The following is a 46,281-nucleotide window of genomic DNA, read 5'->3' on the forward strand; positions in this document are numbered from 1 at the left end:
GGAACCACGGCACGGTCTTGCGCACTACACCTTCGGCGAGCACGGTGTCGCCATCGATCACCGCCACCACGGCGCGGTCATCCGGCAGGTGGCGCGAGATAGCGCGGAAACCGAAGGCCAGGCCGTCGCGTTTGCCGGTGCCGGCGATGCGCACGAAGTCGAGCTTTACGCGCTCCGGCGGGTTCATGCGTTCCCACAGGCTTTTCACCAGCAGCTCATCGGACATCTCCACCAGCGAGCACACCACGGTGGTTGGGAAGCCGCACTCGATGGCTTCGCGAATCACCGAGCTGTAGACCTGCGCGGTGGTCAGCGCGTCGATACGGAAACTGGTGACCATCAGGAATACGTGGGACGGGTCGGCCGCCTTGCCCAGCTTGCGCACCTTGCGGCGCAAGTGCGGGTAGACCACGTACAGGAACAGCATGCCGCGAAAGAAATGCGTAGCACCCATCGAGTAGCGCCAGATACCGACGGCGCCAATCAGGAAAATAAAATTCTTCGACTGCGAGTCGAACGTACTCGCCGGCAACAGCAGGGCGAGACCCATCAGCAGGCTGAGGAAGAACAACCAGCCGGCCGATTGCAGTAATACATGTTTTAACTTGGACATAAGCGTCATCCGGAAGGGAAGGAGGCTTCAGGCTGCACGCGCTGGGGATAAAGACACGTGCAACCCGAAACTTGCCGTCGCTGTTACCAGCAAATGCCTTCGGTACGGCTGCTGACACTGGTGGCCTGGGACATGAAGCCCACCAAGTCGATCACCTGTTTGCCGTGAGGTGCGTTGTGCGCCAGGGCACGGAATTTCTCGTCACGGTTGCCGAGGATGATCACGTCGGAGTTGTTGATCACGTCGTCGAAGTCGGAATTGAGCAGGGACGACACATGCGGGATCTTGCCTTCGATGTAGTCCTTGTTCGCGCCGTGGACACGGGCGTATTCGACGTTGCTGTCGTAGATGCTCAGGTCAAAACCCTTGCCGATCAGCATTTCCGCCAGTTCCACCAGCGGGCTTTCGCGCAGGTCGTCGGTGCCGGCCTTGAAGCTCAGGCCCAGCAGGGCGACTTTGCGTTTGTCATGGCCGGCGACGATGTCGAAGGCGTTCTGCACCTGGGATTCGTTGCTGCGCATCAGCGAGTTGAGCAACGGCGCTTCCACGTCCAGCGAGCTGGCGCGGTAGGTGAGGGCGCGCACGTCTTTGGGCAGGCACGAGCCGCCGAACGCGAAGCCTGGGCGCATGTAGTACTGGGACAGGTTGAGGGTCTTGTCCTGGCACACCACTTCCATCACTTCACGGCCATCGACGCCGACGGCCTTGGCGATGTTGCCGATCTCGTTGGCGAAGGTGACCTTGGTGGCGTGCCACACGTTGCAGGTGTACTTGATCATCTCGGCGACGGCGATGTCCTTGCGGATGATCGGTGCATCGAGTTCTTCGTACAGCGACTGCAGGACATCGCCGGAGGCTTTGTCGAATTCGCCGATGACGGTCATCGGCGGCAAGTCGTAGTCGGCGATGGCAGTGGATTCACGCAGGAACTCAGGGTTCACCGCCACGCCGAAGTCGACACCGGCTTTTTTGCCGGAGCAGTCTTCCAGAATCGGGATCACCACATTGGCTACGGTGCCTGGCAATACGGTGCTGCGCACCACGATGGTGTGACGGGTGGTTTTGTCACGCAGGACAAAGCCGATCTCGCGGCATACCGCTTCGATGTAGTTGAGTTCCAGGTCGCCGTTTTTCTTGCTCGGCGTGCCCACGCAAATCATCGACAGGTCGGTATCGCGGATGGCGTCGGCGAAGTTGGTAGTGCCGCGCAGTCGACCGTTTGCGATGCCTTGGCTCAACAGTTCGCCCAGACCCGGTTCAACGATCGGCGATTTACCCGCATTGATCAGGTCGATCTTATCCTTGGAGATGTCTACGCCGACCACTTCATGGCCACGGGCAGACAGGCAACCGGCACAGACTGCGCCAACGTAACCCAAACCAAATATGCTGATGCGCATCGCAATTACCTCTTTGTTTAATACAGGCCATTAGATGGCTGGAGTTCATGTTTGCAAGCGTCACTGATGCCGCGAAAGTTGGGCGAATAGACGCCGACTTACCGCGTGCAGGCATGTTTAATGACGAGTGACTAATAAGTGCACCCAAGGTGTGCGCAACGTGGCCTTGTTATTGGAGCTTGCCCTGAAATGCAGCCGGCCTTCCTGGGAGAAGGGCGTGGCGTCAGTGCCGCAGAGCCTTGATAGAGGCTGATAGCCTTTAAATATCAATGCCTTGGGTTGTATCACTGACCCATTAGGGGAAGCTTGGCCTTGGTCTTATAGTGCGTGGCAATTCATCCTTGTCGCCGCTATCAACTAATCAATTGGCAATATGACTCCTGAGTCAAAGTTGAAATATGACAACTTTGCTACTTCCGTGGGTTGGTCATGTAAGTCATCTCTTACAGCAACAGAGAATTTCGTTACCGGTGGTATGAGCGGTGCTTTAGGGTGAAGTTCCTGGCCGCTCATCCTGTTTCCGGAAATTTCTTGAAATATTAGAAAAGATGGCACTGGTACTATATTGATAGCACTTGCTATTTGGGCGAGTGGATATGGGGAGTTGAAGAGAGGGGATAGTTTTGTGCCACTAGTGTTTGAAAAAAGTGGTGCCACTACGAAAAAAAATGACGAATGTCGAGTGAAAGATTCGTTAGGAATCTGTCTGCGGATTTTTTGACGTCAAATAAATGACTTTTCCGGCGTGGAATGCAGACTGTGGGAGCTGGCTTGTCGGGTCGCCGCATCGCTGCGATAGCGGTGGATCAGTCAGTATTTCTTTACCTGACACTCCGCCATCGCAGGCGAGCCAGCTCCCACAGTTCGAGTGCGGGGTGAGAGCGGGCGCTATTCCGGTGCGTGATCGCGCAGGAACACCAAATTATCCGGCTTGGACTGCTCCGCATTGAAGCGATAACCCTGCACATCAAACTGCTTCAGTTTGGCAGGATCATTGATGCGTTCTTCAATCACAAAACGGCTCATCATGCCCCGCGCCTTTTTGGCGTAGAAGCTGATGATCTTGTACTGGCCGTTCTTCAGGTCCTTGAACTCGGTGTTGATGATCCGTGCGTTCAGAGCCGTGCGCTTGACCGCCGAGAAGTACTCGTTGGAGGCCAGGTTGAGCAGCACGTCGTCGCCTTGATCGGCCAGCGCTTCATTGAGCCATTCGCTGATGCGCGTGCCCCAGAATGCGTAGAGGTCTTTGCCGCGGGCGTTGGGCAGTTTGGTGCCCATCTCCAGGCGGTACGGCATCATCAGGTCCAGCGGGCGCAGCAGGCCGTAGAGGCCCGAGAGCATGCGCAGGTGGTCCTGGGCGTAGCTGAAGTCGGCATCGCTGAAGGTTTCGGCATTCAGGCCGGTGTAGACGTCGCCCTTGAACGCCAGCAGCGCCTGCTTGGCATTGGCCGGTGTGAAGGCCGGGGTCCAACTGCCGAAACGCGCGGCATTGAGGCCGCCGATTTTGTCGGAGACGTGCATCAACTCGCTGATTTGCGCCGGGCTCAGTTCGCGCAATTGTTCGATCAGCTCCTGAGAGTGGTCGAGGTATTGCGGTTGAGTGAAGCGTGGGGTTGCCGGCTTTGACTCGAAGTCGAGGGTTTTGGCGGGGGAAATCACCATCAGCATGAAGTTGGCTCCTGTAATCGTGGCAGGGATTCTAGGGGGTTGAGTGGTTTGACTCCACCTATGATGGCGATAGGCACGATCCGCTATGATGGGCGGTAACTCTGGAGAGGGAGACCCTGCGTGCGCCTAGCACTATTATTGTCAGCCTGCTTACTGTGCCTGAACGCCAGCGCCGCGCCTGTGGATGTCGCCAGCCTGGACCGTGGCATCTGGCCCGAAAAGCTCAGCAGCCCGGCGCTGTTCGATGTCGCTTCGCGCGCTGAAATCCTGATGTTCGCCCATAGCCTGCTGGCCAGCGAAAACCAGGATGAGGCCGCCCTCAAGCAGCGTCTTGGTCTGAAAAATATCAACCTCGCCGCCATCGACGACCTGCGTCGCCAGCTCTGGCAGCGCCTGCTGGAAAACTACACGGCGGCCCAGCAGAGCTGCGAAGAGGATGCCTCGTTCTGCTACCTGGTGGAAAACATGGACGATCTGCGCGAGCAGGCGGGCAAGTTCCAGGTCAGCGATAACTCCTTCTATATAGGCTGGGCCGGGCCTAGCCATAACTTCCATGAACGCTACCTGGAGGAGCTGTTGCGCAAAGCCGCGCTGTTCCCGCAGATCAGCAGCGAAGTGCTGCGTTTTGGTGACCACGAACGCAATGGCGACGAGTTCAACGACCGTCTGTTCCTGCTGACCTTCGATGGCGGCCCGGCGCCGGTCAGCGGCAATACCGACTGGCTCACCGACTACCTGCGCAAGCAGAAGATGAACGCCATGTTCTTTGCCCTTGGCAGCAGTTTGCAAACCCGTGTGGAGCGCAGTTCCGCCAGTGACGTGCAGGCGTTGTACCAGGGCCAGTGCGTAGGCACCCAGGGTTGGCAATACCGCTCCCACAGCCATTGGGTCGAGTGGCAAAGCTCGATTACGCGCAGCGCTGCGCTGGTGCAGAACCTGATGCCGGAAAACTACGTGCCGCTGTTTCGCCCGCCCTATGGCCAGCGCCGTGCCGACAGCCAGGGTTTCTTCCAATCCCAGGGTTTGCAGGTGGCGTTGTGGGACATCGATTCCCAGGACGAGCCGGGCAAGCTCAAGGCTGATGAGTCGGCGCAACGGGTGCTGACGTTGATGTTGCTGTGGCGCAAAGGCGTGATTGTGTTTCACGACACCCAGGACAAGGCGCGGGTGGCTTTGCCGATGTTATTGCAGGCAACGGCGCAAAGTGGCTTGGGTTGGCAGGACTGCCGGGAGGCATTTCGCTGAAGTGCCCGGCTCTGTTAGGGATGGGGGAATTCAGGGGTGATTTTGTGCGACATTTCGATGCAGGCGGACTTCCGACTTTAACGGGGTCACTGGCACTCGGCTAGTGCTATTCGTCATCCTGAAAAATAAACTTCAAAAAAGCGTCAAAGTGCTTTTTCCTGTCATGGGTTTTGCGGTATTACGAAGTCAGATCGCCGAACCCTGCAACACAGGTGGCGTCTTCCAAGACTCCTCATGTGGGCACTGCACTTGACGTCACTCAGGTGCAGTCGGTGGTCGAATCGAGGCGCAGCACCGCCCAGGTATTGCGTCGAATGGCTCCCACAAAGGTGACCGAGTATGGATGATCATGGACGTAACCCTTCTTCCGACCAGCCAATCCTTTATGTGCTTGATACCAACGTATTGATCCACGATCCAAACGCACTGCTTAACTTCGAAGAACACCACGTCGCCATCCCGATGATCGTGCTTGAGGAGCTCGACAAACTCAAAAGCGGGCACCACAGCGTGGCTGCCGAATGCCGCCAGGCGATCCGCCTGATCGACAAGACCTTGGGCGAAGCCTCACCCGAGGACGTTGAAGTCGGCGTGCCGATCCAGCGCGGCAAAAGCGGGCCTAAGGGCTTGCTGTCGATTCTGATGAGCAAGCGCAGCGAGCCCAACAGCCTGCTGCCGGAAAACCTCAACGACAACAAAATCATCAACCAATTGATCGACCTGCACGCGCGCGACAAGGACCTGCGCCTGGTGCTGGTGACCAAAGACATCAATATGCGCCTCAAGGCACGAGCGTGTGGGATCGCTGCCGAGGACTACAGTACCGACCAACTCGTCGACGACGTGTCGATGCTGTCGCGGGGTTATCACACCGTGACCGGCTCTTTCTGGGATCTTGTCAGCAAGGTCGAAACCCGTCAGGACCATGGCCGTACCTGGCACCAGGTGCAGTTGATCGACAACCTGCCGGCCGTGCACATCAATGAATTCATCATCGACGAACAGGGTTTTGTGGGCTGGATCAAAGAGATCCAGGTCGACAAACTGCTGATCCTCGACCTGCATCAGGAACCCCTGTTGCATCAGGAAGCCTGGGGCCTGAAACCGCGTGACATCTACCAGAGCCTGGCGCTCTATGCGCTGCTCGACCCGGACATTCACCTGGTCAACCTGACCGGCGCTGCAGGCTCGGGGAAAACCATCCTCGCCCTGGCGGCCGCCATTGAGCAAACCATGGTGACAAAGCGTTATCGCCGCATCATCGCCACCCGCAGCGTGCAGGGCCTGGACCAGGAGATCGGCTTTCTGCCCGGCACCGAAGCGGAAAAAATGGAGCCGTGGCTGGGGGCGATCACCGACAACCTCGAAGCCTTGCACATGGATGACGAAAACACCCATGGCAGCGTCGACTACATCCTCAGCAAAGTGCCGTTGCAGTTCAAATCCCTCAATTACATCCGAGGTCGCAGCTTCCAGCAGAGCCTGATTTTGATCGATGAATGCCAGAACCTCACGCCGCACCAGATGAAAACCATCATCACCCGTGCCGGCGCCGGTTCCAAAGTGGTGTGCCTGGGCAACCTGGCACAGATCGACACCCCTTACCTGTCCGCGACCAGCTCCGGGCTGACCTACCTGACGGAACGCTTTAAAGACTTCCCGAACGGCGTGCATATCGCGCTGCAAGGGGTACCTCGTTCGATCCTGGCCGAGTACGCCGAATCCCATCTGTAATCGCCCATGCTGTAGTTAGTGGCTAAATGCCACAAAACACCCCGAATTTCTCGCGAAGTTCGGGGTTTTTGTTATGGGCGACATTTGTCTTCGTTAATGCGTCCTGGGTGCTTGTAGGCTTTGTAATTATTTTGTTACATTTTTTATCGCCGAAAACTATAAGAAAACAGCGTAACCCCGTCGAAACGCGATCGCTTTGATTCGACGATTTATTCAAGACCCGGCGTTGGTCTTGCGCGTGATCCTGCCTATTACAAAAAGCCCGATACATCGCTCATTGACGAAGCACATATCCAAAGGGAAAGGAAAATGGACGCAGCAGGTAATGGCTTCACTTTGTCGCAAAAACGCAAGCGCGCTACAGGCTCCAAATCGATACCCCTTACACCCATCGCACTCGGCTTGGCCTTATGGCTGGGACAAGGCTCTATAGCCTGGGCCGATGACGCCAACCCCTACACGTCGCCAGTGCTGGAGTCGGCCTTCAGGAAAGCCGTTGCTTCATTTGGGCCTAACACCGACGTGTATAAAAACCTGCGGTTCGCCTACGCCGATATCGTCGACCTGGCCGCCAAGGACTTTGCCGCACAGTCCGGCAAGTTCGATTCGGCCCTCAAGCAAAACTACGAACTGCAACCGGAAAACCTCACCATCGGCGCCATGCTCGGCGATACCAAGCGGCCGCTGGACTACGCCTCGCGCCTGGATTACTACCGCAGCCGGCTGTTCAGCAACAGCGGGCGCTATACCACCAATATTCTCGACTTCTCCAAGGCCATTATCGCCAACCTGCCGGCGGCCAAGCCCTACACCTACGTAGAGCCTGGCGTGAGCAGCAACCTCAACGCGCAACTGAATGCCGGCCAATCCTGGGCGGGCGCCACCCGTGACTGGAGCGCCAACGCGCAAACCTGGAAAACCCCCGAAGCCCAGGTCAACTCCGGCCTGGACCGCACCAACGCGTATTACGCCTATGCTTTGGGCATGACCGGCAAGGGTGTGAACGTCGGTGTGCTCGACTCGGGCATCCTCACTGAACACTTCGAGTTCCAGGGCAAGAATGCCCAGGGCCAGGACCGTGTGCAGGCCGTAACCTCCACCGGCGAGTACTACGCCACCCACCCGCGTTACATTCATGACACGCCGGACGGCCAGTTCCAAAAAGGCGAGCACTTCAGTATTTCCGGCGAGTACGACCCGAAGATCAATGACGGTCACGGCACGGAGATGTCCGGCGTACTGGGCGCCAGCCGCAACGGCACCGGCATGCATGGCATTGCGTTTGATGCGAATATTTTTGTCGCCAATACCGGCGGCACCGATGACAACCGTTTCCAGGGCTCCAATGACCTGGACTACAACGCGTTCATGGCCAGCTACAACGCGCTGGCGGCGAAGAACGTCTCGATCGTCAACCAGAGCTGGGGTCAGAATTCGCGCAATGATGTGGAAAACCACTTCGGCAACGTAGGCGACAGCGCGGCCGATAATTTGCGCGACATGACCGCTGCCTATCGCCCGTTCTGGGACAAGGCCCATGCCGGGCAAAAAACCTGGATGGACGCGATGGCCGACGCCGCGCGGCAAAACACCTTCATCCAGATTATCTCGGCGGGCAACGACAGCCACGGTGCCAACCCGGACACCAACGCCAACCTGCCGTTTTTCAAGCCCGATATCGAGAGCAAATTCCTCTCGATCACCGGCTACGACGAGACCAGCGCCCAGGTCTACAACCGCTGTGGCACGTCGAAGTGGTGGTGCGTGATGGGCGTTTCAGGCATCCCGTCCACCGGACCCGAAGGGGAAATTATCCCCAACGCCAACGGCACCTCTGCGGCTGCGCCGAGCGTCTCCGGGGCGCTTGCGCTGGTGATTCAACGCTTCCCTTACATGACCGCCAGCCAGGCGCGGGATGTGTTGCTGACCACCTCCAGCCTGCAAGCGCCGGACGGTCCCGATACGCCGGTGGGCGACCTGACCGGTGGCCGCACCTACGACAACCTGCAACCGGTACACGACGCCGCGCCAGGCACGCCGCAAGTGCCGGGCGTGGTCAGCGGTTGGGGCTTGCCCAACCTGCAAAAAGCCATGCAAGGGCCGGGGCAGTTCCTCGGCTCGGTGGCGGTGGCCTTGCCGGGTGGTACGCGCGATATATGGGCCAACCCGATTTCCGATGAGGCCATCCGCGCCCGCCGTGTAGAAGACACCGCCGAACAAGCCACCTGGGCCGCCACCAAGCAACAGAAGGGCTGGGTCAACGGCTTGCCCGCCAATGCCTCTGACGATGACCAGTTTGAATATGAAATCGGCCACGCCAGGGAACAGGCGACGCTGGCACGCGGCAAGGATTTGCTCACCGGCACGACCTACGTCGGCAGCCTGGCCAAGTCCGGCGACGGCGAACTGGTGCTCGAGGGCCAGAACACCTATTCGGGCAGCACCTGGGTACGCGGCGGCAAGCTGTCGGTAGACGGCTCGTTGACCTCCGCGGTGACCGTGGATGGCAGCGCGGTAGGCACCCGCAATGCGGATAACGGCGTGATGACCACGTTGGGCGGCACACTGGCCGGTAACGGCACGGTGGGTGCCTTGACCGTGAACACAGGCGGGCGCGTGGCGCCGGGCCATTCGATCGGCACGCTGCACACCGGCGACGTGACCTTCAACCCTGGTTCGGTATATGCCGTGGAGGTCGGCCAGAACGGGCAAAGTGATCAAATCCAAAGCAGCGGCGTCGCCACCCTTAACGGTGGTGTGGTGACCGTATCCCTGGAAAACAGCCCGAACCTGCTGTCTGCCACTGAGGCCCGTAGCCTGGTGGGCCAGCAGTTCAACATCCTGACGGCCAGCCAGGGCATCAACGGCCAGTTTGCAGCGATCACGCCCAACTACCTGTTTATCGGCACTCAGTTGAGCTATCAGCCGAACCAACTGAGCCTGGCGGTGGCGCGTAACCAGACGACGTTTGCCAGCATCGCGCAAACCCGCAATGAACGCGCCGTGGCGACGGCGGCCGAAGCCTTGGGCGCGGGCAGCCCGGTGTATGAAAGCCTGCTGGCCTCAGACTCGGCGGCGCAGGCGCAGGCTGCATTCAAGCAACTCTCGGGGCAACTGCACTCGGACGTGGCCGCAGCGCAAATGGCGGACAGCCGTTACATTCGTGAAGCGGTCAACGGCCGTCTGCAACAGGCTCAGGCGCTGGACTCCAGCGCGCAGATCGACACTCACGACAACGGCGGCTGGGTTCAGCTGCTGGGCGGGCGCAATAACGTCAGCGGTGACAACAACGCCAGCGGTTACTCCTCGTCTACCAGTGGCGTGCTGCTGGGCCTCGACACCGAGGTCGGCGACGGCTGGCGTGTGGGCGCCGCCACCGGCTACACCCAAAGCCATCTCAATGGCGAGTCGGCATCGGCGGACAGTGACAACTATCACCTGTCGGTCTACGGCGGTAAACGCTTCGACGCCATTGCCCTGCGCATGGGCGGTGCCACCACTTGGCACCGTATCGACAGCTCGCGCCGTGTGGCGTACGCCAACCAGTCGGACTACGACAAAGCTGACTACAACGCGCGCACCGACCAAGTGTTTGCCGAGATCGGTTACACCCAATGGAACCAGTTCGAACCCTTCGCCAACCTGACCTACCTGAACTACCAGAGCGATTCGTTCAAGGAAAAAGGCGGCGCCGCAGCCTTGCATGCCAGCAAGCAAAGCCAGGACGCCACGCTTTCCACCTTGGGCCTGCGCGCGCATACCCAACTGCCAGTCAGCTCGACTTCGGCGGTGACGTTGCGCGGTGAGTTGGGCTGGGAGCATCAGTTTGGCGATACCGATCGCGACGCCTCGCTGAAGTTTGCCGGCAGCGACAACGCCTTTGCGGTCAATAGTGTGCCGGTGGCCCGCGATGGCGCGGTGATCAAGGCCAGTGCGGAAATGGCCCTGACCAAGGACACGCTGGTGTCGTTGAACTACAGCGGTTTGCTGTCCAATCGGGGTAACAACAACGGAATCAATGCCGGGTTTACTTTCCGGTTCTAACGCAAGTGTTGGTATTTGAAGGGGCGCTTTGCGCCCCTTTTTTCATGGGATAAACAGCCCTGCGCAAAATTGACTCACAGGTTTACAATTGCCGCTCCTGATCAGGAGTATCCCTGTGCTGACTCATCTCGATTCCCAAGGTCGCGCCCACATGGTCGACGTCACTGACAAAGCCGTGACGTTCCGTGAAGCCGTGGCCGAAGCGCGGGTGCGCATGCTGCCCGAAACCCTGAAAATGATTGTCGACGGCGCCCACCCCAAGGGCGACGTGTTTGCCGTAGCCCGCATCGCTGGGATCCAGGCGGCGAAAAAAACCAGCGACCTGATCCCGTTGTGCCATCCGCTGATGCTGACCGGCGTCAAGGTCGAACTGCGCGCCGACGGTGTGGACGCCGTGCATATCCTCGCGCGCTGCAAACTCAGCGGCCAGACTGGCGTGGAGATGGAAGCGCTCACCGCCGCCAGTGTCGCCGCGCTGACGATCTACGACATGTGCAAGGCCGTGGACCGTGGCATGACCATCGAAAGTATTCGCCTGCTGGAAAAGCTTGGCGGCAAAAGCGGGCATTTCAAGGCGGACCAGGCATGAGCATCAACGTATTGTTTTTTGCGCGTTACGCCGAAGCGACAGGCTTCGATTCGCTGGAGATGGAAGGCGAGTTCGCTACCGTCGATGCGGTGCGACTGGCGTTGGCGGCAGACCCTGAGTTTGCGGTGCTCAACGAGAGCAGCCTGATGTGTGCGCGCAACGAGGAGCTGTGCAGCCTCGACGAACCGGTGCAGGCCGGTGATGAAGTGGCGTTTTTCCCGCCCGTAACTGGAGGCTGAGCATGGCTATTCGCGTACAGGCCGAGGCATTTGACCCCGGCGCAGAGGTCAACGCCATGCACGCCGCCAATGTTGGCGTGGGCGCGGTGGTGAGTTTTGTCGGCTATGTGCGCGACTTTAATGAGGGGCGCGACGTGTCGGGGATGTTCCTTGAACATTACCCCGGCATGACCGAAAAAGCCCTGGCCAAGATCACCGTGGAAGCCGGGCAGCGCTGGCCGTTGCTCAAGTTGGAAGTGCTGCACCGGATCGGCGCGTTGGAGCCGGGCGAGCCGATTGTGTTTGTTGCGGCAGCCAGCGCGCATCGCCAGGCGGCGTTTGATGCCTGTGCGTTTGTGATGGATTACTTGAAGACGCGGGCGCCGTTCTGGAAGAAGGAAAACACGCCTGAAGGCCCGCGCTGGGTGGAAGGGCGGGGCAGTGATCACGCGGCGGCGGAGCGTTGGAAGTGAGCATCTGCTGAAGATCGATGGAGATCCAAATGTGGGAGCAGGGCTTGTGTGGGAGCTGGCTCCCACACAAGCCAGCCCCCACATCTCCTACTGCATTTCAGCTATTAAGGGCGTTTGCGCTCTACAGCCCGCAACAGGTGCGTCGGCGGCGTTTCGCAGCTGATCTTGCGACCCAGCAGCGTCTCAATCGACGGCAGCTGGTACGAGTCATCTTCCCCTGCAAAGCTGATCGAAACACCCGCCGCCCCGGCACGGCCAGTACGGCCAATGCGGTGCACGTAGTCGTCCGGCACTTCCGGCAGGGTGAAGTTGATCACGTGGCTGATGCCGTCGATGTGAATACCGCGCCCGGCCACGTCGGTAGCCACCAGCACGCGGATCTTGCCTTCGCGGAAACCTTCCAGGGTCTTGATACGCTTGTGCTGCGGCACATCGCCGGACAGTTGCGCGGCATTGACGCCATCACGCACCAGGCGTTCTTCGATGCGGCGTACTTCGTCCTTGCGGTTGGCGAACACCATCACGCGCTCCCAACCGTTGTCGTTGACCAGGTTGTAGAGCAGCTTGTACTTGTCGGCCCCGGCCACGGCATAGATGTGTTGCTCAACGTTTTCGCTGGCAACGTTCAGCGCTTCGATCTCGACGATGGACGGGTCGGTGGTCCACTGCTTGGCGAGGTTCATCACGTCTTCGGTGAAGGTCGCAGAGAACAGCAGGGTCTGGCGCTCGTTTTTCGGCGGAGTCTGGCGAATGATCTGGCGCACTTGCGGGATAAAGCCCATGTCGAGCATGCGGTCGGCTTCGTCCAGCACCATCACTTCAACCATGTCCAAATGCACGTCGCCGCGCTGGTTGAAGTCGAGCAGGCGGCCTGGCGTGGCCACCAGGATGTCGCAGTGACGGGCCTCGAGGTGCTTGAGCTGCTTGTCGAAGTCCATGCCGCCCACGAACGTCATGACGTTGAGGCCGGTGTACTTGGTCAGGTCGGCGGCGTCCTTGGCGATCTGTACCACCAGCTCGCGGGTCGGGGCGATGATCAGTGCACGCGGCTCACCCATGTAGCGTTCTTTGGGCGGTGGCGTTTGCAGCAGCTGGGTGATGATCGAGATCAGGAACGCGGCGGTCTTGCCGGTGCCGGTCTGCGCGCGGCCGATGGCGTCTTTGCCGGCGAGGGTGAAGCCCAACACCTGCGCCTGGATCGGCGTGCAGTACGGGAAGCCCAGGTCCTGGATGGCATGCATCAGTTCCGGGGCCAGTTTGAAGTCATGGAAGCGGGTCTTGCCTTCCTGGGGTTCAACCACGAAGTCTTCGAGTTTCCACGGGGTCACGGGCGGCTTCGGTGCACGTTCACGACGGGGCGCTTTCGGCGCCGGCGCGGGGGCTGCCTCGACAGGTTGGGCCTGTTCGGGCGCGGTCACCTTTGGCTTCTGCGGCTGTGCGGCAGGTGCGGTCCGGCCGGGCTGTTGGCCGTCATTGCGGCTGCCGGAGGAGGGCACAGGAGCACTGGGAACTGGCGCGAGCGGCTCAGCCTCGCTTTTGCCGAACATCTTCTTAAGTGCTTTGAGCACGGTGATCTCATTAATTGGTTAAGGAATGTACGCCGGCCAGTGTAATGCAAGAAACGGGCGCGGCGTAGTGCGTCTGTCATACGGCTACATAAACTGTGGTTTTCAGCCCAGCCGGGCGGTCAACCAGGCACCGATATCGGCGATCTCTTGAGGTAACACTTCGTGACCCATTGGGTATTCCTGCCATGTCACGGTGACACCACGGCTGTTTAAATGCTCGTAGGCGCTGCGGCCCATGGCGTTCTGCACCACGTCGTCGTATTGGCCGTGCAGGCACAGCGTTGGAATGCGCTGCTGGCTGGCGGACAACTCCAGCTCATCCCCGAAGGTCGGTGCATAAGTCGAGAGGGCGATTACGCCACCCAACGGTCCCTGCCATTTAAGGAAGGCGGTGTGGAAAACCACGGCGCCGCCCTGGGAAAAACCGGCGAGGAAAATTCGCGAAGCGTCTATTCCGGTTCTCTTCTGTTCTTCGATCAAATCCGTGACCATTTTGGCCGAGGCTTCCAGCTCTTCCAGGCTGATCGAGCGAGCCGGGCTCATGGCCTTGATGTCGTACCAACTCGGCATCTCGTAACCGCCATTTATGGTTACCGGACGTGTCGGTGCCTGGGGCAAAACGAAGCGGGTGCTCAACAGGCTTTCCTGCAACGCTTCGGCCACCGGCAAAAAATCGTAGCGATCGGCACCCAGGCCATGCAACCAGATAACGCAGGCGTCTGCGGGCTTGGCGGGCTGAAGAATCAAGGGTTCGGTCATATCTGCTCCATATATGTGCGTGCGCTCCGATTGGGTGCGTCGGAACGGTGCGCGACGGGTTGATCTGTTAAGAGAATGTCGCAACGTTGAATGTTTTTCTATTGACCAAGGGCTGAAACGACTCAGCCACCACTCTGGTACGCGCCTTGCTATGTGTAGGTCGATGTCAGAACTATCTTGGGACGGTAACACTATCAGTGACTGCCGCTTGTGGGATAGCAACTGGAATTACCGCGAAAACCTCATGCCGCTTGACCCCAAAAAAAGCCAACACGGGTCGATATCGCCTCATAAGGGTGCGCTGGGGTTTTAGCTCCGACACAACAAGAGCAACTGGAGGTTTGAATGAAGGTATTGAAATCCACCCTGGCCATCGTTTCCGCGGCTGCTGTACTGGGTGTCAGTGGTTTTGCCCAAGCTGGCGCCACCCTGGACGCCGTGCAGAAGAAAGGCTTTGTGCAATGTGGCGTGAGTGATGGCTTGCCGGGTTTCTCGGTGCCGGATGCCAGCGGCAAGATCCTCGGGATCGACGCTGACGTTTGCCGCGCTGTGGCCGCTGCCGTGTTCGGTGACGCAACCAAGGTCAAATTCAGCCAGTTGAACGCCAAGGAGCGTTTCACCGCGCTGCAGTCCGGCGAAGTCGACGTACTGTCGCGCAACACCACCATGACCAGTTCGCGCGATGCGGGTATGGGCCTGAAATTCCCAGGCTTCATCACCTACTACGACGGTGTTGGCTTCCTGGTGAACAACAAGCTGGGTGTTAAAAGCGCCAAGGAACTGGACGGTGCAACCATCTGCATCCAGGCCGGTACCACCACTGAGCTGAACGTTTCCGACTACTTCCGCGCCAACAACCTCAAATACACGCCGATCACCTTCGACACCTCCGATGAAAGCGCCAAGTCGCTGGAATCCGGTCGTTGCGACGTGCTGACCTCGGACAAATCCCAGCTCTACGCACAGCGCAGCAAGCTGGCTTCGCCGAAGGACTACGTGGTTCTGCCGGAAACCATCTCCAAAGAACCACTGGGCCCGGTCGTGCGTAACGGCGACGACGAGTGGCTGGCCATTGTGCGCTGGGTTGGCTACGCCATGCTCAACGCTGAAGAAGCTGGCATCACTTCGAAAAACGTTGAAGCTGAAGCCAAGTCCACCAAGAACCCGGACGTTGCGCGTCTGCTCGGTGCTGATGGCGAATACGGCAAAGACCTGAAAGTGAAAAAAGATTGGGTTGTACAGATCGTCAAGCAAGTCGGTAACTACGGTGAAGTGTTCGAGCGCAACCTGGGCAAGAGCACCCCACTGGAAATCGACCGTGGCCTGAACGCACTGTGGACCAACGGTGGCATTCAATACGCACCCCCTGTGCGCTGATCGCTGATGGTTCTATCACCCGGTGGGCCAACCACCGGGTGATGTTCTGTTCCATTCTTTGCGGGGCACTTCATGCAAAATCAAATCGGCGCACCCAAGCAGAAGCTCAGCTTCAGCGACCCTAAAGTGCGTGCGTGGCTCTTCCAGATCATCACGATTGTGGCGGTGGTCGCGCTGGGCTGGTACCTCTTCAACAATACGCAGACCAACCTTCAACACCGGGGTATCACCTCGGGTTTCGACTTTCTTGAGCGCAGTGCCGGCTTCGGCATCGCTCAGCATCTGATCGACTACACCGAATCGGACAGCTATGCCCGCGTCTTCGTGATCGGGCTGCTTAATACCTTGCTGGTGACTGTGATCGGTGTGGTCCTGGCGACTATCCTTGGCTTCATCATTGGCGTGGCGCGCTTGTCGCCCAACTGGATGATCAACAAGCTGGCGACGGTGTATGTGGAAGTGTTCCGCAACATTCCGCCGCTGCTGCAAATCCTGTTCTGGTACTTCGCGGTATTCCTGACCATGCCGGGGCCGCGCAACAGCCATAATTTCGGTGACACTTTCTTCGTCAGCAGCCGTGGCTTGAACATGCCGGCGGCGATTGCTGCCGATGGGTTCTGGCCGTTTGTGGCCAGTGTGGTGGTTGCCATTGTGGCAATCGTGCTGATGGCGCGCTGGGCCAACAAACGCTTTGAGGCCACCGGCGTACCGTTCCATAAGTTCTGGGCGGGCCTGGCGTTGTTTATTGTGATCCCGACATTGTGTGCCTTGGTCTTCGGCGCGCCGCTGCACTGGGAAATGCCCAAGCTTTCAGGTTTCAACTTCGTCGGCGGCTGGGTATTGATCCCTGAACTGCTGGCGTTGACCCTGGCGCTGACCGTGTACACGGCGGCGTTTATTGCCGAGATCGTGCGTTCGGGCATCAAGTCCGTCAGCCACGGCCAGACCGAAGCCGCGCGCTCCCTGGGCCTGCGCCCTGGGCCGACGTTGCGCAAGGTCATCATCCCGCAAGCCTTGCGGGTGATCATTCCGCCGCTGACCAGCCAATACCTGAACCTGGCGAAAAACTCCTCGCTGGCCGCCGGTATCGGTTACCCGGAAATGGTTTCGCTGTTTGCCGGCACGGTGCTCAACCAGACCGGCCAGGCCATCGAAGTCATTGCCATCACCATGAGCGTGTACCTGGCGATCAGCATCAGCATTTCCCTGCTGATGAACTGGTACAACAAGCGCATTGCGCTGATCGAGCGGTGAGGAAACGCACATGAGTTCGCATACTTTCAAACCCGATATGCCGCCGCCGAACAAAGTCTTCGGACCGATGGCCTGGATGCGCGCCAACCTGTTTTCCAGCTGGCTCAACACCTTGCTGACGCTGTTGGCGTTCTACCTGATTTACCTGATCGTGCCGCCCATCCTGCACTGGGCCATCCTGGATGCCAACTGGGTCGGGACCACGCGCGCCGATTGCACCAAAGAGGGCGCCTGCTGGGTGTTTATCCAACAGCGCTTCGGGCAGTTCATGTATGGCTACTACCCCGGCGACCTGCGCTGGCGCGTGGACCTGACCGTGTGGCTGGCTATCGTGGGCGTGGCGCCGTTGTTCATCTCGCGGTTTCAACGCAAGGCTGTGTATGGCCTGGGTTTCCTGGTGCTGTACCCGATCATCGCCTACTGCCTGCTGCACGGTGGGGTTCTGGGCCTGACCAACGTGGCCACCAGCCAATGGGGCGGCTTGATGCTGACCCTGGTGATTGCCACTGTCGGTATCGCTGGCGCCTTGCCGTTGGGCATTGTGCTGGCGCTGGGGCGACGCTCGAACATGCCGGCGATTCGGGTGGTCTGCGTGACCTTCATCGAGTTCTGGCGCGGCGTGCCGTTGATCACCGTGCTGTTCATGTCCTCGGTGATGCTGCCGCTGTTCCTGCCTGAAGGCATGGGCATCGACAAGCTGTTGCGCGCATTGATCGGCGTGATCCTGTTCCAGTCGGCCTACGTGGCTGAAGTAGTGCGCGGTGGCTTGCAGGCGATTCCCAAGGGTCAGTACGAAGCGGCTGCGGCGATGGGCCTGGGTTACTGGCGCAGCATGGGCCTGGTGATTCTGCCGCAAGCCCTGAAGCTGGTGATCCCTGGCATCGTCAACACGTTTATCGCGCTGTTCAAGGACACCAGCCTTGTGATCATCATCGGCCTGTTCGACCTGCTCAACAGCGTCAAGCAAGCCGCTGCCGACCCTAAATGGTTGGGCATGGCAACTGAAGGCTACGTGTTCGCCGCCCTGGTGTTCTGGATTTTCTGTTTTGGTATGTCGCGCTATTCCATTCATTTGGAACACAAGCTCGACACTGGCCACAAGCGTTAGGAGTTGTTGTTATGAGCGAAGCGATCAAACAGCCTGTGAGCCCTGAAGGCATTATCCAGATGCAGGGCGTCAACAAGTGGTACGGCCAGTTCCACGTGTTGAAAGACATCAACCTCAACGTCAAGCAGGGCGAGCGTATCGTGCTGTGCGGCCCGTCGGGTTCGGGCAAGTCCACCACCATCCGCTGCCTCAACCGCCTGGAAGAGCACCAGCAGGGCCGCATCGTGGTCGATGGTGTGGAACTGACCAACGACCTCAAGCAGATCGAAGCGATCCGCCGTGAAGTCGGCATGGTGTTCCAGCACTTCAACCTGTTCCCACACCTGACCATCTTGCAGAACTGCACGCTGGCGCCGATGTGGGTGCGCAAGATGCCCAAGCGCAAGGCCGAAGAAATTGCCATGCATTACCTTGAGCGCGTGCGCATTCCGGAGCAGGCGCACAAGTTTCCGGGGCAACTGTCCGGCGGCCAGCAACAGCGTGTGGCCATCGCCCGTGCCCTGTGCATGAAACCGAAAATCATGCTGTTCGACGAGCCGACTTCGGCACTCGACCCGGAAATGGTCAAGGAGGTGCTCGACACCATGATCGGCCTGGCCGAAGACGGCATGACCATGTTATGCGTCACCCACGAAATGGGCTTTGCGCGCACCGTGGCCAACCGCGTGATCTTCATGGACAAGGGCGAGATCGTGGAACAGGCGGCGCCCAATGACTTCTTCGACAACCCGCAGAATGACCGGACCAAGTTGTTCTTGAGCCAGATTCTGCATTGATCGAAGCTTGAACCCATAAACCCAGCCTGCAGGCTGCATAACCTTTGGCGAACACAAACCAATGTGGGAGCTGGCTTGCCTGCGACAGCGGTACAGCAGTGCGTACATCTGCTGCTGACCCACCGCCATCGCGGGCAAGCCCGGCTCCCACATTTGATCGCCATTGCTCTGCAGAACACCCATAAAAAGCCTGCTGGTGCCGGGTTTATTTTTGCCTGTTCAAGACGCTTTGAGGGCTTCTTGTGTTTGGTTATGGGTCGTGCAAGTAAAGGCGTTGCGCAGGTCTGCGCCTTCGGCCAGCTCTTTGGCGTCGGCGAGCAAATGCGGGTAACGGTCCAGCAGGCGCATCAACACCATCAACGGTTTGGGCGGCGTTATTTCTCCGCGTTCGTAACGTGAGAATGCGTTGTGCCCGCCACCGGACAACAACTGCACGGTTTCTTTTTGCGTGAGGTGCAGCTTGCGGCGGATACGCTTGAGTTCGGCGCCCATCATCCGTCGCGCGGCGTGCAGCAGGTCATCACTTGCCTTGGCATGGCGTTCGCTGCTGTCGGGGTCATACATGCCGTCCTCGCACAGTTGGCACTCCCAGCCGGACAGATCCTCAATGTGCTGTTCCATGCCTTTGATGCGCAGGGTTTCACTGCGGCCCTCAAAACGCACCATGGCGTCGGGGGCGCCGCATATGAAGCAATGTTGGGTGTTCATAGGTTCATCCCTTTGAAGGAGATCACCGGTGGGTTACCGCCGGAGCAGTAAGTGACCTTGATGTAAATCTCCAGACCGTGTGAATGGATGTGGTAGACGTCCTGCCAGACGCGGTGATCGGCATAGGTGGTCATCGACTTGTACAGCATCCTGTTCTGTAGTTTGAAAACGACTGCCTGCATCTCGCTGATGTCGAGGTCGAGTTGCTTTCCCGCCTCCTTGGCTGCACGGGTGAATGCCCTGGCACCCAGTCGCCTGACATCCGCCTTGATCACCGCCAGATCGTAGTGAGGTGTGTACTTTTCCATAAGACACCTGAGTCCAATAATTACCCTTAAAGGGTAATTTTACCAATCGAAAATACTGCTCCTTTTGCTGCCTATGAACCCTAGTGCGTTGCCTTTGTGGGCAAGTCTGAATAGGCTGTAGGAAAATTCATCCTATGATTGGACGAAAGTGCAAAACTCATGACAGACATCGCCCCCCTGATCAAACGCTCCCTGGTCGATCAAGCGTTGGAGCAACTGCGCTGGCGTATAACCGAAGGCAAATGGGCCATCGGTGAGCGCCTGCCCACCGAGCCGGAGTTGTCCGCCGAGCTGGGCATCAGCCGCAATACCGTGCGTGAGGCCATGCGTGTGTTGGCGTTCTCGGGTCTGATCGAAATCCGCCAGGGCGACGGCAGTTACTTGCGCTCGATGACCGACCCGTTGGGGACGATGCGCGCACTGTCCCACTGCACGTTGGCGCAGGCGCAGGAGACGCGGCAGATTCTCGAAGTGGAGGCTATCGGCCTGGCGGCGTTGCGTCGTACCGAGGACGATCTCGAAGGGTTGCGTGAAGCCCTTGAGCGCAGCGGCGAGTTGTACCACGGTGACCTGGAGGCCTATATCAGCGCCGACCTGGTGTTCCACAAGCGCCTGGTGGATGCAGCGCACAACCCGGCGCTGAGCGAGCTGTACCAGTATTTCTCCAGCATCGTCGGCGCCCAGTTGCGTCAGACCCTGAACATCTCACCACGTCGCCAGGCGGTATTCGACCTGCATATCGCCTTGCTCGACGCGGTGGAAAACCAAGACCCCGAACGTGCCAAATCCCTCTGCCGGCAGTTGATCAATGAACCTTGAAGCCAAACGTACGACTGAACTCGAAGAACTGTTGATTGACGCCGAAGCCGATGACGAAGCCGTCCAGCAGGCCCCTCCGTTGGTGGCTCGCCCGTGGCTCTTGCTGCTGGGCCTGGTGCTGGTGGCATTGAACCTGCGCCCGGCGCTGTCGAGCATGGCGCCATTGCTGGCAGAAGTGTCCAGCAGCCTGGGGTTGTCCGCTGCCAAGGCGGGCTTGCTGACTACCTTGCCGGTGTTGTGCCTGGGCCTGTTCGCGCCCACTGCGCCGATCCTGGCCAGGCGTTTTGGCGCTGAGCGCGTGGTGCTGGGGATTCTGCTCACCCTGGCTGGCGGCATCATCCTGCGCAGTTCGTTCGGTGAAGTGGGGTTGTTCGCGGGCAGCCTGATCGCTGGCGCGAGCATCGGCATCATCGGTGTATTGCTACCGGGTATCGTCAAGCGTGATTTTGCCAGGCAGGCGGGCGCCATGACTGGCGTCTACACCATGGCATTGTGTCTGGGCGCCGCGTTGGCAGCCGGGGCCACGGTGCCCCTGAGTCAGTACTTCGCAGACAGCTGGGCCGTCGGACTGGGGTTCTGGGTTATCCCGGCGTTGCTGGCGGCGTTGTTCTGGTTGCCGCAAGTCGGACCAAAGCACGGCGCCCATCAGGTGGCTTACCGGGTCAAGGGCTTGCTGCGTGACCCACTGGCTTGGCAGGTGACTTTGTACATGGGCCTGCAATCGTCCCTGGCTTACATTGTGTTTGGCTGGTTGCCGTCAATCCTCATTGGCCGGGGGCTCAGCGCCACCGAGGCAGGGTTGGCGTTGTCCGGTTCCATCATCGTGCAACTGCTCAGTTCCCTGGCCGCACCGTGGCTGGCCACCCGCGGCAAGGACCAGCGCCTGGCGATTGTGGTGGTGATGCTGCTGACCCTTGGCGGCCTGTTCGGTTGCCTGTATGCGCCGCTGGACGGCTTGTGGGGTTGGGCGATTCTGCTCGGCCTGGGGCAGGGCGGCACCTTCAGCCTGGCGCTGACCCTGATCGTGCTGCGCTCGCGTGATTCCCATGTCGCCGCCAACCTGTCGAGCATGGCCCAGGGTATTGGCTACACCCTGGCGTCGATGGGGCCGTTTGCGGTCGGCCTGGTGCATGACTGGACCGGCGGCTGGACGGCCATCGGCTGGATCTTCGCCGTGATCGGCCTCGGTGCGATTGTCGCGGGTCTCGGCGCCGGGCGGGCGCGTTATGTACAAGTGACCAGCGAGAAACTCTAGAGATACACCACCTCAAGCGTTGCCCAGCCATCCAGTGGAGTTTCCACGCTCAAGTCCAGGTTCTGCCGGGCATTGATCACGGTCTGCACTGTGACTGTACCCGTCAGCGTGCCGATGGCCGTAGGCCCGCTGACGCTGCCCTCCACCTCGGTAAAACCCAGGTAGCTCCTGGAGCCGATGTCGATGGGGTTGAGGTTGGACGTGCGCCACGCCACGCCGCCGGTGGTGGACTCGGTGCCGTAGATCTGCGCGGTGGTGTTGGCCTGGGTCTGGCGCGGGTCGAAGGTCATGGAGTAAACCCCCAGGCGATTACCGCTGATATCGAACCCCAACCCATAGTAAATCTCGCTGTTGACCATGGCCGAGCCCTCGCGGTTATCGCGCATGCGCAGGGCATAGCGGGTGGGACCGCTGCAGGCGATGGCGAAAAGCAGGGGCTTGGCCGGCAGGCGTGTCGCAGTGCCCAGGTTCAAGTCCTGTTGGGCGATTTTGCCGTAGTCGATCAGTGCCCCGCCGGGGAACTGCGGCAAGCAAGCGGCGGGAACGATCAGGCCTTTGACGGTCAGGTCCACCGCCGATGCGGCCAGCACCGAGGGCGCGCAGGCCAGTAACAGCAGGCTGGAAAAAATGCGGGTTTTCATAGGGCGTTTCATGGGACGGACTCCTTGCAGTGACGGTTACGGGTACACGATCTCGAGGGTGCCGGAACCATTGATCAGCACCACCTCACGCAGGTCCAGGCTTTGCATGGGTGCCAGGTAAGTCTTTATACGTACCGTGCCGGTCAGGGCCTGGATGGCGACAGGGCCTGTGGTGACGCCGGTTTTGTCGGTAAAGCCCAGCAGGCTGTTGGCGGCCATGGGGATTTGCCGGGCTGTGGAACTGCTCCACGCCACGCCGTTGCTGGTGGAGTCGGTGCGGTACAACGTGGGCCAGGTATCGGCGCTGAATTCCGCCGGGTCGACAGTCAGGTAAAAACGCCCGATTTTGTTGCGGCTGGCATCCAGGTCCAGGCCATAGGCGGTTTCATCGGTGCCACCGGTGGCCGACCCGTCGCGGTTATCAAACATGCGCAGGGCAAAGCGTGCCGGCGCGTCGCAGGTCACGCTCAGGCGCAGGGAGCGGGTCGGCAACGGTGTCTCGTTGGTGGCGCTCAAGTCCTTGGCGTACAAGGTGCCGTAGTCCACCACGCCGTGGTCGGACAGCGTCGGCAGGCAGGCGATGGGCGCAAAGTGCGCGCGCAGTGTCAGTTCCCGGTAACGCCCGTGCTTTGCGCCGTACAACGTCCCGGTGGTTTCCCAGGTGGTGGCATCGCGCACCTGCGTGGCGGCGAGGTCGGCCCAGGCGCGCAGGGTCAGTTGCAGCGACAGGGTTTTACCCGTGAGCACTGCACCCTGTTCGACCGGTGCTATGCCGTGGCCGGGGCGCCACTCCAGCACGTTGCCATTGGTAACGGGCGCCAGGCCGGCGGCGGGCAGCAAACCCAGTTCTACGCTGCGGCCGTCGAGCACGGCGTTGCCGACTTCGATGGCATAGCTGCCGTGCTCGGTAAATTGCAGGCGTTGCGGGTTGGCGGCCAGGGCGCGGTAGAACAGGCTGAGGTCTTCAGCCTGCGGGCAATTGACTGTCACGCTCAGGCGCCGTTCGCCGAGCAGGCGTTGCGCCGCGCTGTCGGCTTGCGCCAGGCGACTCATCAGGCCGAAATCCACCAGCGGTTCGCTCACATTGAGTTGGCATTCTTCCAAGGCCTGGGCAGTGCCGGCTACGCCGACCAGCAGCCACAGGCACAGTTGACGCATATAAGGTGTGATGGGCATGGCGGTCATCCTCAAGGCAGGTTGCAACGTGCGGGAGCGGTTTCGAAGTACACCGCCGGGTCGGCTTTTTCCGGCAGTTCGTAGCGCAACTCGCAACGCCCGCTTTGCGGCGTGGTGATCCACAACGTCGGCTGTTCCAGCACATTGGGCAGAAACACCTGGCTGCCGTCCTGCACCAAGGTGACGAATTCGCCACTGGCAGTGCTGACGGAGGCGCCCGCAGGCAGCGGCGCGCCCTGGTCGTTGCTGACGGTAAGCAGCACGCGACGGGTCAGGCCGACGCCAAATTCGACGCGGTCCACCGCGCCACGCCCGGCCGAGATCATCGCCAGGCCGTTATTGATATCGGCATTGCGCGGCAGTGAGCGTGTCTGCACTTCAACCGGGCTGCGCCCGTATGCGGCCACTTGCGGCACTACGGCCTGGCCCTGCCAGTCGGTCCACACCGGGCCGCTGGGGGTGCTGAGCTTAATGCCGCTCATGTCGCCGACCGACACCACGGCAAAGGTGTCGCGCACCGGGTAGGGCGAAAAGGTCACGCCGTCGCCGTGCAGCACCACACCGCCACGAGCGCCGCCCTGGTAGCTCGAACGCTCGGCGTCGGAGCGGCTGTAGCTGAAATCGAGCTGGCTGTAGCGCGGCAGTGCCGAGACGCCTACGGAGGTTTCCACCTGATGGTCACTGCTGTCGTGTTCGGCGCTGACGCGGTAGCTGAGTTGGTCGTCGATCTGTTCGGTCAGGCCCAGGCCGGTACGGTTTTCACCGCCGGAATTGCGCACCCAGCTGCGTAGCCTGCGGCTCTCGCCCAGCGGTACGCTGATGTTGAGATAGACGGCGTTGTCTCGCTGCTCGCGGCCGCCCATTTGCCACTCGGCACTGGCCGACAACGACACGGCGCCGATACTGGTACCCCAGGACGCCAGCGCGCGGCTGCTGCTGTCACCGGCAAAGTTGGATGAGCGCGAAACCCCGGCACTGAAGGCGCCCAGCAGCGGATGCGACCAACCCAGGTTGAGGCTTTGCTGGTCGCGATAGCGGGAGTTGCGACGGCTGTCATTACTCTCATGGCTGTGGTCGCGCTCATAGGTGCTTTCTTCGAGTTCGCGGTAGCCGATGCTGCGCCAGGAGTTGGCGGCGCTGACCGACCACTGTTCGCTCAAGCGCTGGGACCATGACAGGTCGGTCTGTACACCCGAGACTTTTTCCCAGCCCTGGGTGTTGGACAGTTGGGTTGACAGCTGGATCTGGCTATCAAGCCACGGCAACCAGCCCAGGCTGGCGCCTACCGAACGGTATTCGCTGGCGGCCAGCACGCCACTCCCCAGTGTCAGTTGCGGGTGCAAGGCGCCGGTCCAGCCGGCACTCACCACCCAAGGATCATCACCCCTGGCGTCACCCACATTGCGCACTCGGCCTGCGGCCACGGAGTAGCCCGGTGCCGGCAACCCGAGGCCAAGCATGGCGGCGGGCACGGTGAAACGTCGCTCACCGCCAACACTTTCCTTGACCGTGACTTCGACATCCGAGCGCGTGTTCAACCGACGTACATCGTTCAAGGTGAAAGGCCCGGCAGGCACCACGGTGGAGTGAATCAGTGCTCCGTTCTGACGTACTTCCACTTGCGCCGGGCTGTTGGCGATACCTTGGATCTGCGCGCCCTGACCCTGTTCTTGAAGTGCATGTTCGGTCAGCACCTGCACGCCGCTGATCTGCGCACCGGAGAGCACCGGGTTGTAGAGGTTGATCTGCCCGGCCTGCAGCACCGCCTGGTGGCTGGCGAAGGTGCGTTGCGCGTAGGCCTCCAGATGCGTACTGCGCGACAGGCCATCCTGCCAGGTCTGCACCTGGCGGCTGCGCACGATCCAGTCGCCGGCGTTGAACCCGACTTCGGTATTGGCCGAGCCAAAGCGGCTGGCGTCATCGCCGAAGCGGTTGTAAAAACCGCTGAGGTCATAGTTGAGCAGCCCGGCAAAACCGCCGGTTTCGTACCCCGAGATATCCTGCTGCACAGGGCGCAGGGCTTCGGTGGGCACCACCAGTGACACCGTCAGTGTCGCCGGGTCCGGCTCCACCAGGGTTTGTGGATACTGCGCGAGAAAATCCCGGCAGCCTGGCGTCTCGCTGGGCGTCACCAGGTCAGCGGCGTCCAGCAAGGCGCGGTCCAGGCACAGGTTGCCCTGTTGATCGAAGGTCAGATCCTGTCGGCCACGGCGTTGGCCGTTGACCCGCAGGTTAACGGTGTGCCGCCCGGCAGCGAAGCGCGGTGCTGCCAGCAACAGGCTGGCCAGCTGTGGGTCAATGCCACGCTGATGCAAGGTCTGGGCGTCGAAGCCAACCGGGCTGGAATCGTCGGCCCAAGCCTTGTCGGGCACGAGGGCACACAGTAACAACACCAGCGGCAAGGTCTGGCAGACGGGGGTATCGGACACGGCTTCGCCGTCACGGTAACTCAATACTGTTTTCACGCAAGGTACTCGAGTAGTGAGTGCACTGGCCCCCGTTGTGTCGGGGATTCCAGGCGCTCTGGTGACGGTCAATAAGCCGTCACTTCGTTATCCAGGTGCCGGTCTGTCACGACACCTGTGGTTGTCAGTCAGAGGGTGATAGGGGCGTCGTAGGCCTTGACCGCAAACCCATACACCGTGGCCGGCTGCAGACGCACCGTTCTGGCCTGGCCACCGCTGGCCGGTACGCTCAAAGCTTCGCCCGGCAGCACATAGGTACGCGGCAGCATTGCCCTGCCGTCACCGGGCAACAGCAACAGCTCCTGTGCAAGGCGCACCACATAAGGCGTGTCGTTGCGCACCTGTAATTGGCCGTCGCGCAGCGTCCAGGTCAGGTCGGTCCAAGGGGTGCGGTTCGGCGCAAGGCCCTTGGGGTGCACGATCACGGGCAGGTTCTGGCGCACGGTCACGCCCACACGGGCGTGACCGGCGGCGGTGGCGGCGCGACCTTGGGGCATACCTTCGAACACTGCCCGTTTAAGCCGCTGGGTCAGCAACGGCTTCTGGTTTTGCAGAATGAAGCGCACCAGCTGGGTTTTGGACGCTTCTACCCGTGACAGCGGCGGTGTCACCACCAACAGCGGCTCGGTGTCTTCAGGAATGTCCTGCAAGGTCACATGCAGCAGCGCGAGCTGGCTGTCGGTATTGGTCACCGACACCGCCGCTTCGCCTTCGGCTTCATGCACGATCACCACGGAGGTGTCCGGGACCATGCCGTCGGCTTTGACTTGATTGCCAAGGATCAGCAGCAGGGCGACAAGGCCCACCACGGTGTTTGAGAATGACGTCGTCATGATGGGGTTTCCATTAGGCCAAAAGGGGGGCGGTCAGAGGTAGCGCAGGTCCAGGACAATGGCGCCGTCGAGCGGGACTTCCTGGTCCAGGGTCAGGTACTGCGAAAAATTGATGGCGGTGCTCACCTGAACCTGGACGGTCAACTGGCCGATGAAATCCGGTTGGCGGTCCCCGACTGGCGCAAAGGCCATATGCGCGCGCGGGTAAGCGTTGGGCTCCTGTGACCAGGTTTCGCCGTTGTCGTTGGACGCCAATACCTGCATGGGCTGCGCATCGCCCACTGCGTTGCGATAGGACAATGCCACGGATCCCAGGCGCTCCTCTGGGACGTGGATGTTCCTGCCCAGCCCGTAGAAATAATCGGGTGCCGACGAGGAGTCGGCGCGATTATCAATACCTACCAGCGCAAACAACATGGGCCTGGCGCACTGCACGCGCAGATCGAGCATCTGGATAGGCAGCACGGTGAATTCGTCGGCGTTGAGGCTATGGGAAGGAATCTTGCCGTGATCGACGGTGCCTTCATTAGTCAGCTCGACATGGCAGGCGTCCGGCGTTATCCGGCCGGTTACCGTGAGGTCGACGGTCGACGCCGCGTGGGCGTTGACTAAGGTGGCCAGGCAGAGGAGCAGCGCAGCCACGCAACGGCCAACGGTGTTCAGTACCGGCACAGGTAGGCGCAGCCCATGCCCGGCGGTAGTCAAGGGATGGGCGGCCATGGGTTACAGGTACTTCACTTCAACGGTGGCCGAGCCATCGATGGTTACCTCATTGCTGAGGTCCAGGCTGGCGGCGGCATTGATGATAGTGAGCACTTCCAGATCGACGCTCAGGTTTTGGATCGGCAGCGGCTGGGTGTCGTCGCTCATCGACGCTGCCGCCATGTACATGCTCGGCTCCCAGAATTTTTCGGAGTACCAGGTTTTGCCCTGGTCCATCGATGCGATGGGTTGAACGGTCACGCCGTCGGCAACCATGCCGCGCCAAGTGAGGGAGAAGTGGCCCAGCTTCTGGGTTTCGTTGATAAGGCCCAGGCCGAAGTCCGTGGTTAGACCTGAGGCTGCGCGGTTATCGATGGGGTGCAGAGCAAACTGGATCGGCGCGTCACAGTCGACGGTCATCGACAGGGTATGCACGCCAATCGCGGTGCCCCGGTCCGGGTTCAAGTCCTTGGCAGACACTTTGCCGTGGTCGATCATGCCACCGCCGGACAGGCTGGGCGTACAGGCGCTGGGCACAATCAGGCCTTTGACGGTCAGGTCGACGCTGCTGGCGGCAAAGGCATTGGCCGAACTGAGCAGCAGTGCGCTGACGGCCAGGGTGGTCAATCGAGTGTTCATCGGGAGGTTCCTTAGAGGTAATTGACTTGCACGGTGGCGTGACCGTCGATAGGCACATCGTCGGTCAGCGTCAGGCTGCTGGCGGGCGCAATGTGGGTGATCAGGCGTATCTCGGCGTCCAGTTCCTGGATCGCAATCGGCACCACGCCGTCGTTGTCGGCGACCGCCGTCAACACGGTATGGCTGAGCATCACTGAAGGCATCCAGGTGACGCCGCCATCCCGTGAGGTGATGGTGCGCACCGGTACGCCGTCGGCCACCGGCTGGTAGAGACCAAGCCCGGCATCGCCGAGTTTTTCATCGCTGGGGGTCAGGCCCAGGCCGTGCCAACTGAAGTGGCTGGCGGTGGTGCCGGCGCGGTTGTCGATGGTGTTCAAGGTAAAAAACGTCGGCCCTTCGCAGCGCACGCTCAAGAGCATGGTTTCTCTGGGCAGGTCGGTGTAGGTATCAGCGTTGAGGTCCTTGACCGACACCTTGCCGAAGTCGACATTGCCGCCGCCGGAAACCACTGGCGCGCAGGCGCTGGGCGTGATGATGCCCTTGACGGTAAGGTCCAGGCTGCTGGCGGCCAGCGTGAGAGACGAGGTGCCCAACAACAGGGCGGCCAGGGGCGCCGCTCTTAAGTAAGTCATCGTTTAAACCTTCCTTAGTAAGAGGATGAGGGGTTACAGGTACATCACTTCCAACGTGGCGGAGCCATCGACAGGTTGTTCCTGGGTCAATGTCAGGCCACTGGAAGGGGCGATAGTGGGGTGAACCACCAGGTTGCTGGTCAGTGCCTTGATCGCGATGGGCGCCCAGGTGCCACTTGCGTTGTTGCCGAAGGCGGCGAGCCTGCCGCGCATCCAGATGGCGTCCTCACTGTTTTCGCTCCAGGTGGCGCCGTTGTCACGGGAGGCCAGCTTGCTGACCGGCAGGTTGTCGGCGAGGTAGTTGGTGATAATGATCACGTAGTCGCCGACCCGCTCTGTTTCGTTGATGAACCCCAGGCCATACGAGTAATCGTTGGGGCTACTGGCTGAGCCGGCGCGGTTATCCACACCATTGAGTGCAAACAGCGTGGCGGCCTCGCAGCTGAGGTTGAATGGCAAGGTAGTGGGCGGCAACGGAGTAGCCTGGTTTTCTTGCAGGTCCTTGGCGGCGATCTTTCCGTAGTCGGCAACACCGCCTTGGGCCAGTGCCGGGGTGCAGGCGCTGGGGGTAATCAGCCCCTTGACGGTCAGATCGATGCTGCTGGCGGCGAATGCTGGGCCGGCGCAGATCAGCAACAATGTCGCGGCGATGGGAGTGAGGAGGCTAGCCATGGGTCACATCCTGTGATGTTAGAGGGGGGTTACAGGTATTTCACTTCAATTGTGGCGGAGCCGTAGATGGGGACCTCAGTGGTCAGGTCCATCCCGGCAGTTGGAGCGATAAGGGTTTGCACCTTGAGATCGGCCGTCACCAGCCGGACTGGGGTGGGCGCCCAACTGCCGGTCGAACGATCGCCAAACGAAGCGAGGTAGGCGGCTGGCCAAGTGTCACCTGGGATATTTTCCTGCCAGGTGAGGCCGTTATCGGAGGACTCAATCACGGAGATCGCTGCGTTGTCGGCTATAGGATTGCCGAAGGTCAGGGAGTACCCGCCCAATTTTTGGCCGCTGACCAGGCCCAGGCCATACCTGTTCATCGGGTCATGGGAGTCGCCTACATTATCGATGCCCTTGAGGGCCACCAGAGTTGGCGCCTCGCAGGTTATCGCCAGTTGCAGCGTGTGATTGCCGATGACCGTCCAATTGTCCGGCTTTAAATCCTTGGACGCGATTTTGCCGTGGTCGATGACCCCGCCGCTTGAAAGGCTGGGGGCACAAGCGCTGGGTGTGATCAGCCCCTTGACGGTCAGATCGATGCTGCTGGCGGCGAATGCTGGGCCGGCGCAGATCAGCAACAATGTCGCGGCGATGGGAGTGAGGAGGCTAGCCATGGGTCACATCCTGTGATGTTAGAGGGGGGTTACAGGTATTTCACTTCAATTGTGGCGGAGCCGTAGATGGGGACCTCAGTGGTCAGGTCCATCCCGGCAGTTGGAGCGATAATGGTTTGCACCCAAAGCCCCGCAGTCACTTGCTGGACCGGTGCCGGCGCCCAACTGCCGGTCGAGCGATCGCCAAACGAAGCGAGGTCGGCGGCTGGCCAGACGTCTCCTGGGTAAATTTCGCGCCAACTGAGGCCGTTATCCCGGGACCCAATCACGGAAATCACCGCGCCATCCGCCATTGGGTTATCTAGTGCCAGGGTGTACCCGCCGAGTTTTTTGCCGCTGACCAAGCCCAGGCCGTAGGCGTTGCTCGAGTCGTAGGCGCTACCTTGATTGTCGATGCCCTTAAGGGCCAGCAGGGTGGGTGCATCGCAGGTGATCGCCAGTTGCAGCGTGTGATTGCCAAGCAACGTGTAGCCGTCCAGCTTCAAGTCTTTGGCGGCTACTTTGCCGTGGTCGATGACCCCGCCGCTTGAAAGGCTGGGGGCACAAGCGCTGGGTGTGATCAGCCCCTTGACGGTCAGGTCCACACTGCTGGCGGCGAACACTGACGAGGCGCTTGTGAGCAACAGCGCAGCGCTGAGCAGGGACAGCGAGGTCTTCATTTCAAAGGTCTCCATTTACAGGTACATGACTTCAAACGTTGTGGAGCCGTCCAGCGCCACTTCGTTGGCCAGGCTCAAGCCGTTGGCAGGCGCAACGGCGGTGTGCACGGTGATGTCCATGAGCGCGTCCTGCACGGGGTGCGGGGCCCAGCCGGAATCGCCACGGCTGCCCAGGGCCACCAACATATCGTCTTCTACGGGGTCCTCTGGATAGAGCGGCGCCCAGTCGCGCTGTTCGTACTGGTAGAGCAAGGTCGAAGGCGTTTCGGCGACGGGGTTGCTGAACATCAGTTGATACCCGCCGAGCTTTTCTGTGCCGTTGGCCAGGCCCAGGCCGTAGGAGCCTCGGCCAATGGTTGAGGAATCGGCTCGATTGTCGACGGGGTTGATGGCAAACAGCGTCGCCGCCTCGCAGTTCACGCTCAACTGCAATGTCTGGTCCTCAAGCCAGGTGTGGCTGTCGGGGTTCAGGTCTTTTGCTGCGATTTTTCCGTAGTCCACGGCGCCCGGCAGGTTGGGAGTGCAGGCGCTGGGGGTGATCAAACCCTTGACGGTCAGGTCCACGGAACTGGCGGCGAAGGCGGATGAGGTAATGGCGAGCAACAGCGCGCTGCTCAACAGGGGCAGGCAGGTCTTCATTTGGGAAATATCCATTTACAGGTACTTCATTTCAAAGGTCGCAGAGCCGTCGATTACCACTTCGCTGGTCAAGGTCAGGTTTCTTGCCGGTGCAATTGAGGTGTACAGCGTCATGTCCATGATCGCGTCTTTTATCGGGTGGGGTGCCCAACCGCTGTCGCCCCGGCTGCCCAGCGCCACCAGATCGTTGGGGGCGATGGCGTCATCTGTAAGGATCTCCGTCCATCGGCCCTCGGAGTTGAGCATCGCAATCAGAGTGGAGGGCGTTTCGGCGGTGGGGTTGGTGAACGTCAGCTGATATACGCCGAGCTTCTGGTTTCCGTTGATCAAACCCAGGCCAAAGGCGGCGCCGTGAGCGGCTGAACCGGCTCGATTGTCGAGGGGGTGGATTGCAAACAGTGTCGCCGCGTCGCAATTGACGCTCAGTTGCAGGGTCTTTCTCTCAAGCGGCGTATAGCTGTCTAGATTCAGGTCTTTTGCCGCGATTTTTCCAAAATCGACGTCACCTGGCAGGTTGGGTGTACAGGCGCTGGGCGTGATGATGCCCTTGACGCTGAGGTCGACGCTGCTGGCGGCGAACACCGATGAGTTCATGGCGAGCAGCAGGGCACTGCTCAGCAGGGATACAGAGATCTTCATTTCATTTGTTCCATTACAGGCTGGCAGATTGAGGCGCGTGCGGGGCCACGCCCGACCCGGTATGAACGGGTGGTTGGCCAAGCGGCGGTCTCGGTGTTTATTGGCTGTTGCCTGGGAGTGGCAAGCCGACCCTCTTTGGGGTGGGCACAATTTAGCGAGGGGGGCGAGCAGGGGAAATACAACTAATACGACATTGGCAGGGCGGTGTGAAGGCGATGATTCAGGGGGGATTTTCGTAGTTGTTGTATGGGCTTTGGTTAACTCGAAAGGTTATTTGTTTTTGGCCGATAGCATTCAGAAGAATGCGTCGACCATTGCTGCATGATAGGCCTCAAGAGCTATTGCATCAGTGCTGCGGATTGCTGCTGGATCAATAGTTGCGATAGAGGTACTGATGGGTTCGCTGGTAGGTTCAACAGCAGGAGCGAGCCACAACCTGAAGCCGCCAACCCTTCCCCCGTTTCATTGGCGGCAGTTGAGTGTGCTGGTTGTGGATGATCATTCTGCCTACCGCCTGTTGTTGGGTGGTTTGTTGCAGAAACTGGGGCTGGGGCACGAGACGGCCGCCGACGGCTACCTCGGGCTGGTGGCCTTTACCACCCGACCCTTCGACCTGGTAATCAGCGATTGCCAGATGCCCTTCATGGACGGTTACAGCATGGCCCGCGCCATTCGCCAGCATGAGTGCGATACCGGGATGAGGCGAGTGCCGATCATTGCCTTGACCGCTAACCTGCAAAATGACAGTCCCAAGCGTTGCCGCGATGCCGGCATGGATGCCTGGTTGCTCAAACCCTTGACCCTTGAACAATTGCATGCGGTGTTGGTGCGCTGGTTGCCTGGCGTGGATGATCGGTATGTCGAACAGGCGGCCATTGTACCGCTCGCCGGCTGGCCAACGCGTGCCACGCTGGTCGCGACGTTTGGCAGCGAGCCTGTCGTCGATCAATTGTTGGAAACCCTGCTGTTCGAGGCGTGGGAGGACCATCGTTTGTTACGCCATGCCTGTGCGACGTTGAACGCATCATTGACAGCTGAACGCCTCCATCGCTTGGTGGGCAGCCTGGTGTTTTTGGGCGGCACCGGACTTGAACCCATGGCGGTGAGGCTGATTGAGCAGGTCCGGTCCCAGGGCGTTGCTGCGCACAAGGTGCAATTGGAGTTGTTCCTGGCTCGGTTGTACGTCTATCTCGAGTACCTGTCCGATGTCTGAGGAGTGGTGTTTTCACTGAGCGTTTGCAATCCGACGATCTAGTTTTGGCTGTAGGTTTTTTCCTGTTGTTATGTAGGCAAAAAAATGTGAACGAGTGAACATTGGGGTTGGCTGTAAGCGGCTGTTTGTTAGCGGTTGTTGATGAGCGCCGGCGGGGGTATTTTGCGCGGATTCAAGTTGCCATCATTCGTGGGAATTTATGCTTCGAGTAATTATTGCTGACGATCACCCCATTGTTCGTATCGGGCAGAAAGTCGTGATTGAGGCGCATGGCCGCTGCAAAGTGGTCGCGGAGGCCGATGGACCCGATCAATTGCTCGACGTGTTAAGTACGACGCCGTGCGACTTGCTCATCACCGACTTCGCCATGCCCGGCGGTCAGCAGGCCGATGGCTACGGGCTGTTGAGCCTGCTGCACCGCCAGTATCCGAAGTTGCCGGTGATTCTGGTGACCATGTTCGCCAGCGTCGCCACCCTGCGCGCTTCCTTCGCCCATGGTGCCAAGGCAGTGGTGGCTAAAAGTGCTTCGGCCAAGGAGCTGCCCCTGGCGATCAAGGCCGTGTGTGCCGGCCAGACGTTCGCCAGTGAATCCCTGCGGGTGCAAATGGTCGAGGCGGGCACGGGCGATCAGTCCCAGGAGCCGCAATTATCCGGCAAGGAGCGCGAGGTGGTGCGCATGCTGGCCAGCGGCATGACCGTCAGCGAGATCGCGGCACAGGTCAATCGCAGTATTTCCACGATCAGCAAGCAGAAAAGCACGGCCATGCAACGGCTGAGTATTTCCACCGATGTTGACCTGTTCGCCTATGCTCGCAGTGTTGGGATGGTGCCGTAGGCTCATCATTTGCGTGGCGAATGTCAGTAGCCAGCGCAGCGTGGGCAGCTTATCGTGCGGCTATTCTTTCGACGCCTGCGGAGCCTGCCCATGAGTGATGCCCATAACGCCCTGATCACCGAGTTCTACAGTGCTTTCCAGCGCCTGGACGCCGAAGCCATGGCCGCCTGCTACACCGACGACGTGGTGTTCAGCGACCCGGCCTTTGGTGAGTTGCGCGGGCGCGACGCCGGGGACATGTGGCGCATGCTCACCACGCGGGCCAAGGACTTCTCCCTGACCTTCGACCATGTGCGCAGTGATGACAGCACGGGCAGTGCGCATTGGGTGGCGACCTACCTGTTCAGCGCCACGGGCAATACGGTGGTCAACGATATCGGTGCGCGGTTTGTGTTTCGCGATGGCAAAATCTGCGAGCACCACGACCACTTCGACCTGTGGCGTTGGTCGCGCCAGGCGCTGGGCTTGAAGGGCTTGTTGCTGGGCTGGTCGCCGGCATTGAAGAACGCCGTGCGTGCCCAGGCGCTTAAAGGCTTGAAGGCATTTCAGGCCGGTCGTTGATAAGATTGGCGTTCTTTTGGTTTGCAGCAATCGTCCCGTGACTGAACTTCCTGAACCCAAACCCTGGTTCGTCTACCTGGTGCGTGCCGCCAATGGTTCGCTGTATTGCGGCATCAGCAATGACCCGGTGCGCCGCTTTGCCTCCCACCAGAGCGGCAAGGGCGCACGGTTTTTTCTGTCCAGCCCGGCCGTGGCGCTGGTGTACACCGAGCAGTGTGCTTCCAAGGGCGAGGCGCTGCGTCAGGAGCGGCTGATCAAGAAGTTGAAGAAGAGCGCCAAGGAATGCCTGGCGGCGAGTGGCTCATTGATTTGATTGATAGGTTCTCATCGTCCCCACGCAGGGCTTTGCAGGCTAAGCTAGCCGTTCATCTATCGAGCGGAGACCTGCATGCCTGAGTTGATCCTGCACCATTACCCGCAATCGCCCTTTGCTGAAAAAGCCCGCCTGTTGCTGGGCTTCAAGGGCTTGTCCTGGCGCTCGGTGCGTATCGCGCCGGTGATGCCCAAACCTGACCTGATGCCGCTGACCGGTGGCTATCGCAAGACCCCGGTGCTGCAGGTCGGCGCCGATATCTACTGCGACACGGCTTTGATCGCCCGCCGTTTGGAGCAGGAAAAGTCCGCGCCGGCACTGTTTCCCCAAGGCTTGGAACTGGTGACCCAAGGCTTCGCCGCCTGGGCGGATTCGGTGGTGTTCTCCCATGCCGTGGCGCTGGTGTTCCAGCCGGAATCCCTGGCGGTGAAATTTGCCAAGGTGCCACCGGAAATGATCCAGGTGCTGGTCGCGGACCGCGCCAAACTGTTCAGCGGTGGCACGGCAACCCGCGTGCAGCTGGAGCAGGCCAAGCATCAATGGCCGGCAATTGTCAGCCGTATCGAGCACCAATTGCAGCACCAGGCCGGCGACTTCCTGTTCGGTGAACCCTCGATCGCCGACTTTGCCCTGGCCCACCCGTTGTGGTTCCTCAAAGGTTCGTCGGTGACGGCGCCGTTGGTCGATGCCTACCCGGCAGTGGCTGCCTGGCTGGACCGCGTATTAGGCTTTGGGCATGGCACTTTCAGCGAGATGAGTGCCGAGCAAGCCCTGGAAGTGTCGCGCAATGCCGCGCCGGCGGCCTTGCCGGAAGCACTGTTCGAGGACCTGAACGGCTTCAAGCCCGGCCAGCAGGTGACCATTGCGGCAACCGACTACGGCACTGACCCGGTGGCGGGTGAACTGCTGTTTGCCGGGCGTGAAGAGCTGATCCTGCGCCGTACCGACGAGCGTGCTGGCACTGTTCACGTGCACTTCCCACGCATGGGCTTTCGCATTCAGGCGCAATAAATAAAAATATTTGCAAACAAAAGTGAGGTAAATCGCCCGCCCATCCGTGTAGTGTTTGAAACTGCGAGCTATTCGCATTAACAGCGTTTTCTACACGGGTTATCACAGCATGAAGTCGACGGCGGGCGGTTGGGTAAAACAGTGGCTGGGAGCCTCGGTATTGGCGGCATCAGGCCTGGCGTTGCTGCCTCTGGCGATTGCGCAGGCGCAGGAGCAACAAAGCGCCCAGTTCACTTTTGCCCTGGCAGCCAAGCCGCTGCCCCAGGCGCTGAGCGATTTCAGCCGGGTCACCGGCATCAGCGTGATCTACACCGACGAAGCGCCCTATGGCCTTAGCGCCCCGGCTGTCAGCGGGCAGATGAGCGCCACCCAGGCCCTGCAACGGCTGCTCGGCAACTCAGGCTTTACCTTCCGCCAGATCGACGCCCGCACTCTGGCGCTTGAGCCTGTGCCCACCGACGGCGCAGTCAACCTGGGCGCCACCACCATCAGCGGCGCGAGCCAAGCCCAGGACACCACCAGCTATCAGCCACCGCCCACCAGCTCGGTGATGCGCTCCCACGGCCTGCTGCTGGAAACCCCGCAAACCGTCAACGTCGTGCCGGCCCAAGTGCTGCGTGACCAACAGCCGCGCAACCTGGATGACGCCCTGGGCAATATCAGCGGCATCACCCAGGCCAACACCCTCGGCAGCACCCAGGACGCGGTGATGCTGCGCGGTTTTGGTGACAACCGTAACGGCTCGATCATGAAGGACGGCATGCCCGTGGTGCAGGGCCGCGCGCTGAACGCCACCGCCGAGCGCGTCGAAGTGCTCAAAGGCCCGTCGTCTTTGCTGTATGGCATCCAGGACCCGGGCGGCGTGGTCAATATCGTCAGCAAGAAGCCCGAGCTGGTGCAGTCCACCTCGTTGACCGCGCGCGGCTCGACCTTCGGTGACGGCAAGAACGGCAGCGGCGGCAACCTCGACACCACCGGCCCGATTGGTGACAGCGGCCTGGCCTATCGCCTGATCGTCGACCACGAAGACGAAGATTACTGGCGCAACTTCGGCACCCACCGCGAAACGTTGGTGGCGCCGTCGCTGGCCTGGTACGGCGACACCACCAAAGTGGTGTTCGCCTATGAGCACCGCGAATTCCTCTCGCCGTTCGACCGTGGCACCGCCATCGACCCCAAGACCAACCACCCGTTGAACATCCCTGCGACCCGTCGGCTGGATGAGCCGTTCAACAATATGCAAGGCCGCTCCGACCTGTATCGCCTGGAAGTCGACCACGACTTGAACGACGACTGGAAAGCGCACTTCGGCTACAGCTGGAACCGCGAGACCTACGACGCCAGCCAGGTGCGCGTAGTCAAGGTCAACACCAACGGCACCCTGACCCGCAGCATGGACGGCACCCAGGGTGCGCTGACCACCGACCGCTTCGCCACCACCAGCCTGGAAGGCAAGGTCAATGTCGGCGGCATGCAGCACGACCTGGTGTTCGGGCTCGACGACGAGTACCGCAAGATCTACCGCGCCGACCTGATTCGCCAGGCGCCGCGTGGTGTCTTCAACTATAACGATCCGGTGTACGGCAACGAAGTCGCGGGCACCAAAGTCAGCGCGCCGGACAGCAACCAGACCGACCTGCTGCGCAGCGACTCGCTGTTCTTCCAGGACGCCATCCACCTCAATGACCAGTGGATTCTGGTCGGCGGTGCGCGCTACCAGATGTACGACCAATACGCCGGCAAAGGCGTGCCGTTCACCGCCAACACCGATGGCAACGGCCAGAAGTGGGTGCCGCGTGCCGGCCTGGTGTATCGCTACACCGATCAATTGTCGTTCTATGGCAGCTACACCGAGTCGTTCAAACCCAACTCCACCATCGCGCCGTTGGCGAACAAAAGCGTATTGGATGGCAGCCTGGAACCGGAGCAGTCCAAAGCCTGGGAGCTGGGCACCAAACTCGACATACCGGGGCGTATAACCGCCAGTGCGGCGCTGTTCAATATCGAAAAACGCAACGTGCTGGTGCAGGTCGGCGACGGTTTGGCAGCGGTCTACAGCGTGGCGGGCAAAGTGCGTTCCCGTGGCCTTGAGCTGGATGCCAGCGGCCAGTTGACCGACAACTGGAGCCTGATCGGCAGCTATGCCTACACCGATGCCGAGGTGACTGAAGACCCGACGCTTAAGGGCAATCGCTTGCAAAACGTTGCGAAAAACACCGCTTCGTTGTCGGCCGTGTATGACTTCGGCAGCCTCTTGGGGGGTGACCAACTGCGTGTGGGTGCCGGTGCGCGTTACGTAGGCGAGCGGGCCGGGGACGCGGCCAACAGCTTCGAACTGCCGAGCTACACCGTGGCCGATGCGTTTGCCAGCTACGACATCAAAATCGATGGGCAGAAAGTCAAGTTCCAGCTCAACGTGAAGAACCTGTTTGATCGCACCTACTACACCTCGTCGGTGAACACGCAGTTCGTGTCCATCGGCGATGCGCGGCAGGTGTCGGTTTCCAGCACGCTGCAGTTCTAAGACCTGCGACTTCCTGTGGCGAGGGAGCTTGTTGTGGCGAGCGGGCTTGCCCCGCGTTGGGCTGCGTAGCGGCCCCAAAACCTGGCACAGCGTGAAGCCTGAAAAAATGCGGTGGGCTTACTAGGGGCCGCTACGCAGCCCAACGCGGGGCAAGCCCGCTCGCCACAACAGCCCAGCTCCCACAACAGCCCCGATCCCACAACAGCCACGCTCGCCACAACGGCAATGAGCTGGTAGCGTTGCCGCCACTGAAGGCTTTGCGGGAAAACGGTACTGATGCAGTTGGGTCGATGGATACACACCAGCGCGATGCTGGTGGGCTTGAGTTTGTTACTGGGCGGTTGCGCCACGCCTTCGAAGACGGCCACCGGGCACAGCCTCGACCAGTTGCTGGCCGACCCGGCGCTGCACGGCGCCTCGGTCTCGCTGATGGTGCGGGACGCCAACAGTGGCGCCACGCTGTATCAGCACAACCCGCGCACGCGGCTGGTGCCGGCTTCCAACCTCAAACTGCTGACCACGGCCGCGGCCATGGATGTGCTTGGGCCGCAGTACCGTTTCGCCACGCAACTGCTGAGCAACGGCATTCGCCAGGGCGACCGCTTGACCGGCAACCTGTACCTGCGCGGCCTGGGTGACCCGACCATTCAGTTCGCCGATTACCAGGCGTTGGCGGCGCAGTTGGCCAGCCAGGGCGTGCGTCAGGTGCAGGGCGACCTGGTGTTTGACGACACCTGGTTTGACGCCGAGCGGCTGGGCGTCGACTGGTCCCATGACGATGAAACCACCTACTACGGCGCACAGATTTCGGCGCTGACCGTGTCGCCCAATACCGATTTCGATGCTGGCAGCGTGCTGGTCACCGCCAAGGCGCCAGCGCGGGCCGGGCAGCCTGTGAGTGTCGACATCTTCCCGCCAACCAACTACCTGCAACTGAGCAACCGCGCGGTCAGCGGGCCGGGCAACACCTACGGGATCAACCGTCGCCATGGCACCAACCTGCTGCAGCTCAGTGGGGCCGTGGCGCCGGGGCGACAGAGCGAGCAGTTGGTGAGTGTCTGGGAGCCAACGCAACTGGTGGCCAACCTGTTCGAGCAAGCGCTGGCGCAGCAAGGCATCACGGTGCTTGGTCGTCGAGTGATGGGCGGTGCCAGCCCGGTTGCGGTGACGGTACTGGCCGAGCACAAGTCGGCGCCGTTGCAGGAATTGATTACGCCGCTGCTCAAACTTTCGAACAACAACATGTCCGAAGCCTTGCTCAAGGCCATGGGCCGCCAGACGGCCAACAGCGGCACGGCGGCGGCGGGTGCGGTGGCGGTGGCCGGGTTTCTCAAGCGCCAAGGGCTGGATACGGCGACATTGAGCCAGGTCGATGGTTCGGGGCTGTCGCGGCGTAACCTGGTGTCGTCGCAAAACCTCACCGACCTGCTGCTGGCCGCGAGTAAACAGCCGTGGTTCAACGCCTGGTACAACGCGTTGCCGATTGCCGGCAACACCGACCGCATGACCGGCGGCAGCCTGCGGTATCGCCTGCGCGGCACACCGGCCGAGAACAACCTGCATGCCAAGACCGGCTCCATGGGCGGCGTGTCGTCCTTGAGCGGTTACATCACCGATAGCAAGGGGCGCAAGCTGGTGTTCTCGATGCTGAGCAACAACTACGTGGTGGGTGGCGCTCAGGTCAAAGCCGTGGAAAACCGCGTGGCGCTGGCTTTGTCAGGCTGGGACGAGTGATTCAGGGCTGATAGCCCATGCGCCAACTTACGGCCCGAGTCGCCGCCAGCAAGTGCTGCGCTGCCGGGCCGTCTTCATCGGCATGGAACAGTGAGGTGGGGCCGACCACGGTCATCACCGCCGCGACGTGCCCGACCGCATTGAACACCGGCGCCGACAACGCATCCACGCCGGGCATCAGCAAACCATGCACAAAGTGCAGGCCACGGCTGCGGATCTGTTCGCAGGCGCTGGCGTAAGCCTCGTCGTCCGCCAGGGCATGGGCAGTCCCGGCCTGAATCTCGCGTTCGCGCAATTCCACGGTTTCCCGCGACGGTAAATAGGCGCTGAACACCAGCCCGGTGGACGAGCTGAGCAGCGGCAGCACCGAACCCAGCTGCGTCACCACGGTGACGGCGCGCACCGCCGGCTCGATCTGCACCACGGTCGCACCCTGGTTGCCCCACACCGCCAAAAAGCAGGTTTCATTCAATTCGTCACGCAGTTCTGCCAGCGGCATTGCGCCGACTTTCAACACATCCATGCTGCCCAGCGCTGCCAAGCCCACGCGCAAGGCCTCGCGACCCAAGCCGTAATGGTTGGTGGCGGCGTTCTGCTCGGCGAAGCCCGAGGCGATCAATGCCTGCAAATAGCGGTGGACCTTGCTCGCCGGCATCTGCACATGGTCGGCCAGGCGCGACAGCGAAGTGGCCGGGGACAGCTCGGCCAGCGCCTTGAGGATATCGGTGCCCACTTCGGCCGAGCGGACTTTCTGTTTACCGGTGTCGCGGGGCTTTTCCATGGAAGGGCGAGAATCCGAGAGATGAATGGGCGTCTTTATAGCTTGACGGTCGATAGTGATCAAATTACGTTATGCGTAACTGGATTACGATAAAAACAACTTCCGCACAGAGGATGATCCATGAACCTCGAATACCTGTCGGGCTTCGGCAATGAATTCGCCAGCGAAGCCCTGCCCGGCGCGCTGCCCGTCGGCCAGAACTCCCCGCAAAAAGCCCCCTACGGCCTGTACACCGAACTGTTCTCCGGCACCGCCTTTACCATGGCGCGCAGCGAAGCCCGCCGCACCTGGCTGTACCGCATTCAGCCATCAGCCAACCACCCGGCGTTTATCAAGCTGGAACGGCAATTGGCCGGTGGGCCGTTGGGCGCGGTGACGCCGAATCGCTTGCGCTGGAACCCGCTGGATAGTCCAAGTGAGCCGACCGACTTTGTCGACGGCCTTGTAGGCATGGTCGCTAACTCCGGGTCGGAAAAACCCTCAGGCATCAGCATCTACAACTACCGCGCCAACCGTTCCATGGAGCGGGTGTTCTTCAACGCCGATGGCGAACTGTTGATCGTCCCCGAGCAGGGCCGTCTGCGTATCGCCACCGAATTGGGGGTGCTGAACGTCGAGCCACTGGAAATCGTGGTGCTGCCCCGTGGTTTGAAATTTCGCATCGAACTGTTGGATGCGCAGGCTCGCGGCTATGTCGCGGAAAACCATGGTGCGCCACTGCGCCTGCCAGACCTTGGGCCGATCGGCAGTAACGGCCTGGCTAACCCGCGTGACTTCCTCACGCCGGTTGCGCACTACGAAGACAGCAAAAAGCCGACCACGCTGGTGCAGAAATTCCTCGGCGAACTCTGGGCCTGCGAACTGGACCATTCGCCGTTGAACGTAGTCGCCTGGCACGGCAATAACGTGCCGTACAAGTACGACCTGCGCCGCTTCAACACCCTCGGCACGGTGAGTTTCGATCACCCGGACCCGTCGATTTTTACCGTATTAACCTCGCCCACCAGTGTGCACGGCTTGGCCAACCTCGACTTCGTGATCTTCCCGCCGCGCTGGATGGTGGCCGAGAACACCTTCCGTCCGCCGTGGTTCCATCGCAACCTGATGAACGAATACATGGGCCTGATCCAGGGCGCCTACGACGCCAAGGCCGAGGGTTTCCTGCCGGGTGGCGCGTCGCTGCACAGCTGCATGAGCGCCCATGGCCCGGACGGCGAGACCTGCACCAAAGCCATCAACGTGGACCTGGCGCCGCACAAGATCGATAACACCATGGCCTTCATGTTTGAGACCAGCCAGGTGCTGCGCCCGACACAGTTCGCCCTTGAGTGCCCACAACTGCAACCTTCCTACGACGCGTGCTGGGCCTCGCTGCCCGCCACCTTCAACCCGAACCGGAGATAACCGATGACTCAGCCAACCTTTACCCGCAGCTGGGTAGCCTCCGCCAACGGCCACCGCGATTTCCCCTTGCAGAACCTGCCGCTGGGCGTGTTCAGCATCAATGGCTCGGCGCCGCGCAGTGGCGTGGCGATTGGCGATTCGATTCTCGACCTGCACGCCGCGCTGGATGAGTTCGAAGGTGAAGCACGGCGTGCCGTTGAAGCCACTGCCGGTGGTCAACTGAACGCGTTTTTTGAACTCGGCCGTGGCCCGCGCGTAGCCTTGCGCGAGCGCCTGCTGGAGCTACTCGCCGAAGGCAGCAAGCTGCACACCCGTGAGGCGCAGGTGCTGCACCGCGCGGCTGATTGCCAGATGCATCTGCCGGCAAAAATCAGTGATTACACCGACTTTTATGTGGGCATCGAACACGCGCAAAACGTCGGCAAACTGTTCCGTCCCGACAACCCTTTGCTGCCCAACTACAAGTACGTGCCGATTGGCTATCACGGCCGCGCCTCGACCATTCGCCCCTCGGGCACGGACGTACGTCGGCCTAAAGGCCAGACGCTTCCGGCCGGCCACACCGAGCCCACCTTCGGCCCGTGCGCGCGCCTGGATTATGAGTTGGAACTGGGCATCTGGATCGGCCAGGGCAATGCCATGGGCGACTCGATTGCCATTGGCGACGCCGCCGAGCATATCGCCGGTTTCTGCCTGCTCAACGACTGGTCGGCGCGGGATATCCAGGCCTGGGAATACCAGCCGCTCGGCCCGTTCCTGTCGAAAAGCTTCATCACCAGCATCTCGCCGTGGGTGGTCACCGCCGAAGCGCTGGAGCCGTTCCGCAAGGCCCAACCGGCACGCCCCGAAGGTGACCCGCAGCCGCTGCCTTACCTGCTGGACACGCGTGACCAGGCCGCTGGCGGTTTCGACATCGAACTGGAAGTGCTGCTGACCACCGCCGCGATGCGCGAGCAAAACTTGCCGGAACACCGCCTGACCCTGAGCAACACCCAGCACATGTACTGGACCGTAGCGCAAATGGTTGCTCACCACAGCGTCAATGGCTGCCAGTTGCAGGCCGGTGACCTGTTTGGTTCGGGCACTTTGTCCGGGCCGCAGCCGGGGCAGTTCGGCAGCCTGCTGGAAATTACCGAAGGCGGCAAAAAGCCGATTGAACTGGCCTCCGGCGAGGTGCGCAAGTTCCTTGAAGATGGTGACGAAATCATCCTGCGCGCCCGTTGCAGCCGTGAGGGGTTTGCCTCCATCGGTTTCGGCGAATGCCGTGGCACTGTGATCGCAGCACGCTAAGAGGGCAGGGCGATGGAACTCTATACCTACTACCGTTCTACGGCGTCGTACCGGGTGCGTATCGCCCTGGCACTCAAGGGGCTGGACTTTACCGCCGTGCCGGTGAACCTGCTGGTCCCGCCGGGCGGTGCGAATCGCCAGCCGGCGTACCTGGCGATCAACCCGCAGGGCCGCGTGCCGGCGCTGCGTACCGATGAGGGTGAACTGTTGATTCAATCACCGGCAATCATTGAGTACCTGGAAGAGTGTTATCCACAGGCGCCGCTGCTTTCCAAGGACTTGGCGACCCGCGCCCATGAGCGCGCGGTGGCGTCGATCATTGGCTGCGATATACATCCGCTGCACAACTCCAGCACGCAAAACCTGCTGCGCAAATGGGGGCATGACGAGGCGCAAGTGCTCGAGTGGATCGGGCATTGGATCAGCCAGGGCCTGGGCGCGGTGGAGCAGTTGATTGGGGATGAAGGCTTTTGTTTTGGTGACCAGCCGGGGATGGCGGATGCGTTTCTGATCCCGCAGTTGTACGCGGCTGAGCGTTTCAAGGTGCCGTTGGGCGCGTACCCACGCATTGGACGCGTGGCGGCGCTGGCGGCGCAGCATCCGGCATTTGTGCAAGCGCATCCGGCCAACCAACCCGACACCCCCTAAATCAATGTGGGAGCTGGCTTGCCTGCGATAGCGGTCTATCAGTTGATCATTCGCTGGCTGACACACCGTCATCGCAGGCAAGCCAGCTCCCACAGTTTGATCCGCGTCATCCTTATAAAAATAACAGGTACCTTGCGATGCACAATCAGATTGCCAGCTTTCGCGCGGCACTCGACGCCCGTCCGGTGTCGCGCTACCAGTGGTTGATTCTCCTGTTGCTGGCGCTGCTGCTGGTAACCGACGGCTATGACGCCCAGGTGCTGGGTTACGTAGTGCCGGCATTGGCCAAGGATTGGGGGCTGGAAAAAGCCGCGTTCGGCCCGGTATTCAGCGCCAACCTGTTGGGCCTGACCCTGGGTTCGTTATTGGTAACGCCGCTGGCCGACCGCTTTGGTGTGCGCCGTATCCTGCTCGCCTGCGTGCTGATCTACGCGAGCCTCACCGTGCTGATGGTGTTCGCCAACTCCCTGACCACACTGATGGCCGCGCGGTTTATCTGCGGCATTGGCATGGGCGGCGCGATGCCCAGCGCCATGGCGTTGATGTCGGAATATTCCCCGCCGCGCATGCGCACCTTGATGGTGACCCTGGCCGCCTGCGGCTTCTCGTTCGGCGGCGCGGCGGGTGGGTTTGTAGCCGCAGGTTTTATCGAAGGCTACGGCTGGCAGGCGGTGTTTCTGGCAGGCGGGGTGACGCCGTTGCTGCTGTTCCCCTTCCTGGTGTGGTTGCTGCCTGAATCCTTGCCGCGTTTGCTGCGGGATGCGCCGCCGTATGCGCGACTGCATAAGGTTACGGCGCGCATGCTGCCCGACTGGCAGCCGCCGCTGGCGAGCGAGGCAGAGAATCTTCAGGAGCAGGGCAGCAAACTCACGGTGGTGGAGCTGTTTCGCAACGGCTACGCGCGTCCGACCATACTGATTTGGGCCACTTTTTTTGTCAGCCTGATCCTGCTGTATTTCATGATCAGCTGGCTGCCGACGCTGTTGCTGGAAAGCGGCCTGACGTTGAAGCAAGCAAACCTTGTGACCTCGATGTTCCTGTTTGCCGGCACTTTGGGCGCCATCGGCATGGCCTGGTTTGCCGACCGCCTGAAAAGCAAAGTGCGGCTGCTATCCGGCGTGCTGGCGGCGGCTGCGGTGTGCACGATTTTGCTCGGGCTGAACCACGACAACCCGCGTTATCTGGTGGCCTGTGTGTTCGCGGCCGGCTTCTGCATTATTGGTGGGCAACTGACCCTCAACGCCTTCGCCAGCAACTTCTATCCGGCGCATGTGCGTGCTACCGGCACCGGCTGGGCGTTGGGCGTGGGGCGCTTTGGTTCAATCCTGGGGCCGTTGTTTGGCAGCATGTTGCTGGCGATGCATATTCCGGTGGAGCAGATTTTCTTCTTCTGCGCGATTCCGGCGGTGATTGCGGCGCTGCTGATCATTCAAGTGCGCTCGCCTGGCTCCAACGCGCCGCAGGGTCCATTGCACAGCGATATTCTCAAGGCGCCGGCCAATCATTGATTCAACGCAGATCAAATGTGGGAGCTGGCTTGTTGTGGCGAGCGGGCTTGCCCCGCGTTGGGCTGCGAAGCGGCCCCAAAACCTGCCACTGCGGTGTGTCTGGAGAAATGCGGTGACTGTCTTGGGGCTGCGCAGCAGCCCCAAGACAGTCACCGCATTTCTCCAGACACACCGCAGTGGCAGGTTT

43 protein-coding genes (1 of these 43 running past the window's edge) are annotated in these 46,281 nt (G+C 60.7%); 23 read left to right on the forward strand and 20 right to left on the reverse strand.

Annotated elements, in window-relative coordinates; genetic code table 11:
• The 3 genes from alg8 to yaaA all read right to left on the reverse strand — a co-directional run.
• Nucleotides 1-613: the 5' end (the start) of a mannuronan synthase gene (gene alg8 / locus GIW48_RS01620; protein WP_032865428.1), read on the reverse strand. 869 nt of this gene lie to the left of the window's left edge; 613 of the gene's 1,482 nt are visible here — the first part of the coding sequence; it begins with the start codon at nt 611-613; its stop codon lies beyond the left edge, outside the window.
• 83 nt (nt 614-696) lie between these two features.
• Nucleotides 697-2,013, reverse strand: coding sequence for a nucleotide sugar dehydrogenase (locus GIW48_RS01625; RefSeq protein WP_017135212.1), 1,317 nt, complete (start codon nt 2,011-2,013; stop codon nt 697-699).
• A gap of 888 nt (nt 2,014-2,901) precedes the next feature.
• Nucleotides 2,902-3,681, reverse strand: coding sequence for a peroxide stress protein YaaA (gene yaaA, locus GIW48_RS01630; protein WP_017135211.1), 780 nt, complete (start codon nt 3,679-3,681; stop codon nt 2,902-2,904).
• Between the two features lie 120 nt (nt 3,682-3,801).
• Between yaaA and GIW48_RS01635 the strand changes: the two genes are divergently transcribed.
• From GIW48_RS01635 to moaE, 6 genes are all read left to right on the forward strand, one after another.
• Nucleotides 3,802-4,926: a polysaccharide deacetylase family protein gene (locus GIW48_RS01635; RefSeq protein WP_017135210.1), complete on the forward strand. Its 1,125-nt coding sequence runs from the start codon at nt 3,802-3,804 to the stop codon at nt 4,924-4,926.
• A gap of 339 nt (nt 4,927-5,265) precedes the next feature.
• The gene (locus GIW48_RS01640) at nt 5,266-6,660 is read left to right on the forward strand and encodes a PhoH family protein (RefSeq protein WP_012722339.1); all 1,395 of its coding nucleotides are present in this window, start codon (nt 5,266-5,268) and stop codon (nt 6,658-6,660) included.
• Nucleotides 6,661-6,969: 309 nt separating this feature from the next.
• A complete protein-coding gene (locus GIW48_RS01645) occupies nt 6,970-10,704 on the forward strand; it encodes an autotransporter domain-containing protein (RefSeq protein WP_236460838.1) in 3,735 nt (1,244 codons plus the stop codon).
• 115 nt (nt 10,705-10,819) lie between these two features.
• Entirely contained in the window at nt 10,820-11,293 is a 474-nt protein-coding gene (moaC, locus tag GIW48_RS01650; protein ID WP_017135207.1) for a cyclic pyranopterin monophosphate synthase MoaC, read from the forward strand.
• The gene (gene moaD / locus GIW48_RS01655) at nt 11,290-11,532 is read left to right on the forward strand and encodes a molybdopterin converting factor subunit 1 (RefSeq protein WP_017135206.1); all 243 of its coding nucleotides are present in this window, start codon (nt 11,290-11,292) and stop codon (nt 11,530-11,532) included. The genes moaC and moaD overlap by 4 nt, the downstream gene beginning before the upstream one ends.
• A gap of 2 nt (nt 11,533-11,534) precedes the next feature.
• Nucleotides 11,535-11,984 (forward strand): molybdopterin synthase catalytic subunit MoaE, encoded by a 450-nt coding sequence (gene moaE / locus GIW48_RS01660; RefSeq protein ID WP_236460840.1) that lies wholly within the window; start codon nt 11,535-11,537, stop codon nt 11,982-11,984.
• 104 nt (nt 11,985-12,088) lie between these two features.
• Here moaE and rhlB read toward each other — a convergent pair whose 3' ends face one another.
• Together rhlB and GIW48_RS01670 are read right to left on the reverse strand one after the other, a co-directional pair.
• Nucleotides 12,089-13,558 carry an ATP-dependent RNA helicase RhlB gene (gene rhlB, locus GIW48_RS01665; RefSeq protein ID WP_026013543.1) on the reverse strand — a complete coding sequence of 490 codons (1,470 nt, stop codon included), beginning with the start codon at nt 13,556-13,558 and terminating at the stop codon, nt 12,089-12,091.
• A gap of 96 nt (nt 13,559-13,654) precedes the next feature.
• The gene (locus tag GIW48_RS01670; protein ID WP_017135203.1) at nt 13,655-14,311 is read right to left on the reverse strand and encodes an alpha/beta hydrolase; all 657 of its coding nucleotides are present in this window, start codon (nt 14,309-14,311) and stop codon (nt 13,655-13,657) included.
• A gap of 345 nt (nt 14,312-14,656) precedes the next feature.
• On the opposite strand from GIW48_RS01670, the gene GIW48_RS01675 reads away from it, so the two are divergent.
• From GIW48_RS01675 to GIW48_RS01690, 4 genes are all read left to right on the forward strand, one after another.
• The gene (locus tag GIW48_RS01675; protein WP_056858938.1) at nt 14,657-15,688 is read left to right on the forward strand and encodes an amino acid ABC transporter substrate-binding protein; all 1,032 of its coding nucleotides are present in this window, start codon (nt 14,657-14,659) and stop codon (nt 15,686-15,688) included.
• Between the two features lie 72 nt (nt 15,689-15,760).
• Entirely contained in the window at nt 15,761-16,942 is a 1,182-nt protein-coding gene (locus tag GIW48_RS01680; protein WP_017135201.1) for an amino acid ABC transporter permease, read from the forward strand.
• 10 nt (nt 16,943-16,952) lie between these two features.
• Nucleotides 16,953-18,050 (forward strand): amino acid ABC transporter permease, encoded by a 1,098-nt coding sequence (locus GIW48_RS01685; RefSeq protein WP_017135200.1) that lies wholly within the window; start codon nt 16,953-16,955, stop codon nt 18,048-18,050.
• An 11-nt stretch (nt 18,051-18,061) separates the two neighbouring features.
• On the forward strand, nt 18,062-18,826 hold the full coding sequence (locus GIW48_RS01690; RefSeq protein ID WP_003171943.1) for an amino acid ABC transporter ATP-binding protein: 765 nt from the start codon (nt 18,062-18,064) through the stop codon (nt 18,824-18,826).
• Nucleotides 18,827-19,045: 219 nt separating this feature from the next.
• Here the strand turns inward: GIW48_RS01690 and GIW48_RS01695 are convergent, their stop codons facing one another.
• Both GIW48_RS01695 and GIW48_RS01700 read right to left on the reverse strand, forming a co-directional pair.
• The gene (locus GIW48_RS01695) at nt 19,046-19,534 is read right to left on the reverse strand and encodes a type II toxin-antitoxin system MqsA family antitoxin (protein WP_138449595.1); all 489 of its coding nucleotides are present in this window, start codon (nt 19,532-19,534) and stop codon (nt 19,046-19,048) included.
• Nucleotides 19,531-19,842 (reverse strand): type II toxin-antitoxin system MqsR family toxin, encoded by a 312-nt coding sequence (locus GIW48_RS01700; RefSeq protein WP_138449597.1) that lies wholly within the window; start codon nt 19,840-19,842, stop codon nt 19,531-19,533. Before GIW48_RS01700 ends, GIW48_RS01695 begins: the two co-directional genes overlap by 4 nt.
• A gap of 159 nt (nt 19,843-20,001) precedes the next feature.
• Between GIW48_RS01700 and GIW48_RS01705 the strand changes: the two genes are divergently transcribed.
• Together GIW48_RS01705 and GIW48_RS01710 are read left to right on the forward strand one after the other, a co-directional pair.
• Nucleotides 20,002-20,661, forward strand: a complete 660-nt coding sequence (locus GIW48_RS01705) for a FadR/GntR family transcriptional regulator (protein ID WP_017135197.1) — start codon at nt 20,002-20,004, stop codon at nt 20,659-20,661.
• Nucleotides 20,651-21,916, forward strand: a complete 1,266-nt coding sequence (locus tag GIW48_RS01710) for a CynX/NimT family MFS transporter (protein WP_017135196.1) — start codon at nt 20,651-20,653, stop codon at nt 21,914-21,916. The genes GIW48_RS01705 and GIW48_RS01710 overlap by 11 nt, the downstream gene beginning before the upstream one ends.
• Here the strand turns inward: GIW48_RS01710 and GIW48_RS01715 are convergent.
• The 12 genes from GIW48_RS01715 to GIW48_RS01770 form a co-directional block, all read right to left on the reverse strand.
• The gene (locus GIW48_RS01715; protein ID WP_186616824.1) at nt 21,913-22,557 is read right to left on the reverse strand and encodes a DUF1120 domain-containing protein; all 645 of its coding nucleotides are present in this window, start codon (nt 22,555-22,557) and stop codon (nt 21,913-21,915) included. The two genes, GIW48_RS01710 and GIW48_RS01715, sit on opposite strands and share 4 nt — an antisense overlap.
• A 36-nt stretch (nt 22,558-22,593) precedes the next feature.
• Nucleotides 22,594-23,733, reverse strand: coding sequence for a DUF1120 domain-containing protein (locus GIW48_RS01720; RefSeq protein ID WP_225933031.1), 1,140 nt, complete (start codon nt 23,731-23,733; stop codon nt 22,594-22,596).
• Between the two features lie 11 nt (nt 23,734-23,744).
• Complete coding sequence (locus GIW48_RS01725) at nt 23,745-26,198, reverse strand: fimbria/pilus outer membrane usher protein (protein ID WP_225933032.1); 2,454 nt, start codon at nt 26,196-26,198, stop codon at nt 23,745-23,747.
• Between the two features lie 128 nt (nt 26,199-26,326).
• Nucleotides 26,327-27,031, reverse strand: a complete 705-nt coding sequence (locus GIW48_RS01730) for a fimbria/pilus chaperone family protein (protein ID WP_099548442.1) — start codon at nt 27,029-27,031, stop codon at nt 26,327-26,329.
• A 33-nt stretch (nt 27,032-27,064) separates the two neighbouring features.
• Nucleotides 27,065-27,751, reverse strand: a complete 687-nt coding sequence (locus tag GIW48_RS01735; protein WP_017135191.1) for a DUF1120 domain-containing protein — start codon at nt 27,749-27,751, stop codon at nt 27,065-27,067.
• A 3-nt stretch (nt 27,752-27,754) separates the two neighbouring features.
• Nucleotides 27,755-28,372 (reverse strand): DUF1120 domain-containing protein, encoded by a 618-nt coding sequence (locus GIW48_RS01740; RefSeq protein ID WP_236460842.1) that lies wholly within the window; start codon nt 28,370-28,372, stop codon nt 27,755-27,757.
• A gap of 11 nt (nt 28,373-28,383) precedes the next feature.
• Nucleotides 28,384-29,004 carry a DUF1120 domain-containing protein gene (locus tag GIW48_RS01745; protein ID WP_017135189.1) on the reverse strand — a complete coding sequence of 207 codons (621 nt, stop codon included), beginning with the start codon at nt 29,002-29,004 and terminating at the stop codon, nt 28,384-28,386.
• A 33-nt stretch (nt 29,005-29,037) separates the two neighbouring features.
• Entirely contained in the window at nt 29,038-29,676 is a 639-nt protein-coding gene (locus GIW48_RS01750) for a DUF1120 domain-containing protein (protein ID WP_170036304.1), read from the reverse strand.
• A gap of 29 nt (nt 29,677-29,705) precedes the next feature.
• Entirely contained in the window at nt 29,706-30,335 is a 630-nt protein-coding gene (locus GIW48_RS01755; protein WP_099548446.1) for a DUF1120 domain-containing protein, read from the reverse strand.
• Nucleotides 30,336-30,364: 29 nt separating this feature from the next.
• Nucleotides 30,365-30,994, reverse strand: a complete 630-nt coding sequence (locus GIW48_RS01760) for a DUF1120 domain-containing protein (RefSeq protein ID WP_170036306.1) — start codon at nt 30,992-30,994, stop codon at nt 30,365-30,367.
• 15 nt (nt 30,995-31,009) lie between these two features.
• Nucleotides 31,010-31,633, reverse strand: coding sequence for a DUF1120 domain-containing protein (locus GIW48_RS01765; RefSeq protein ID WP_236460847.1), 624 nt, complete (start codon nt 31,631-31,633; stop codon nt 31,010-31,012).
• Nucleotides 31,634-31,648: 15 nt separating this feature from the next.
• The gene (locus GIW48_RS01770) at nt 31,649-32,272 is read right to left on the reverse strand and encodes a DUF1120 domain-containing protein (protein ID WP_236460844.1); all 624 of its coding nucleotides are present in this window, start codon (nt 32,270-32,272) and stop codon (nt 31,649-31,651) included.
• A 394-nt stretch (nt 32,273-32,666) separates the two neighbouring features.
• Here GIW48_RS01770 and GIW48_RS01775 point away from each other — a divergent pair, with 394 nt between their 5' ends.
• From GIW48_RS01775 to dacB, 7 genes are all read left to right on the forward strand, one after another.
• Nucleotides 32,667-33,485, forward strand: a complete 819-nt coding sequence (locus tag GIW48_RS01775) for a response regulator (protein ID WP_017135184.1) — start codon at nt 32,667-32,669, stop codon at nt 33,483-33,485.
• Nucleotides 33,486-33,684: 199 nt separating this feature from the next.
• On the forward strand, nt 33,685-34,320 hold the full coding sequence (locus GIW48_RS01780) for a response regulator transcription factor (RefSeq protein ID WP_017135183.1): 636 nt from the start codon (nt 33,685-33,687) through the stop codon (nt 34,318-34,320).
• 90 nt (nt 34,321-34,410) lie between these two features.
• Nucleotides 34,411-34,881, forward strand: a complete 471-nt coding sequence (locus tag GIW48_RS01785; protein WP_010212931.1) for a nuclear transport factor 2 family protein — start codon at nt 34,411-34,413, stop codon at nt 34,879-34,881.
• A 37-nt stretch (nt 34,882-34,918) separates the two neighbouring features.
• Nucleotides 34,919-35,194, forward strand: coding sequence for a GIY-YIG nuclease family protein (locus GIW48_RS01790; RefSeq protein ID WP_017135182.1), 276 nt, complete (start codon nt 34,919-34,921; stop codon nt 35,192-35,194).
• A 75-nt stretch (nt 35,195-35,269) separates the two neighbouring features.
• On the forward strand, nt 35,270-36,205 hold the full coding sequence (locus GIW48_RS01795; protein WP_170036310.1) for a glutathione S-transferase family protein: 936 nt from the start codon (nt 35,270-35,272) through the stop codon (nt 36,203-36,205).
• A 109-nt stretch (nt 36,206-36,314) separates the two neighbouring features.
• A complete protein-coding gene (locus GIW48_RS01800) occupies nt 36,315-38,729 on the forward strand; it encodes a TonB-dependent siderophore receptor (RefSeq protein ID WP_236460845.1) in 2,415 nt (804 codons plus the stop codon).
• A 276-nt stretch (nt 38,730-39,005) separates the two neighbouring features.
• On the forward strand, nt 39,006-40,463 hold the full coding sequence (gene dacB, locus GIW48_RS01805; RefSeq protein ID WP_026013537.1) for a D-alanyl-D-alanine carboxypeptidase/D-alanyl-D-alanine endopeptidase: 1,458 nt from the start codon (nt 39,006-39,008) through the stop codon (nt 40,461-40,463).
• A gap of 1 nt (nt 40,464) precedes the next feature.
• Here the strand turns inward: dacB and GIW48_RS01810 are convergent, their stop codons facing one another.
• Entirely contained in the window at nt 40,465-41,244 is a 780-nt protein-coding gene (locus GIW48_RS01810; protein ID WP_017135179.1) for an IclR family transcriptional regulator, read from the reverse strand.
• 120 nt (nt 41,245-41,364) lie between these two features.
• On the opposite strand from GIW48_RS01810, the gene hmgA reads away from it, so the two are divergent.
• From hmgA to GIW48_RS01830, 4 genes are all read left to right on the forward strand, one after another.
• Nucleotides 41,365-42,648 (forward strand): homogentisate 1,2-dioxygenase, encoded by a 1,284-nt coding sequence (gene hmgA / locus GIW48_RS01815; protein ID WP_017135178.1) that lies wholly within the window; start codon nt 41,365-41,367, stop codon nt 42,646-42,648.
• Between the two features lie 3 nt (nt 42,649-42,651).
• A complete protein-coding gene (fahA, locus tag GIW48_RS01820) occupies nt 42,652-43,938 on the forward strand; it encodes a fumarylacetoacetase (RefSeq protein WP_138451815.1) in 1,287 nt (428 codons plus the stop codon).
• Nucleotides 43,939-43,950: 12 nt separating this feature from the next.
• Entirely contained in the window at nt 43,951-44,586 is a 636-nt protein-coding gene (gene maiA, locus GIW48_RS01825) for a maleylacetoacetate isomerase (protein WP_017135176.1), read from the forward strand.
• 137 nt (nt 44,587-44,723) lie between these two features.
• On the forward strand, nt 44,724-46,094 hold the full coding sequence (locus tag GIW48_RS01830; protein ID WP_236462861.1) for an MFS transporter: 1,371 nt from the start codon (nt 44,724-44,726) through the stop codon (nt 46,092-46,094).
• The last annotated feature ends 187 nt before the right edge of the window (nt 46,095-46,281 follow it).

The sequence above is a fragment of the Pseudomonas sp. PA-6-3C genome (assembly GCF_021605825.1).
Classification (GTDB): Bacteria; Pseudomonadota; Gammaproteobacteria; order Pseudomonadales; family Pseudomonadaceae; genus Aquipseudomonas; species Aquipseudomonas edaphica.

What these genes read in the sequence shown, in the direction of transcription:
- GIW48_RS01750 (WP_170036304.1), bottom strand. Translation starts at nt 29,676, where the DNA reads ATGGCTAGCCTCCTCACTCCCATCGCCGCGACATTGTTGCTGATCTGC.
- GIW48_RS01780 (WP_017135183.1), top strand. Translation starts at nt 33,685, where the DNA reads ATGCTTCGAGTAATTATTGCTGACGATCACCCCATTGTTCGTATCGGG.
- GIW48_RS01775 (WP_017135184.1), top strand. Translation starts at nt 32,667, where the DNA reads ATGGGTTCGCTGGTAGGTTCAACAGCAGGAGCGAGCCACAACCTGAAG.
- GIW48_RS01640 (WP_012722339.1), top strand. Translation starts at nt 5,266, where the DNA reads ATGGATGATCATGGACGTAACCCTTCTTCCGACCAGCCAATCCTTTAT.
- GIW48_RS01735 (WP_017135191.1), bottom strand. Translation starts at nt 27,751, where the DNA reads ATGGCCGCCCATCCCTTGACTACCGCCGGGCATGGGCTGCGCCTACCT.
- GIW48_RS01645 (WP_236460838.1), top strand. Translation starts at nt 6,970, where the DNA reads ATGGACGCAGCAGGTAATGGCTTCACTTTGTCGCAAAAACGCAAGCGC.
- GIW48_RS01765 (WP_236460847.1), bottom strand. Translation starts at nt 31,633, where the DNA reads ATGAAGACCTGCCTGCCCCTGTTGAGCAGCGCGCTGTTGCTCGCCATT.
- GIW48_RS01810 (WP_017135179.1), bottom strand. Translation starts at nt 41,244, where the DNA reads ATGGAAAAGCCCCGCGACACCGGTAAACAGAAAGTCCGCTCGGCCGAA.
- GIW48_RS01740 (WP_236460842.1), bottom strand. Translation starts at nt 28,372, where the DNA reads ATGAACACTCGATTGACCACCCTGGCCGTCAGCGCACTGCTGCTCAGT.
- GIW48_RS01685 (WP_017135200.1), top strand. Translation starts at nt 16,953, where the DNA reads ATGAGTTCGCATACTTTCAAACCCGATATGCCGCCGCCGAACAAAGTC.
- GIW48_RS01695 (WP_138449595.1), bottom strand. Translation starts at nt 19,534, where the DNA reads ATGAACACCCAACATTGCTTCATATGCGGCGCCCCCGACGCCATGGTG.
- GIW48_RS01800 (WP_236460845.1), top strand. Translation starts at nt 36,315, where the DNA reads ATGAAGTCGACGGCGGGCGGTTGGGTAAAACAGTGGCTGGGAGCCTCG.
- GIW48_RS01680 (WP_017135201.1), top strand. Translation starts at nt 15,761, where the DNA reads ATGCAAAATCAAATCGGCGCACCCAAGCAGAAGCTCAGCTTCAGCGAC.
- GIW48_RS01760 (WP_170036306.1), bottom strand. Translation starts at nt 30,994, where the DNA reads ATGAAGACCTCGCTGTCCCTGCTCAGCGCTGCGCTGTTGCTCACAAGC.
- yaaA (WP_017135211.1), bottom strand. Translation starts at nt 3,681, where the DNA reads ATGCTGATGGTGATTTCCCCCGCCAAAACCCTCGACTTCGAGTCAAAG.
- GIW48_RS01795 (WP_170036310.1), top strand. Translation starts at nt 35,270, where the DNA reads ATGCCTGAGTTGATCCTGCACCATTACCCGCAATCGCCCTTTGCTGAA.
- GIW48_RS01715 (WP_186616824.1), bottom strand. Translation starts at nt 22,557, where the DNA reads ATGAAAACCCGCATTTTTTCCAGCCTGCTGTTACTGGCCTGCGCGCCC.
- GIW48_RS01730 (WP_099548442.1), bottom strand. Translation starts at nt 27,031, where the DNA reads ATGACGACGTCATTCTCAAACACCGTGGTGGGCCTTGTCGCCCTGCTG.
- GIW48_RS01755 (WP_099548446.1), bottom strand. Translation starts at nt 30,335, where the DNA reads ATGGCTAGCCTCCTCACTCCCATCGCCGCGACATTGTTGCTGATCTGC.
- GIW48_RS01690 (WP_003171943.1), top strand. Translation starts at nt 18,062, where the DNA reads ATGAGCGAAGCGATCAAACAGCCTGTGAGCCCTGAAGGCATTATCCAG.
- GIW48_RS01830 (WP_236462861.1), top strand. Translation starts at nt 44,724, where the DNA reads ATGCACAATCAGATTGCCAGCTTTCGCGCGGCACTCGACGCCCGTCCG.
- GIW48_RS01625 (WP_017135212.1), bottom strand. Translation starts at nt 2,013, where the DNA reads ATGCGCATCAGCATATTTGGTTTGGGTTACGTTGGCGCAGTCTGTGCC.
- GIW48_RS01770 (WP_236460844.1), bottom strand. Translation starts at nt 32,272, where the DNA reads ATGAAGATCTCTGTATCCCTGCTGAGCAGTGCCCTGCTGCTCGCCATG.
- GIW48_RS01710 (WP_017135196.1), top strand. Translation starts at nt 20,651, where the DNA reads ATGAACCTTGAAGCCAAACGTACGACTGAACTCGAAGAACTGTTGATT.
- hmgA (WP_017135178.1), top strand. Translation starts at nt 41,365, where the DNA reads ATGAACCTCGAATACCTGTCGGGCTTCGGCAATGAATTCGCCAGCGAA.
- moaE (WP_236460840.1), top strand. Translation starts at nt 11,535, where the DNA reads ATGGCTATTCGCGTACAGGCCGAGGCATTTGACCCCGGCGCAGAGGTC.
- GIW48_RS01670 (WP_017135203.1), bottom strand. Translation starts at nt 14,311, where the DNA reads ATGACCGAACCCTTGATTCTTCAGCCCGCCAAGCCCGCAGACGCCTGC.
- dacB (WP_026013537.1), top strand. Translation starts at nt 39,006, where the DNA reads ATGCAGTTGGGTCGATGGATACACACCAGCGCGATGCTGGTGGGCTTG.
- GIW48_RS01700 (WP_138449597.1), bottom strand. Translation starts at nt 19,842, where the DNA reads ATGGAAAAGTACACACCTCACTACGATCTGGCGGTGATCAAGGCGGAT.
- moaD (WP_017135206.1), top strand. Translation starts at nt 11,290, where the DNA reads ATGAGCATCAACGTATTGTTTTTTGCGCGTTACGCCGAAGCGACAGGC.
- fahA (WP_138451815.1), top strand. Translation starts at nt 42,652, where the DNA reads ATGACTCAGCCAACCTTTACCCGCAGCTGGGTAGCCTCCGCCAACGGC.
- GIW48_RS01720 (WP_225933031.1), bottom strand. Translation starts at nt 23,733, where the DNA reads ATGCCCATCACACCTTATATGCGTCAACTGTGCCTGTGGCTGCTGGTC.
- GIW48_RS01745 (WP_017135189.1), bottom strand. Translation starts at nt 29,004, where the DNA reads ATGACTTACTTAAGAGCGGCGCCCCTGGCCGCCCTGTTGTTGGGCACC.
- GIW48_RS01675 (WP_056858938.1), top strand. Translation starts at nt 14,657, where the DNA reads ATGAAGGTATTGAAATCCACCCTGGCCATCGTTTCCGCGGCTGCTGTA.
- GIW48_RS01785 (WP_010212931.1), top strand. Translation starts at nt 34,411, where the DNA reads ATGAGTGATGCCCATAACGCCCTGATCACCGAGTTCTACAGTGCTTTC.
- GIW48_RS01705 (WP_017135197.1), top strand. Translation starts at nt 20,002, where the DNA reads ATGACAGACATCGCCCCCCTGATCAAACGCTCCCTGGTCGATCAAGCG.
- maiA (WP_017135176.1), top strand. Translation starts at nt 43,951, where the DNA reads ATGGAACTCTATACCTACTACCGTTCTACGGCGTCGTACCGGGTGCGT.